The organism is Brevibacillus nitrificans (genome assembly GCF_003710965.1).
GTDB classification, from domain to species: domain Bacteria; phylum Bacillota; class Bacilli; order Brevibacillales; family Brevibacillaceae; genus Brevibacillus; species Brevibacillus centrosporus.
Genome location: NZ_RHHU01000029.1, coordinates 1 through 42,342, shown reverse-complemented (window position 1 = coordinate 42,342; position 42,342 = coordinate 1). Strand labels below are relative to the sequence as shown.

Annotated in this window: 48 protein-coding genes; all 48 read right to left on the bottom strand. The window is 49.1% G+C overall.

Translation table 11 applies throughout. From position 1 onward, the window contains the following. Nucleotides 1–308 precede the first annotated feature (308 nt). A complete protein-coding gene (gene lysS, locus EDM59_RS30650; protein WP_122927052.1) occupies nt 309–1,841 on the bottom strand; it encodes a lysine--tRNA ligase in 1,533 nt (510 codons plus the stop codon). Between the two features lie 102 nt (nt 1,842–1,943). Continuing rightward, nucleotides 1,944–2,420 carry a transcription elongation factor GreA gene (gene greA / locus EDM59_RS30645; protein WP_092277333.1) on the bottom strand — a complete coding sequence of 159 codons (477 nt, stop codon included), beginning with the start codon at nt 2,418–2,420 and terminating at the stop codon, nt 1,944–1,946. A gap of 217 nt (nt 2,421–2,637) precedes the next feature. Further along, the gene (dusB, locus tag EDM59_RS30640) at nt 2,638–3,666 is read right to left on the bottom strand and encodes a tRNA dihydrouridine synthase DusB (protein ID WP_122927051.1); all 1,029 of its coding nucleotides are present in this window, start codon (nt 3,664–3,666) and stop codon (nt 2,638–2,640) included. A gap of 85 nt (nt 3,667–3,751) precedes the next feature. Next, complete coding sequence (locus EDM59_RS30635; protein ID WP_092277339.1) at nt 3,752–3,961, bottom strand: helix-turn-helix domain-containing protein; 210 nt, start codon at nt 3,959–3,961, stop codon at nt 3,752–3,754. Next, the gene (gene folK, locus EDM59_RS30630) at nt 3,913–4,443 is read right to left on the bottom strand and encodes a 2-amino-4-hydroxy-6-hydroxymethyldihydropteridine diphosphokinase (protein ID WP_122927050.1); all 531 of its coding nucleotides are present in this window, start codon (nt 4,441–4,443) and stop codon (nt 3,913–3,915) included. Before folK ends, EDM59_RS30635 begins: the two co-directional genes overlap by 49 nt. After that, the gene (gene folB, locus EDM59_RS30625) at nt 4,440–4,811 is read right to left on the bottom strand and encodes a dihydroneopterin aldolase (protein ID WP_122927049.1); all 372 of its coding nucleotides are present in this window, start codon (nt 4,809–4,811) and stop codon (nt 4,440–4,442) included. The genes folK and folB overlap by 4 nt, the downstream gene beginning before the upstream one ends. Then, on the bottom strand, nt 4,804–6,000 hold the full coding sequence (gene folP, locus EDM59_RS30620; RefSeq protein WP_122927048.1) for a dihydropteroate synthase: 1,197 nt from the start codon (nt 5,998–6,000) through the stop codon (nt 4,804–4,806). The genes folB and folP overlap by 8 nt, the downstream gene beginning before the upstream one ends. A gap of 52 nt (nt 6,001–6,052) precedes the next feature. Then, on the bottom strand, nt 6,053–6,898 hold the full coding sequence (pabC, locus tag EDM59_RS30615; RefSeq protein WP_122927047.1) for an aminodeoxychorismate lyase: 846 nt from the start codon (nt 6,896–6,898) through the stop codon (nt 6,053–6,055). A gap of 44 nt (nt 6,899–6,942) precedes the next feature. Then, nucleotides 6,943–7,665, bottom strand: a complete 723-nt coding sequence (gene tatC, locus EDM59_RS30610; RefSeq protein WP_122927046.1) for a twin-arginine translocase subunit TatC — start codon at nt 7,663–7,665, stop codon at nt 6,943–6,945. Between the two features lie 89 nt (nt 7,666–7,754). Beyond that, nucleotides 7,755–7,997, bottom strand: a complete 243-nt coding sequence (locus EDM59_RS30605) for a twin-arginine translocase TatA/TatE family subunit (protein WP_122927045.1) — start codon at nt 7,995–7,997, stop codon at nt 7,755–7,757. A 20-nt stretch (nt 7,998–8,017) separates the two neighbouring features. Beyond that, on the bottom strand, nt 8,018–9,661 hold the full coding sequence (locus EDM59_RS30600; protein WP_122927044.1) for a PhoX family protein: 1,644 nt from the start codon (nt 9,659–9,661) through the stop codon (nt 8,018–8,020). A 256-nt stretch (nt 9,662–9,917) separates the two neighbouring features. Then, entirely contained in the window at nt 9,918–10,502 is a 585-nt protein-coding gene (pabA, locus tag EDM59_RS30595) for an aminodeoxychorismate/anthranilate synthase component II (RefSeq protein WP_122927043.1), read from the bottom strand. A gap of 17 nt (nt 10,503–10,519) precedes the next feature. Beyond that, nucleotides 10,520–12,010 (bottom strand): anthranilate synthase component I family protein, encoded by a 1,491-nt coding sequence (locus EDM59_RS30590; protein WP_122927054.1) that lies wholly within the window; start codon nt 12,008–12,010, stop codon nt 10,520–10,522. Between the two features lie 131 nt (nt 12,011–12,141). Further along, nucleotides 12,142–13,074, bottom strand: coding sequence for a cysteine synthase A (gene cysK, locus EDM59_RS30585; protein ID WP_122927042.1), 933 nt, complete (start codon nt 13,072–13,074; stop codon nt 12,142–12,144). A gap of 81 nt (nt 13,075–13,155) precedes the next feature. After that, a complete protein-coding gene (locus EDM59_RS30580) occupies nt 13,156–14,058 on the bottom strand; it encodes a peptidyl-prolyl cis-trans isomerase (RefSeq protein ID WP_122927041.1) in 903 nt (300 codons plus the stop codon). Nucleotides 14,059–14,088: 30 nt separating this feature from the next. After that, the gene (gene hslO / locus EDM59_RS30575; protein WP_122927040.1) at nt 14,089–14,961 is read right to left on the bottom strand and encodes an Hsp33 family molecular chaperone HslO; all 873 of its coding nucleotides are present in this window, start codon (nt 14,959–14,961) and stop codon (nt 14,089–14,091) included. A 165-nt stretch (nt 14,962–15,126) separates the two neighbouring features. Then, entirely contained in the window at nt 15,127–16,068 is a 942-nt protein-coding gene (locus EDM59_RS30570) for a sigma-70 family RNA polymerase sigma factor (RefSeq protein ID WP_092277375.1), read from the bottom strand. A 262-nt stretch (nt 16,069–16,330) separates the two neighbouring features. After that, on the bottom strand, nt 16,331–17,290 hold the full coding sequence (locus EDM59_RS30565) for an ABC transporter ATP-binding protein (RefSeq protein WP_122927039.1): 960 nt from the start codon (nt 17,288–17,290) through the stop codon (nt 16,331–16,333). Between the two features lie 27 nt (nt 17,291–17,317). Further along, nucleotides 17,318–18,238: a C40 family peptidase gene (locus tag EDM59_RS30560; protein ID WP_122927038.1), complete on the bottom strand. Its 921-nt coding sequence runs from the start codon at nt 18,236–18,238 to the stop codon at nt 17,318–17,320. Between the two features lies 1 nt (nt 18,239). After that, on the bottom strand, nt 18,240–19,334 hold the full coding sequence (locus EDM59_RS30555; protein ID WP_122927037.1) for a dipeptide epimerase: 1,095 nt from the start codon (nt 19,332–19,334) through the stop codon (nt 18,240–18,242). Nucleotides 19,335–19,488: 154 nt separating this feature from the next. Beyond that, nucleotides 19,489–21,144 carry a peptide ABC transporter substrate-binding protein gene (locus EDM59_RS30550; protein WP_122927036.1) on the bottom strand — a complete coding sequence of 552 codons (1,656 nt, stop codon included), beginning with the start codon at nt 21,142–21,144 and terminating at the stop codon, nt 19,489–19,491. 138 nt (nt 21,145–21,282) lie between these two features. Beyond that, nucleotides 21,283–22,308: an ABC transporter ATP-binding protein gene (locus tag EDM59_RS30545; protein WP_092277390.1), complete on the bottom strand. Its 1,026-nt coding sequence runs from the start codon at nt 22,306–22,308 to the stop codon at nt 21,283–21,285. 5 nt (nt 22,309–22,313) lie between these two features. Further along, nucleotides 22,314–23,231, bottom strand: a complete 918-nt coding sequence (locus EDM59_RS30540; RefSeq protein ID WP_122927035.1) for an ABC transporter permease — start codon at nt 23,229–23,231, stop codon at nt 22,314–22,316. Then, nucleotides 23,228–24,166 (bottom strand): ABC transporter permease, encoded by a 939-nt coding sequence (locus EDM59_RS30535; RefSeq protein WP_122927034.1) that lies wholly within the window; start codon nt 24,164–24,166, stop codon nt 23,228–23,230. The genes EDM59_RS30540 and EDM59_RS30535 overlap by 4 nt, the downstream gene beginning before the upstream one ends. Nucleotides 24,167–24,390: 224 nt before the next feature. Then, nucleotides 24,391–24,729, bottom strand: coding sequence for a DUF3870 domain-containing protein (locus EDM59_RS30530; RefSeq protein ID WP_092277398.1), 339 nt, complete (start codon nt 24,727–24,729; stop codon nt 24,391–24,393). Between the two features lie 135 nt (nt 24,730–24,864). Further along, on the bottom strand, nt 24,865–25,428 hold the full coding sequence (locus EDM59_RS30525) for a hypothetical protein (RefSeq protein WP_122927053.1): 564 nt from the start codon (nt 25,426–25,428) through the stop codon (nt 24,865–24,867). Nucleotides 25,429–25,494: 66 nt separating this feature from the next. Further along, nucleotides 25,495–25,911, bottom strand: coding sequence for a hypothetical protein (locus EDM59_RS30520; protein ID WP_122927033.1), 417 nt, complete (start codon nt 25,909–25,911; stop codon nt 25,495–25,497). 155 nt (nt 25,912–26,066) lie between these two features. After that, nucleotides 26,067–26,474, bottom strand: a complete 408-nt coding sequence (locus tag EDM59_RS30515) for a hypothetical protein (RefSeq protein ID WP_122927032.1) — start codon at nt 26,472–26,474, stop codon at nt 26,067–26,069. Nucleotides 26,475–26,641: 167 nt separating this feature from the next. Further along, nucleotides 26,642–26,842, bottom strand: a complete 201-nt coding sequence (locus tag EDM59_RS30510; RefSeq protein ID WP_122927031.1) for a hypothetical protein — start codon at nt 26,840–26,842, stop codon at nt 26,642–26,644. A gap of 78 nt (nt 26,843–26,920) precedes the next feature. Then, nucleotides 26,921–27,067, bottom strand: a complete 147-nt coding sequence (locus EDM59_RS31280) for a hypothetical protein (protein WP_183193082.1) — start codon at nt 27,065–27,067, stop codon at nt 26,921–26,923. A gap of 13 nt (nt 27,068–27,080) precedes the next feature. Next, nucleotides 27,081–27,920: a hypothetical protein gene (locus EDM59_RS30505; protein WP_122927030.1), complete on the bottom strand. Its 840-nt coding sequence runs from the start codon at nt 27,918–27,920 to the stop codon at nt 27,081–27,083. Continuing rightward, entirely contained in the window at nt 27,920–28,819 is a 900-nt protein-coding gene (locus EDM59_RS30500) for a type II secretion system F family protein (protein WP_122927029.1), read from the bottom strand. The genes EDM59_RS30505 and EDM59_RS30500 overlap by 1 nt, the downstream gene beginning before the upstream one ends. Further along, nucleotides 28,816–30,165, bottom strand: coding sequence for an ATPase, T2SS/T4P/T4SS family (locus EDM59_RS30495; RefSeq protein WP_122927028.1), 1,350 nt, complete (start codon nt 30,163–30,165; stop codon nt 28,816–28,818). Before EDM59_RS30495 ends, EDM59_RS30500 begins: the two co-directional genes overlap by 4 nt. Then, nucleotides 30,165–31,283 (bottom strand): hypothetical protein, encoded by a 1,119-nt coding sequence (locus tag EDM59_RS30490; RefSeq protein ID WP_122927027.1) that lies wholly within the window; start codon nt 31,281–31,283, stop codon nt 30,165–30,167. The genes EDM59_RS30495 and EDM59_RS30490 overlap by 1 nt, the downstream gene beginning before the upstream one ends. Then, on the bottom strand, nt 31,280–32,068 hold the full coding sequence (locus EDM59_RS30485) for a CpaB family protein (RefSeq protein WP_122927026.1): 789 nt from the start codon (nt 32,066–32,068) through the stop codon (nt 31,280–31,282). The genes EDM59_RS30490 and EDM59_RS30485 overlap by 4 nt, the downstream gene beginning before the upstream one ends. Beyond that, nucleotides 32,065–32,472: a hypothetical protein gene (locus tag EDM59_RS31550; RefSeq protein WP_246011307.1), complete on the bottom strand. Its 408-nt coding sequence runs from the start codon at nt 32,470–32,472 to the stop codon at nt 32,065–32,067. The genes EDM59_RS30485 and EDM59_RS31550 overlap by 4 nt, the downstream gene beginning before the upstream one ends. A 475-nt stretch (nt 32,473–32,947) precedes the next feature. Beyond that, complete coding sequence (locus EDM59_RS30475; protein WP_122927024.1) at nt 32,948–33,709, bottom strand: hypothetical protein; 762 nt, start codon at nt 33,707–33,709, stop codon at nt 32,948–32,950. Between the two features lie 153 nt (nt 33,710–33,862). Beyond that, the gene (locus tag EDM59_RS30470) at nt 33,863–34,144 is read right to left on the bottom strand and encodes a hypothetical protein (protein ID WP_122927023.1); all 282 of its coding nucleotides are present in this window, start codon (nt 34,142–34,144) and stop codon (nt 33,863–33,865) included. 166 nt (nt 34,145–34,310) lie between these two features. Then, nucleotides 34,311–34,928, bottom strand: a complete 618-nt coding sequence (locus EDM59_RS30465; protein WP_092277436.1) for a DUF4046 domain-containing protein — start codon at nt 34,926–34,928, stop codon at nt 34,311–34,313. 99 nt (nt 34,929–35,027) lie between these two features. Then, nucleotides 35,028–35,537: a hypothetical protein gene (locus EDM59_RS30460; protein ID WP_122927022.1), complete on the bottom strand. Its 510-nt coding sequence runs from the start codon at nt 35,535–35,537 to the stop codon at nt 35,028–35,030. Then, nucleotides 35,534–35,965 (bottom strand): TadE/TadG family type IV pilus assembly protein, encoded by a 432-nt coding sequence (locus EDM59_RS30455; RefSeq protein ID WP_122927021.1) that lies wholly within the window; start codon nt 35,963–35,965, stop codon nt 35,534–35,536. The genes EDM59_RS30460 and EDM59_RS30455 overlap by 4 nt, the downstream gene beginning before the upstream one ends. Then, nucleotides 35,962–36,459 (bottom strand): A24 family peptidase, encoded by a 498-nt coding sequence (locus EDM59_RS30450; protein ID WP_122927020.1) that lies wholly within the window; start codon nt 36,457–36,459, stop codon nt 35,962–35,964. Before EDM59_RS30450 ends, EDM59_RS30455 begins: the two co-directional genes overlap by 4 nt. Continuing rightward, nucleotides 36,456–36,632: a pilus assembly protein gene (locus EDM59_RS30445; RefSeq protein WP_092277448.1), complete on the bottom strand. Its 177-nt coding sequence runs from the start codon at nt 36,630–36,632 to the stop codon at nt 36,456–36,458. The genes EDM59_RS30450 and EDM59_RS30445 overlap by 4 nt, the downstream gene beginning before the upstream one ends. 71 nt (nt 36,633–36,703) lie before the next feature. Further along, a complete protein-coding gene (locus EDM59_RS30440) occupies nt 36,704–37,534 on the bottom strand; it encodes a type II secretion system F family protein (protein ID WP_246011306.1) in 831 nt (276 codons plus the stop codon). Between the two features lie 79 nt (nt 37,535–37,613). Then, the gene (locus EDM59_RS30435; RefSeq protein WP_122927018.1) at nt 37,614–38,513 is read right to left on the bottom strand and encodes a type II secretion system F family protein; all 900 of its coding nucleotides are present in this window, start codon (nt 38,511–38,513) and stop codon (nt 37,614–37,616) included. A gap of 10 nt (nt 38,514–38,523) precedes the next feature. Further along, entirely contained in the window at nt 38,524–40,008 is a 1,485-nt protein-coding gene (locus EDM59_RS30430; protein WP_122927017.1) for a TadA family conjugal transfer-associated ATPase, read from the bottom strand. 12 nt (nt 40,009–40,020) lie between these two features. Further along, nucleotides 40,021–41,397 (bottom strand): CpaE/TadZ family protein, encoded by a 1,377-nt coding sequence (locus EDM59_RS30425; protein WP_122927016.1) that lies wholly within the window; start codon nt 41,395–41,397, stop codon nt 40,021–40,023. Continuing rightward, complete coding sequence (gene cpaB, locus EDM59_RS30420; protein WP_122927015.1) at nt 41,394–42,128, bottom strand: Flp pilus assembly protein CpaB; 735 nt, start codon at nt 42,126–42,128, stop codon at nt 41,394–41,396. Before cpaB ends, EDM59_RS30425 begins: the two co-directional genes overlap by 4 nt. Between the last annotated feature and the right edge of the window lie 214 nt (nt 42,129–42,342).

The window sequence follows — 42,342 nt, the reverse complement described above, 5'->3', positions numbered from 1 at the left end:
TTCAAAGCTGGCAAATCATTTAATGATAGACTCATCAACGCTTTCGCTGTTCAGTTTTCAAAGAGCATTCTCACAACAACCTCTACACTTTATCAGGTTGTCCATCGCTTGTCAACAAGTTTTTATTAACCTGTTTATTGGCGACTTAGATAATCTATCACATACTTAGTTAGAAAAGCAAGTATTAATTTTCTCATTCAGTTGCGATCGATTATGTAACGAGAAGAACAGTACTTACTATACCACCCTAAAAAGTATAATGCAACTAAAAAATCCACCTGTTTTTTCATCAGGTGGATTTTTGCTTCCTAGTCGCGGGAACGCATATGTGGGAACAGCAGCACGTCGCGAATCGACGGAGAATTGGTGAGCAGCATCACCAGACGGTCAATCCCGATTCCGAGACCACCTGTTGGCGGCATACCGTACTCCAGTGCCTCGATAAAGTCATCATCCATCTCGTGTGCTTCGTCGTTTCCTGCCTCTTTCTCCAGCAGCTGGGCTTCAAAGCGTTCGCGCTGATCAATTGGATCGTTCAGCTCCGTAAACGCATTTGCGTGTTCGCGCGCAACGATGAACAGCTCAAAACGATCCGTGAAGCGTGGATCCTGCTCGTTCTTCTTCGCCAGCGGAGAAATCGCTACTGGGTGACCGTACACAAAAGTCGGCTGGATCAATGTGTGCTCCAGCTTTTGTTCAAAGAACTCATTTACCACGTGACCAAACGTGTGGTGAGGCTCTACTTGTACGCCGTGCTCTTTCGCCAAGGCACGAGCTTCATCGTCCGTCATCTCTTTCCAGAAATCAACACCCAGCTCATCCTTGATCAGATCAACCATGTGCACACGACGCCACTGTGGTGTCAGATCGATCTCGTTGCCTTGGTATTGAATTTTCATGGTACCCAAAACTTCTTGCGCAATGTGCGCAATCAATTCTTCTGTCAGCTTCATGATGTCTTTGTAGTCTGCATACGCTTCGTACAGCTCGATCATCGTGAACTCTGGGTTGTGACGAGTGGAGATGCCTTCGTTGCGATAGACACGTCCGATTTCGTACACTTTCTCCAGACCGCCTACAATCAGGCGTTTCAAGTGCAGCTCAATCGCAATGCGCATATACAATTGCATGTCCAGTGCGTTGTGGTGCGTAATAAACGGACGAGCAGACGCACCCCCAGCGATTGCATGGAGTGTAGGCGTTTCTACTTCGAGGTATCCAAGGTTGTCCAAATAACGGCGCATCGAGGTCAAAATGCGGCTGCGCGCAATAAACGTATCGCGCACCTCTGGATTTACGATCAAATCCACATAACGCTTACGATAGCGTGTCTCGATATCTTTCAAACCATGATACTTCTCTGGCAACGGACGCAGAGATTTTGTCAAATACGTCAGCTCTTTTGCTTTTACGCTGAGCTCGCCGGTCTTTGTTTTGAAAACAACACCTTTTACACCAATCAAGTCTCCGATGTCACTCAGGTCAAACACTTTGTGAAGCTCTTCACCAATGGTATCCTGGCGAACGTAAATTTGAATTTGACCGGAACGATCCAGCAATTGAGCGAAGCTTGCCTTCCCCATCGCACGCTTTGCCATCAGACGCCCTGCGATTGTGACGATGTGCTCTTCCGCTTCCAGCTCTTCTTTGGACTTGTCCGCAAATGCTTTTATGATTTCATCTGCATGATGAGTCATCTCGAATTTTTTGCCAAACGGATCGAATCCCCACTCGCGCAGTTGATCCATTTTGTCATGACGCACTTGAAGCAGCTCGTGCAGTTGCTCTTCTTGTTCTTGTTCTTGTTCTTGTTCCTGTTGCAAGTCTTGCTCGTTGGACATTCTACTCACTCCTCTAAAAAATACCTGCATTTACAGATTTGCTCAGGTCGGATAAATAGTGATACGGCGTACCTATGAAAAGGTACGCCATGTGTTTGCAGCTTACAGGTTAATGTCGAGAATTTCGTATTGGATAACACCGGCTGGTACGTTTACGTCAACGACAGCGCCTTTCGCTTTACCCAATAGCGCTTGACCTACCGGAGACTCGTTGGAAATCTTGTTGTTCATCGGATCGGATTCAGCAGACCCTACAATCGTATAGTCTACCACATCACCGAACTCCAGGTCTTTCAGTTTTACGCGGGAGCCGACACTTACTACACCGGTATCGACGTCCTCGTTTGTGATGATACGCGCATTGCGAAGCATTTTTTCCAGGGTCAGGATGCGGCCCTCAATGAACGCCTGTTCATTTTTTGCTTCTTCGTACTCAGAGTTCTCGCTAATATCACCAAAGCTGATCGCTTCTTTAATCCGAGCAGCTACTTCCTTCCGTTTAACCGTTTTCAAATCTTCAAGCTCTTGCTCCAGTTTTGATAAACCTTCTGGCGTAAGGATGACTTCTTTTTCAGACATGATTCAATTCCCCCGTTTAAAAAAATGATTCCATTCGCACTGGGTAAAGTACAAAGGATTATATGTAGTTGTTCTATACAATATACAGCAGATCTTAACGGCAAGTGAGGATTAATAGGTAAAGCTGCCAGGATGAACTGGCAGCTTGGCTCCCAATATTACGGAGTATTATAGGATATGAAGGAACCCTTGTCAATGTTTGGAATGGCGCTGAAAATTAATAGCTAACTGCTTCGTTCTGCGCTGTTTCCAACGGTTCCGTCACATCATCTGCGTAGTTTTCTACCCAATCGACATACTCGGTCAAAATACGACGAAGCTCATCTTCTGTCTCTACACCATTGATCAGATTCTTGGTGTGCGTAGAGCCCTTCAAGCCCTTCAAATACCAAGCAGCATGCTTTCTCATTTCCAGGACACCGACGCGCGGTCCTTTCAGCGCAATCAAGCGTTCTGCATGCAACAGGCAGATATCCATTTTTTCTCGTACAGAAGGTTCTGCCGCCAGTTCACCTGTAGTCAGGTACTGAATCGTCCGGTATAGCATCCACGGATTACCCAATGCTGCACGGCCAATCATTACGCCGTCGCAGCCTGTCGTATCCAGCATGCGTCGTGCATCCTCCGGAGTCGCGACATCGCCGTTTCCAATTACCGGGATCGAGACCGCTTCCTTCACACGACCGATCCAGCTCCAGTCTGCATGTCCTTTGTACATCTGCACACGCGTACGGCCGTGGACAGCAATCGCTTTTCCACCTGCACGCTCGACTGCCTTGGCATTTTCAATCACATACAGATGTTCCTCGTCCCAGCCCAAACGCATTTTGACAGTCACGGGTTTCTCAACAGCATCGACTACAGCGGAAACAACCTCATAAATCTTGTTTGGATCGAGAAGCAGACGGGCACCCGCATCACAGCTCGTAATTTTCGGCACCGGACAGCCCATATTGATATCGATGATGTCGGCATTGGTATGCTTATCGACATGTTTCGCCGCTTCTACCAGCGTTTCCTTGTCTCCGCCAAAAATCTGCAAGCTCAACGGCTTTTCGCGTTCATCGACATAGAGCATTTCGATGGTTTTTTTGTTGCCGTGCACGATCCCTTTATCGCTGACCATCTCTGCACAGACCAATCCGGTCCCAAATTCCTTTGCAATCAAACGAAAAGCAGGGTTACAAACCCCAGCCATCGGTGCGAGTACGACGTTATTTTTCAGTTCAATATTTCCGATTTTCATTTATGTTTACCTCCTAAATCCCGTAACGCAAGCGATCTATCGTCGCTGGCGGGTGCTTGGAGAGGTGTGACCTATCCAAAAGTCATCATTTATTTATAGCACATAATTCGTCGTAGTCGACCTGTAAAGTGCTGGCGATCTTTCGCAGGACCGGCTCTGTCGGCACGCGAGTCCCACGCTCCAGCGACCCGACGAACGATAGTGACACTCCCAGCTTTTCCGAAAGGGATTGCTGTGTATACCCTTTTAGCTTTCGGAAGGACCGGATTCGATTTCCAAGTGAACTGTTCCCCACTTACGTACCCCCTTGTGATCCTCTGCCAATTGCGATAGAAAATGATCAATCGTCTGGTTGTACACAGGCAAAGCGCCTCCCTCCCAAACGTCACGAAGAGGGACTAACACAAAAGCTCGCTCTGCCATCGATGGATGCGGAATCTTGAGATGCTCTGTCTCGATGGTACGATCGCCAAACAGCAACAGATCAATATCAATCGTGCGTGGTCCCCAGCGTATGAGTCGGACTCGTCCCAGCTCTCTTTCTATAGACAGCGCTGTCTTAAGCAGCTGATCAGCAGAAAGCTCTGTCTCGACGGCCATCACCATATTGAGGAATGCATCCTGGTCGACATAGCCGACCGGATCGGTTTCGTATATATTGGATACCCGCAGAACACGGATACCGGGTTGTTCCTGCAGTTTATGTATTGCTTTTTGCAGCGTTTCCTCTCGCTTGCCCATGTTGGACCCGAGCGCTAGGTAAGCACATACCGTCATGAACCAAAGTCCTCTCTGCGGCGAACCATCTCGATCGCGACGGACTCATAATGTCCATTGATCGGCGGATTCGGCTTCGTCACTTTCACCTTGACCTCCACAAATGGAAACTCGCAAAGAAGCTTCTCTGCGATCCGCGCCGTCAGCCTTTCCACCAGATTGTAGCGCTCGCCCTCAACGATCTGCTGCACACAGGTAAAAATCTCTGCGTAGTTCACAGTGTCTTTAAGATCATCGCTAGCCCCAGCACGAGACAGATCCAGGGACAAATCGAGATCGACGTAAAACCGCTGTCCCAACTCCGCCTCTGCTCCAAACACCCCATGGTAGCCGTAAAACGACATACCCTTGAAGTAGATTTTATCCAACAGTAATGCCTCCCCGAAGCATCGCATCCATCATTTTGGCAACGCGCTTCATTTCTTTTACATCATGGACCCGAACCATATGGCAGCCTTTGGTCACTCCGAGAGCAACCGTCGCTGCTGTCCCCTCTACACGCTCATCCACAGGGAGGTCCAGGACATTGCCAATCATTCTTTTTCGCGATGTCGCAAGCAAGACTGGATACCCCAATGCGACCAAATCATCCAGTCTGCGCATGGTCTCCAGGTTTTGTTCCTGTGATTTCGCGAAGCCGATGCCCGGATCAAGGACAATCTGATCAGGTTTCACACCTGCCGCGAGTGCAATCTCCACCGACTCCCGCAAATCGCGAATGTAATCCGCAAAGAAATCGCCGTAATTCGTATCTTCCCGGTTGTGCATCAATATGATCGGAACCTGATGGCGTGCCGCTACCTCTGCCATTCGCCTGTCACGTCTAGCTCCCCAGATATCGTTCACGATATGAGCTCCAGCCTGAACCGCCCGATCAGCCACTTCTGGCTTGTACGTGTCAATCGACAGCGGAACGGACAATTCCTGCGACAAAATACGAATGACTGGAAGCACCCGATCCAGCTCCTCCGCCTCACCCACGGGTACAGAGCCAGGACGCGTGGACTCACCGCCAATATCGATGATGTCCGCCCCTGCCTCAACCATGGCACGAGCCTGCGCCAAAGCCTGATCCAGATCGACAAACTTCCCTCCGTCCGAGAATGAATCCGGGGTCACATTCAAAATCCCCATGATCAAGGTACGTTGACCAAGCGGAAGCACTCGGCCCCTGCATACCAATTCTCGCTGCTCGCGTAGCCGCTTCGGACCAGCCAAAACCTCCCGTAGCTCTGCAGAAGCCGTACGCAAGCCTTCGCTTCTATTTGCCGCAAGCTCAATCAACGCCTCCAGCTGGGAACGTGTGGACATGAGAAAAGCCGTGAAACGATCGGTTTTCCCAGGCTGATCTGCTAGAAAGGCTTCCCCTCCAACCGTCAGCATGTCCGCCCGCAGCTGGCTCGCTTCTTCCTCACTCAAGTTTTCCAAGTGCATGCGCAAGCTTCCATCAGCTTCCGCCAAACGTGCTCTCTCCACGGGACCTATCCCCCGCTTGGCGAGCTCGGTTTCCAGCTCCTCACGAGACGCTGCATGGATCAAAAATGGATTGTACTTCATGAGCGTGACTCCCTTTTCCGACGTAACATGTTGATTAGTAGCATACCATAATTTACTCGCTGATCGCTACAGACTCGCGATACGCAAGGTGCAGTTGTCGTGTGTGCACCCCATAGGTCGAAATGACTAAATGATCGTCAATTTCCTGCACTGGGACAATCTCCTGAACGGAGTTGGTCACAAACACTTCCTCTGCTTCCCGAAGCACTTCTGGTCGATATTTGCCTTCTTCTACCGACATGCCCATTCGTTTCGCCAGGAAAAGGACATGCTGACGTGTCACTCCATCCAATATTCCCGTTTCCAGTGATGGGGTAAACAAACAACCATCTTTCATCCAGAAAAGGTTGCTGACGATGCCCTCCGCCAGATAGCCGTCGTGTGTTAAAAACAATCCTTCTACATCCATACGCGCCCCTACCTCTTGTTTCGCCAGTGCGTTGTTGAGGTAGTTGTGGGACTTGAAGCGCTGGTGACCTTCTGCTGTCTGGCGAGCCAACGACAGCGTCTGTAAACGCTTCGGCAAGGGAGGATCTGCGAGAGGGGCTACCGGCTTTGCAAAAATAAATAGCGAAGGCCGTGAATACCCGTCTGCTACCAGTCCTACTCCTTCCGGTCCCGCCGTTACGCTAAGCCGAACATAAGCATCTCGCAATCCATTCGCATCAACCGTCCGCATCACGGCCTCCGCCAGCTCCTCCGATGTCCAAGCTGGCGCAATGCGCAATGCCAAAAGCCCGGAACAGAGCCGGGCATAGTGAGTTTCCCATAAAAACAGGCGACGATCGTAAACACGCAGTGTCTCAAACAACCCTATTCCGTATAAAAAGCCGTGGTCCAATACTGAAACAGAAGCTTGCTCAGCCGGTAAGACCGTTCCATTTACATAAACGCGCATGCTCACTCTCTCCCGATAACATGATCGAGAGCATCATACCATACTTACGCAGATAGCGCAGTTTCCCGAGTGCGTTTACGGTGTATCACACGAGAAATCGATATCGATATTTCGTACAGCACAATCAACGGCACGATCACCATGATGTCCGAGAGAAAATCAGGCGGCGTAATCGTAATCGAAATCACCGACAGCACCAGATAAGCGGGCTTTCTCATTTTTGCCAGGCGATGCGGATTCAAAATTCCCAGATGGCTCAGAAAAAGAACGACAACAGGCAGCTCAAACAAAAGACCGAACGGCAGACAGAGATTGAGCATGAACGTGAAATAATCGTTCGCCGTGATCACCAGATCGAAATTGCCGTTAGACAGTCCCAAAACGAAGTGATACATCATGGGAAACAGGATCAAGTAGGCAAAGGATAGACCGAGCAAAAAGAGCAGAAACAGTGCAGGGATGTACATCAACGCGATTTTGCGCTCCCTTTCTTGCAGGGCCGGAACGACAAACTTCCATGCCTGGTAAGCGGCGATCGGAATGGTAAAGGCAATCCCGCCAACAGCAGACAGCTTCACATAGATCGACAAAATATCGCCTGGCCCAAGAATGGCCAACTTTTCTCCTGAACGACTCGCTAACAGCTGATAAATGTGATCGACAAATAAAAAGCAGATCAGCACACTCAGCACAAGCGCCACTGCCACAATCAATAACCGGCGGCGCAAATCAGTCAAATGCTCCAAAAACGGCATTTCTTGACCCATGCAAAGCCCTCCCCTAGCCATGGAATCGGTGTGTGTAAAAGGAAAAAGGCAATGCGCTCTCTCACGCACCACCTTTTCCTCGAGCTGGATTAGTTGACTCGCTTCAACGTATCTTCTGAAAGTGTCGATGTGGAAAGCTCGACTGTCGAACCCTTCACAGTCTTTTCTTTGCTCTCATCGTCATCTTTCGTCAAATCTTTTGTAGCTGATTTGAATTCAGTCAACGTCCGACCAAATGCGCGCCCGATTTCTGGCAGCTTGCTAGGTCCAAAAATCACGAGCGCAATGATTAAAATCAAGATCAGCCCAGGAATTCCGATTGACGATAACATAGGTGGCTACACTCCTTTTCCTAGAAACCGGTGATAGCGATCACGCTCGGCAACGCAACGGAGCTTCCGCCCTTTGGCCAGTGGCTGGTTGGTTGGTCATAGCCTTTCAGGTTTTCACCTGGATGCTGTACGGAGAGGAACAGTGTTTTCTCGTCCGGTGTAAACCAAGGACCTGTCATTTCAGCACCAACCGGAGCAGAAGCAAACTGCGCTGCCATTCCTTTACTATTTCCTGTCGTTGGAATAAAGAATACGCCATTGTTGCCAAAACTTTTGTAAATGCCGCTATTCATAGAGGAAGAAGAAATATCGGTTACGACCCACAGGTTGCCCGCACTGTCAAACGCCATGTTGTCCGGCGCTGCAAAACCGCTTTGTGGACCGCCTGCAGCGAAGATTTCAAACGTGAACTCTCCACCCGCATGATTGTTGTCTTTTTCAAACAGTCGAACGATTTGGCCATAGAAGTTGCCATGCTTGTCGTTGTTGGTCAACGCGATGAAGACGGAACCGTCGATCGGATGCACCTCGAGGTCTTCCGGACGATCCATTGGTGTTGCTGCAACAGCTTTGGAGGCTTCACGGCAGTTGACCAGCACATCTGCCTGGGATGTGAACAAAGGCTTGCCATCGCTGTTTGTCGCTTTTTGCAGCGCTTCATTTGTTGCATAGTCCAGTGCGATCCATTTTCCTTTTCCGAAGTTCGCTACGTACAGCGTGCCTTCTTCCAGCAGCTTGCTATTGGATTTGCCTGCTTTCGGATCGAACTTTCCTTTGGATACGTATTTGTACACGTATTGGTCTTTGGCGTCGTCGCCCATGTAAACAACCAATTGTCCGGTCGGAGCCAGTACCATTGCTGTGTTCTCATGAGAGAAGCGACCCAGTGCGGTATGCTTCTTCGGCGTAGATTTCGGATCGAACGGATCCACCTCAATCACCCAGCCGTAGTGTGTTTCGTCTGGAAGCTTGCAATCGCCGACTACATCGATGAAGTTTTCCTCACAGGACAGTACCGTATGCCAAAGCGTTACCCCGCCGGAGCAGTTCGCAAAGGTCCCTGTTACTTCTTTGGCAATGGATGCAGCTGGACCCGTCAAAGCATGCTTGGTCAGTCCGCTGACGCGACGGCCGTATTTGGAGTCGGAGATGAGCTTCCATTTTCCGTTTTCTTTCTTGATTTCAATGACGGAACCGCCCAGAGCATACAAATATTTTTTGATTTGATCTGGAGTGCGTGTGTTGTTCTCTGGATCTGCGTTCAAATAGTCATAGCCCGTCACGTAATGCTCCAGCTCTCCCAGGTACTCGTGGTTCACCCACAGAAGTCCGTGGTCTGCCTTGCCATCAATCGGCAGGAAACAGGTGAAGTCATTATTGAAGCCAAAGGTATCGCCAGCAGCGTTGATTTTATCTCCATATGAAGCGACAACGTCATATTTGAAGCCTTCTGGCAAAACGACATCGTCTTGCGTCGTCGGGTGGATTGCTTTAAATTTCGGATTGAAATTATGCTTTTGATTCTCGAGGCCAAACAGGTGATCTGCCGTTTTACCCGAGAGAGTGCCACCTGCTGCAAGCGCAGGAATCCCCGTTGCCATCGAAGCCAACGCCGCTGTACCTGCTCCAAGATAAGTCAAAAATTGTCGACGATTTACATCCATGTCAATCGCTCCTTTTCGTCATCTTTTTCACATTGTACAGGCCTAGTGTCGATGTACCGTTAACGCCGTATAAAGAGGATGTTAAGAATTGCCAAGGTTCTGTTAACAAAAAGAGGAATTAGAAAACTTGGCTCCGCCAAGCTATATGGCGGAGTGTTCGTTGCACGTATACTGGCTGAGAATTTTATAAATTCTTACTGCACAAAAAAACCACCCTGCTAGCAGGGCGGTCGTTCTATTTGCTCGATCTATGAATTTACCCAATCGTATGGCGCGCATAGGCGGTCAGAAAGTTTTTCAGAAGCTGCTTTCCATGCTGGGTGATGATCGACTCCGGATGGAACTGTACCCCTTCGATCGGGTACTCCCGATGACGAATCGCCATGATCTCGCCCTCAGCCGTACGTGCCGTCACTTCCAGCTCTTCTGGAATCGAGGACTCCTCCACGATTAGAGAGTGGTAGCGCGCAGCTGTAAACGGCGACGGGATATCCTGAAAAATCGTTTTCCCATCATGAAATACTTCGGAGGTCTTCCCGTGCATCAAACGCTCTGCACGAATGACTTTTCCTCCAAAAACCTGACCAATGGACTGGTGACCGAGGCAGACCCCCATGATCGGAATCTTCCCGGCGAAATGGCGAATGGCATCCATGCTAATGCCCGCTTCATTCGGCGTGCACGGACCAGGTGAGATCATCAGATAGTCCGGGGACAATCGTTCGATCTCCTCCAGTGTAATCTTGTCATTTCGATACACCTGCAGCTCTTCGCCCAGTTCCCCCACGTACTGCACCAAATTGTAGGTAAAAGAATCGTAGTTATCAATCATCAAAATCATCTAACACTCATCTCCTCTCAACTCATCGTTCTCTGCTCGGCAAGCTCTAACGCTTTCCACAACGCTTCTGCCTTTTTCAAGGACTCCGCATACTCTGACTCTGGCACGGAATCGATCACGATCCCCGCTCCCGCCTGCACGTGAGCCATGCCGTCTTTTACCACCATCGTACGGATGGCGATATTGACCTCGACTTCTCCATTGAATCCGAACCAACCGATAGAGCCTGTGTACACACCACGCTTGACTGGCTCCAGCTCCTCGATGATCTCCATCGTACGGACCTTGGGTGCTCCTGTGATCGTGCCTCCCGGAAATGCAGCGGCAACGGCATCAAAGGCATCCTTGTCTGTGGCCAGCTCTCCTTTGACATGGGAGACGATATGCATGACGTGGGAGTACTTCTCCACGACCATGAACTCGCTCACTTCCACACTGCCAAAGCGGCATACGCGCCCCAAATCGTTTCGTTCCAAATCGACCAGCATGACGTGTTCGGCGCGCTCCTTTTCGTTGTCGATCAGCTCGCGAGCCAATGCTTCATCCTGCTCATCGGTTTGTCCCCGTGGACGCGTCCCTGCGATCGGACGGGTACTTACCTCGCCGTCCTTCACTTTTACCAAGAGCTCAGGTGACGCGCTAACCAGCTGAAACTCAGGAAAGCTCAGATAGCCCATGTACGGCGACGGATTCAGCTTGCGCAGGACGCTGTAGACTTCCGGTGCTGTCACGTTCATCGGCTTGCTCTGGCGAACGGACAGATTGACCTGAAACACGTCTCCCTGGGCAATATACTCCTGAACCCGGCGAACGGCATCCTCGAATTGGTCTTTGGCGAAGGAAACAGATGCTGGCGTTTGTTGCCCCAGCGGTCTCTTCCGCAGCGCCTCCCAGTCGATGTCATCCGAAGTCATGACCAAATGATCCAGCGCCTTCGCTCGATTTTCCAGCGAATCTGCTGCCTTTTGATACGTCTCTTCGCTCAATTGCTCCGATTTCACATGGGTCAAAAAAGTCATTTCACGGGTCGTATGATCAAAGACGAGAAGGTCTTGCATTATCATAACATACAGGTCCGGCAACTGTAAGTCGTCTGTCGCGATCTGAGGCAGGCTTGGCTCAAAAAAGTGATTCATGTCGTAGCTCATATAGCCTACAGCACCACCGGAAAAGTCTGGCATGTCTGGAAGCACAGGTGTACGGTACTGCTCCAAAAGTGAGCGCAAGGCATCGAATGGCGCCCCGTTTACACTGTCGACGCGGCCATCTCGATAAGAAATGATCGACTCTCCCCGCTTGCTGCGAAGAGCAGCGACTGGCTGATAACCCAAAAAGGTGAACCGCCCGACTCTTCCACTTTCCAGCAGCACGCTGTCCTGAAGGGACGGATGAAGGCTTGTCAGCACTTGCCACGGGTCGAGATGAGTCGGCCATTTTTTGCGAAGGGCAATAGGCACATATGGGTATGCATTTGCATGCGTCTGGCAGTCAGTAAACGTAGGGAACAGCAATCCTTTCACACTCCGGTCTTTTCGTGATATATATCATCCGTTCATTATAAGATGGTCTGATACAAAAAGAAAAGACCACGTAGGCCAAAACTGACCCTGCGTGGTCTTGGAAGCTGCCGTCGCCTGTCTTAGTCTTCGAAAGAATAAAGCGGAGTCGACAGGTAGCGTTCACCATTCGAAGGAATGATTACGATGACTTTTTTGCCTTTGCCCAGCTCAGCAGCTACTTTGATCCCAGCATAAATCGCTGCTCCGGAAGAGATTCCACCCAGGATTCCTTCCTCGCGAGCAACGCGGCGGGAGGTTTCAAAAGCATCATCGTTTTCGACTTTAATGATCTCATCATAGATTTGCGTATCCAAGATTTCCGGAACAAAGCCCGCTCCGATCCCTTGGATTTTGTGAGGGCCTGGTTTGCCACCAGAGAGAACTGGTGAAGCTGCTGGCTCAACCGCTACAATTTTCACGTCCGGGTAGCTTCCGCGCAGCACTTGCCCTACACCTGTAATGGTTCCACCGGTACCGACACCGGAAATGAACGCATCTACGCCGCCAATTTCTTTCGCTTGCTCCAGCAGTTCAACAGCAGTCGTTTCGCGGTGAATAGCTGGGTTAGCAGCGTTTTTAAATTGCTGCGGGATGAAGTACGAAGGATTTTCCTTTGCGAGCTCTTCTGCTTTGCGAATAGCTCCGCCCATACCTTCGCTGCCTGGTGTCAGAACCAGCTCAGCACCGTAAGCACGCAAAAGGTTGCGACGCTCGATACTCATCGTCTCTGGCATGACCAGAATAGCGCGGTAGCCTTTTGCGGCAGCAACCATCGCCAAACCGATCCCTGTATTTCCGCTCGTTGGTTCGATGATGGTATCGCCCGGTTTCAGAGTGCCATCTGCTTCAGCTGCTTCGATCATCGCCAATGCAATCCGGTCTTTTACGCTGCTGCCCGGGTTGAAAAATTCCAACTTCAAATAAATGTCTGCAATATCTTCGCTGACAACTCGATTGAGTTTTACCAATGGTGTAAATCCAATCAAATCTGTAATGGAATTCGCCACGCGCATAAGTCCTGCCCCCTTATTTATTATAGCCGAGTAAATAACTTGGATTTATTGGTTAAATTATATCAACCACTGCCCAATTGGTCAATGCTGCATTTGCTCAGAAATTTCAACGCCCACCGACTGACGCAGCCGATCCAAAACCTCATCCAATGACTCTACCTGTGCGAAAGCCAGCTCTTTTCGTATCGCCTCTTTGACTTGCTCGAAGGATTGCTGCTCGGCTTTTCTGCGATCCGATATTTGATAGATCACATAGTTTTCTCCGGCCATCACTGGTACACTGATTTTCTTGGTTTCCAAATCCGCTACTACATCCTTGGCCTCATCCGGCAATCGGGTATCGCCAAGAGACAGCCAGCCCATATCGCCGCCGTTGCCCGACGTCAAGGAATCGATGGAGCGTTCTTTGGCAAGCGCTTGAAAATTGGCGCCCTGCTTTAATTCGGCAGCGACCTGTTCGGCTTCCTGCTGCGTTGCAACGACGATCTGCCACAGCCGCATCTGCATCGGTCTGGCGTAACGCTCCGGGTGGTTGTTGTAAAAGGTAAGCAGCTCTTCGTCACTGATGACAATATCCTTGGTAGCCAAAGCCTGCAGGAGGAGCTGGTACGTAATTTCACGCCGAAGTGCCTCTACTGTCGTACCCGCCTGTTTGTTCAGGGCCTGCTCGAATTCGCTGTCGCTCGAGCTCCCATAGCTTTCGCGAATCTGTGCTATCTCTTGATCCAGCTCGGCCTGATCCACTGTTACTCCCTGCTGTTTGGCTGCCTGAAACACCACTTCGCGATTGACCATGTCTTGCAGGACCTGATCCCCGAATTTTTGCTTGAGCGCTGAAATGTAGTCTGCCTCGCTGATGGTAGATCCCCCTACCACCGCTGCCGGCTGCAGCTTGGTAGATGTCTGGTACCACGACCAGGTGACGACCAAGAGCAGCACGACAAGCGCTCCGATGAATGCCCACAACCCTTTTGTGTTGGTCATTCCATCCTCTCCCCAATTCGTTCGCCGCGCTTACATGTCTTTCATGAGGTCCTCCAACGCGGACTTGTCAAAATGGTATCGCTCGTTGCAGAAATGGCAGTGTACTTCTGCCTCTCCTTGTTCCTCGATCATGCTTTCGATTTCCACGCGGCCCAAGCTGATCAGGGCCTGGCTCACTTTATCAGCCGAGCATTTACAGTGGAAATTAATTTCCGTACGGCTGAGGAACTTCGGTTCTTCCAGCACTTTTTCCAAAATCTCTTCTGGTGACAAACCTTCCCCAATCATGCGCGACACTTGCGGGAGCCCACTCAGACGCTCCTCCATCTTCGCGACAACTTCCTCAGGCGTATTTGGCAAGAGCTGAAGGATAAAACCTCCTGCTGCCAGCACAGAACGGTCTTCCGGGTTCACCAATACGCCTACTGCTACTGCGGATGGCGTCTGCTCCGAGGTCACGAAGTAGTACGTAAAGTCCTCTCCGATCTCACCGGAAACAATCGGGGAGCTGCCCTGGTACGGCTCTTTCAACCCCAAATCCTTTGTCACGTAAACAAAACCGTCCGTTCCTACTGCCCGTCTTACGTCGAGCTTGCCTTTTTCATTGAGGTCGAAATGAACGTGCGGATTGGTTACGTAGGCTACACCTTCCCCATCCGCATTGGCTTCCGCGATGATCTGACCGATCGGACCTCCCCCTTTTACTTTGACATACAGGGTCTCGTCTCCTTTTAACATCGCGCCCATCATCAAAGTAACGGTGAGCGTTCGACCCGCTGCTGCTGTCGCCGTATTCCACATGTCGTGACGGCTGCGAATTTCTTCTACAATCGTCGTCGTACGTGCTGCAAAGGCACGAACATGTCCGTTATATCCCGTTGCTCTTATTAAATAATCGCTCATAATGGCGATCCTCCTTTTCACAATGAACAAAATCTAAAAGACCGTATCTATACAGTTTACCACAAGAAAGAGAGACTACGCCCACCCCCTGCGCTCGCCCGACACTTTACCACCAAGCAAGAAAAACCCCCTTCGTACTCGAGGGGGTTTTTCCAATCTATTTTCTTACAAATAATCTTTCAGAACACGGGATGCCTTTTGCGTGCGCAGCCGATCAATCGTTGTCGCTTCGATCTGGCGTATGCGCTCACGGGTCAAACCGAACATTTTGCCAACTTCCTCTAGGGTGTAAACCTGATCATCGTACAGACCGTACCGCATGGAAATGATCTCTTGGGCGCGAGGACTGAGTCTTTCGAGAGCAGCGCGCATCTGGGAGCGCAGATCTACTTTTTCAATCCAGTCATCGAGGGACGATTCTTTATCATCCATGACTTCCGCATAGCTCAATAATTCGTCTTCCTGTCCTGCCAGCCACTTTTCGTTTTGCAGCTCAGCATCGAGAGACTCCATTTTCATCATCAAAGCCAGCTCAATCGCGTCCACCTTTTCCAGTGGCAGGTCCAGCAAGCCCGCGATTTCTTGGCGGTCAGGCGTGCGGTTCAACGCATGTACCAGGTGAAGCACTTGCTTTTGATACTGCCGTATTTGCTCATGCATGTGAACAGGAATACGGATCAATGTCCCCTTGTCGTTAATGGCACGAGTGATGGCCTGCGAGATCCACCAATGCGAGTAATGGTAGAGGCGCACACCACGCCCTACATCAAACTTGTCAATGGCGGTAAACAAACCAATCGTACCCTCCTGGATCAGATCCAGAAATGGCATGCCGCGTTTTAAATGACGCAAAGCTGTATTTACGACGTAGCGCAAGTACGCTCGGACCAGGGTTTCCCTGGCTTCGAGATCGCCATGTTGTTGATAGCGAACCAAGCATTCCAACTCTTCTTCTTTGTCCAACATGGGTGTTGCAGCGACACTTTCCAAAAACAACAGGGCAGACGTGTCTGATCGTAGGGATCGGGGCACGGTAATTCCCAGCTGTGTCTCTACTTCCCGCCAACGACGTGGCGTTGACTGGAACGAGGATGTACTCAGAGCCATATGCAACCCTCACTTCTCTGGAATGGAAAATCGACGAAGTTAGGCCTAGTTGTTACCAGATGTTTATAGTATCGGTATTTCGACAAAAGTCGTCCAATTCCTGCGTGTTTACAGAATATTAACAGCACTTTACACAAATACCTGATGGTAGCGCTTCCACAAAAAGGGGGACATTCCCTTGCGTTCTCTAACAAAAAACCACCCCCGCAATCAGGGATGGTTTTTTGCAAATTGTGTCGAATCATGGGGAAAAATCAGTCGATTATTGGTACAAGTGACAGGCTACATAATGACCTTGATCTACCTCTTGCCAGGTCGGTTTATGTTGCGCGCAAACTTCTTTGGCAACCGGGCACCGCGTCCGGAATACACACCCGCTCGGTGGATTGATCGGACTTGGTACATCGCCCTCGATAATGGTACGTTCGCGACTTTTCTCCAAATCAGGATCAGGGACGGGAATGGCCGATAACAATGCTTGGGTATAGGGATGCTTCGGTGATTCATACAGCTTTTCGCTCTCTGTCATTTCCACCAGATTCCCCAGGTACATCACGCCGATCCGATCGCTAATGTGCTTTACCATCGCAAGATCGTGCGCAATAAACAGATACGTGAGGTTTTGCTCCCGCTGCAGGTTCTTCATCAAATTGACGACCTGTGCCTGTACGGACACATCGAGTGCCGATATCGGTTCATCTGCAATGACAAACCGCGGATTTACAGCAAGCGCACGAGCAATCCCAATCCGTTGACGCTGACCGCCGCTGAACTCATGAGGGAAACGATTGGCGTGCTCTTTTTGCAGACCGACCATCTCTAATAGCTCGATGACCCGCTTTGCACGTTCTTTTCCTTTGTAGAGCCCATTCAGCTGCAGACCTTCTCCAATAATCTCCGAGATGTTCATCCGCGGATTTAAGGAGGCGTAGGGATCCTGGAAAATCATCTGCATATCACGTGTAAGCTTGCTGCGTGCACTGGAGGATGCTTTATGCACGTTTTGGCCGTCAAAGATTACTTCTCCTGACGTCGGATTGTACAGGCCGATAATCGTGCGACCTGTCGTAGACTTACCGCAGCCCGACTCCCCTACAAGACCAAAGGTTTCTCCCTCGTAAATATCAAAGGACACACCATCTGCTGCCTTGAGAGACGCCCCTTTACCCACTTCGAAGGTTTTCGTTAGGTTTTTTACCTGGACCAGCTTCTTTTTTTGCATCTGGCCACTCCTCCCCCTGTTATCCGTTTACCAGTATCTTCTCGACACGCAATGCTCTTTTATCAATCGGTAAGTGTCATCGAGCTTGACGATCTCGATCGCACCCCGTGTGTCAGGAGAATGAATCATTTCCTGATTGCCCATGTAAATCCCGACGTGATGGACTCTGCCTTTCCCTTCCTCGAAAGCAAAGAAGAGCAAATCACCAGGGAGCAGGTCTTCTTTTTCCACCAGTTTGCCCTGTGTAGCTTGGTCAGAGGCATCGCGAGGAATCTGAATCCCCATGGAGCGGTGCATGTTGTAGGCAAAGCCGGAGCAGTCATATCCGTACGAAGACATGCCGCCCCATAAGTATGGCAGGCCCAGGAAACGTTTGCCGTTTTCCACAATCGCTTCTCCTCGGTTGCCCGCTACCTCGATATTTTCGTTAGCCCGAACAATTTTTACGTCCTCGGCACGCAGAAAGCCTTCTCCAGTAGGTGTCGCCACGATGACGCCGCCTTCTGTCTCGGACAGCAGCGGCAATCTGGTCAAATAGGCAAGCTCCACAGCTTCCTGCTTGTCTTTCGTGTACAGTTGAGCCATGGAGGAAGTCACCAGTGCCAGCTTTTGGCCATCCTTCCCATCAAACGCTTCTGACCACGGCGCCAACTGGTTTGTAGGAATCCACCCAGGGTAACCAATCGTGCTTTTTTTGGAAAACTGGTCGGGAATGAGAACCTTGGACCAATCTCCTACTTCTTCTTCTACTTCCACACGTGTACCGTAAAGAGCCTGGGTTTGAATCATGTTATCGTCGTAAAAGCCCAGTTTGTCTTCGATGGTAAGAGAGGTAAGCCAGCCACGAGGATCTACGGGTGCAGCGAGCGCCGCACGATCGATGTCTCGCGGAGATTCTGGCTTGGTCCAAACAGTCGCTACCGAAACAGCTACAAGGGCGGACTTCATCTTACTTCTCCCCTTCCCACAATTTGACCGCTTGAATTCCCAGTCCAGGTGCCTCTGGCATGGTCATGCGTCTTCCTTCGTATTCAACACCACCGACGATTCCGTCATGAAGGAGCATCAGTGGAGCATCAAAGTCATAGCGCGTAATGTTTTTCTTACTAGCAGCAAAGTGCGCGGCTGCCGATACGGACAGACGAGATTCGATCATGCTGCCAACCATGCATGGAATACCGTGTTCTTCTGCCATTTGGTTGATCAACTGTGCTTTGAAAATGCCGCCTGCTTTCATCAGCTTGATATTGATCAGATCTGCTGCATGGCTGCGCAGAACCTGCAATGCTTGTGCAGGAGAGAACACGCTTTCGTCAGCCATAATAGGCGTGTCTACCGAGTCGGTCACTACTTTCAAGCCTTCCAGATCATGAGCTTTTACTGGTTGTTCGATCAATTCGATATCCAGGCCCATATCTTCCATTTTGCGGATTGAACGAACAGCCTCTTTTACATTCCATCCCTGGTTGGCATCAAGACGAATCTTCACTTCTTTGCCTACAGATTTGCGAATTTCCTGGATGCGCAAGATGTCTTCCTCGATGTCGTCTTTTCCTACCTTGATTTTCAGGACATTAAAGCCGTCCTTCAAATAAGCGGCCGCATCTTCGCCCATTTCCTTTGGCGAGTTTACGCTTACGGTGTAGTCCGTCTCCAGCTCATTGCGGTACCCACCGAGGAACTGGTAGAGTGGCATACCGGCACGCTGCGAAATCAAATCGTACAAAGCAATATCGACGGCCGCTTTTGCACTGCTGTTTCCTACCATAGATTGGTGAAGCGTATGGAAGACTTGCTCGTAGGAGAGCAGATTCAGTCCGATCAGCTGCGGCCTCATGGTGTTCAAGATCGCCGATTCGATGCTCTCAATGCTGTCACCGGTAATCACGACTGTCGCGGAAGCCTCTCCCCATCCTACCATGCCATTGTCGCAGGTAATTTTGACGAGAACAGACTCCAGGCTCTCAACCGTGCGCAATGCTGTTTTAAATGGCTTTTTCAACGGAACAGAAATTCTTTTTACTTCGATGGCTTGAATGATCATGTTTTCCTCCATCTTCTCTTGTGCTATGACTTGTTGTTTTCTTATGTTTGTTTGATTAAATCATAAATTATTATAGCACCATTAAAACAATCGACAAAAAAGGGGGAGAGTCATTCCAATCTGCTCTGAAATGACTTCTCCCAGCAATTGCTTATTACTTCACAACAACCTTTCTCAAGTCGGTATAGCTCAGCGATGTGCTCACGATACCGCTCACTTTGTCGCTTTGGAGGAGAGATGTGTTATAGAAGTACAATGGTGCAATCGGCGCTTCATCCATCAGGATTTTTTCTGCGTCATGCAGCATTTGCAGACGTTTTGCATCGTCGGCTTCTTTGTACGCGTCTTGGATCAACTTGTCGTATTGAGGGTTGTTCCAGCCGGTACGGTTGCTTGGGCTCTTCGATTGGAAAATGTCCAGGAAGTTGATGGCATCACCGAAGTCAGGCAACCAGGAAGAACGAGCAAGCTGGAATTGCAGCTGCTTTTGCATATCGGTCAGAACTTTTCCTTCTACTTTTTGCAGCTTCACATCTACACCCAGGTTTTGCTTGAACATTTCTTGCAGAGCTTGAGCGGTTTTCTCGTAGTTGGTTCCGCTGCGGTAAGTCAGGGTTACTTCTGGCAGAGTGGTATACCCTTTTTCTTTCATTCCTTGCTCCAGCAGTTTTTTCGCTTCTGCTGGATCGTACTTGATCAAATCTCCGCCTACTTCGCGGAAAGAGCCTGTGCCGTTTGCATCTGGCAAGCCGAAGGAAACGAACGCATTTCCTGGTTTTTGCTGACGCATCAGGACGAGGTCGACGAGTGTTTGACGGTCGATCGCCATGCTGAACGCTTTGCGAATGTTTTTGTTGTCAAATGGCTCTTTGGTCACATTAAAGCGATAGAACTCGGTTCCCGCTCCATCTTGCACCAATACTTTGCCCTCTTTGAACAATTGGTCTGCCATATCGGAAGGAACCGTTGTCGTTCTGTGCAGCTCCTCATTGGTGAACATTTGGTACTCGGTATTTTCATCATCGATCATTTTCCAAACGGCACCAGCCAAGGTTACGTTTGCCGCATCCCAGTAGTTCTCGTTTTTCTCGATTTTCAATTCGCTGTCATGTGCCCATTCCTTCAGCTTGAACGGTCCGTTACCAACGAAGGTAGACGCTTCCGCAGCCCATTTTGGATCCTTTTGATCTACTGCTTGGTTTACAGGGAAGAAGGCCGGGTTGGATACGAGCAGCAGCGTCCAGGAAGCTGGCTGTGCCAAAGTTACTTCCAATGTTTTGTCATCCAGCGCTTTTACTTTTACGCCATCTGCTGGGCCTTTTCCGCTGTTGAATGCCTCTGCTCCTTCGATCATGTAAGCGAGAGGAGCTGCTGAGGAAGCGATCTTTGGATCGAGCAGTCGTTTCCAAGCATATTCAAAGTCTTGTGCTTTTACCGGATCTCCGTTTGTCCATTTGTTGTCACGCAGCGTAAACGTGTACACTTTTCCGTCCGGAGAGATTTTCCACTCAGAAGCTGCTGCTGGCTGAACTTTTCCATCTGCATCCAGACGGGTCAAGCCTTCCATCAGGTTGTTCAAAATGTTGTAGGATGGTTCGTCAAAACCGATTGGCGGATCCAAGGAAGTAGGCTCCTTGATGTTGTTCAAGAGCAGGAGCTTCGCCGCTTGATCCTGTGGTGTTGGAGCTTGCTCGTTGGAATTCGCTGCAGGTGCTGGTGTTGCTGTGTTCGCAGGCTGGCTGGAACATCCTGCAATCAGCATGGAAGCGGCCAACGATGCAGACAGCACAATGGTCGATAATTTTTTCACTGTTCTTCTTCCCCCTTATACTTTTTTTATATGTCGTAAAAGGATGCGTCGACGGGCGACACCCTCTTTTACACCGAAGAATGATCAGCCTGACGAGCCATCGGAAACGAAATTTGTCAGGCGAAAACAGAGAAACGATCAGGTACCAGTAGGCGCCTGCGTGGATGCCAGCAGCTTTTTCGCCCGAGGATCCTGCAGCCAACAGGAGACAGCGTGAGCGTTGTGCACCTTTGTTTCCTCCGGCTGGTAATTTCGGCAAACCTCCAGTGCGTGATTGCAGCGTTCTGCAAACGCACAGCCGAGTGGCGGCGAGAACAAATCAGGCGGTGTACCCGGTATCGGACTGAGCGGAATGTTGCGATCCGCATCCAGACGAGGCATGGATGCCAGCAAGCCTTTTGTATAAGGGTGTTGAGGATTATAGAAAATGTCACTCACAGGGCCTGATTCCACTACTTTTCCTGCGTACATGACGTTTACGCGGTCGGCGATTTTGGCTACTACTCCCAAGTCGTGCGTGATGATGATGATCGATACGCCTGTTTTCTGCTGAATGCTCTTGAACAAGTCGATGATCTGCGCTTGGATCGTCACGTCCAATGCGGTAGTCGGCTCGTCAGCAATCAGGATAGAGGGATTGCACACGAGAGCGATCGCAATCATGATCCGCTGTCTCATCCCTCCGCTGAATTGGTGCAGGTACTGCTTCAAGCGGCTCTCTGGATTGGCGATGCCCACGAGCTGGAGAATTTCAATCGCTTGTCTTTTCGCTTCGGAGCGCGGGACCTTTTGATGGCGAATGATCCCCTCCATGATCTGCTCCCCGATGGTAATCGTCGGGTTCAGCGAAGTCATCGCATCCTGGAAAATCATCGAGATTTCCGATCCGCGAATGCCCTGCATTTCTTTCTCAGGCAGCTTCGCCAAATCTTTTCCTTTGAAAAGAATGCTTCCTCCTGCGATCTTGCCGATATGCTCAGGCACCAGTCTCATGATGCTTTTGGCAGTTACGCTCTTTCCACAGCCGGACTCCCCTACGATCGCCAGCGTCTCTCCCTTTTTCAAGGAAAAGTTGACATCCCTCACCGCACTGATTTCACCACCGTGCGCTCGAAAGGTTACTTTTAGCCCGCTTACTTCCAGTAAAGTCTCCCTTTGTTCCATGCTGACTACCTCCTCGACTTCGGATCAAACGCATCCCGCAAACCATCACCGAGCACGTTGAAAGCTAGCATCGTCAAGGAAATGAAGAACGCTGGGAAAAAGAGTCTCCACCAATGCCCGGATAACAACGTCGACAATCCATCGTTGGCCATAACCCCCCAGCTCGCTTGAGGAGCCTGGACGCCCAGACCGAGGAAGCTCAGGAATGCCTCCGAGAAAATAGCACTTGGGACAGAGAGCGTCACGTAAACGATGATGATCCCGATTGTATTTGGCAGCAAGTGCTTGCGAATGATGTAGAACGGCTTTGCGCCCATGGTTTTCGCAGCCAGAACGTACTCCGAATTTTTCATTTGCAGCACCTGGCCGCGAATCGTACGTGCCATACCGATCCATCCGGTTGCACTCAAAGCGACGATAATCGTCATCAGCCCCGGTCCCATTACGACCATCAGCAGGATGACAACAAGCAAGTAAGGAAGACCGTACAAGATATCCACGAAACGCATCATAATATTGTCGACGCGCCCACCGAGGTAACCGGCGATTCCACCGTACAGAACCCCGATAAAGAAATCGATCAGGGCAGCCATCAGACCAACAAACAAGGAGATTCTGGCCCCATACCATACACGTGTAAACACATCTCGGCCAAACTCATCTGTACCGAACCAGTTCGCATCAGATGGTGCTTTATTTTTCGAAATGATTGACTGCTTGGCGTAGTCGTGACCCGAAATCATGGGACCCACAATCGCCATCCCAACGAGCAGAATAATAATTACTAGGCCCATCAGAGCCAATTTGTTGCCCCGCAGACGAATCCAAGCTCCCTGCCAATAGGTCAGTTGAGGTCGTACAATTGCTTCCGCATTAGAGCTGTCTTTTCGCATCGGGACAAACAAGTCATCAGAAACAATCATCCTTTGCTCTCCTTTCCATGGAACTTGATCCGCGGATCAATGATTCCGTACAACACGTCTACAACAAACATCATGAAAATGAGAAGGGCACTGTAGAAAACGGTGGTCCCCATAATAACCGAATAATCGCGGTTATTGATCCCGGCAACGAAGTACTTGCCCATTCCTGGAATCGCGAAAATCTTCTCGATAACGAAGCTCCCTGTCAGTACATTGGCGATCAATGCGCCGAGCAGCGTGACGACTGGCAAAACAGCATTGCGCAGTGCATGCTTGATCACGATCGTCGCTGGTGATAGACCTTTCGCGCGGGCCGTTTCAATGTACTCCTGCGTCAGCACTTCCAGCATGTTGGTACGAGTGAGGCGGGCGATGATGGCAATCGGGCCAAACGCCAAAGCCAGTGCCGGCATGATGACGTGCTGCCAGGTCCCCCAGGTTGCAGTCGGAAGCAGCTTCCATTCAACAGCCAAATATTTAATCAGAAGCGAAGCAACAACAAAGCTCGGTATGGATATACCCACCACTGCGATGATCATCGCGATGTAGTCGATGAGACGGTTATGCCTCAAGGCTGCTACTACGCCCAAAGCAATCCCTGTCACAATCGCAAACAGCACCGAGACAATCCCAAGCTGGAACGATACAGGAAAACCGCGAGCAATCATTTTGTTTACGGTATCCGAGCTGTTGGCAATCGAGGGCCCCAGGTCGAATTGGACAAGCTGTTTGAGGTACAGCCCATATTGAACTATCAATGGCTTATCCAAGTTGTAGTAAGCGTTCAGGTTGGCTGCTACCGCCTCATTCAATCCCTTGCCATCTTTCTCAAAAGGAGAGCCGGGTACCGCATGCATGAGGAAAAAGGTCAGTGTAATGATGAGCCACAAGGTAACGATCATGGAGATAAATCTGCGAATAACAAATGATAGCAAGGAATCTCCTCCTTCTTGATCAATCAGTTCTGATGAGGAATGGGACGTTGCACGGAGTTGGCGAAGTTTTTGGCGCTCCTCTGGTAGAATTGAATATTTTTTATTTTCAGATCCGCAGAGGTAAGAATGAAAAAAACCCAGCAAATGCACAAAGCTCTGGCATTTGCTGGGTTTTACTTACGTGTATGCCGCGCATACGAATAAATAAAGCAGCTATGTACTATTTACCGCTCCTCCGGTTTTGTTCTCACGGCAATAGCTTGTTTGTATTTCTTCTGTGCGTCTTTAAACGCTGCAATCAACGTTTTTTGAGAAGATCCAAAATACCGATAACGAATCTCCTCTCCTATGGCATCTGAGTCAAAAATCGAATGTCCAATAAAAATAGACCTAGCAAAGTCTGACGTCAGCTGTACAGTAGAAGAGCAAGCAGCCTCTACAATCTTGTCGTTCGACGTATCTACGACCAGCCCAATAAAAAAGGCACTGAACTGTTGAGTAATCGGATTGTTAGAAGAAGACTGCGCATCGCCAACGATATAAATGGTATCTTTGTCAAACAATTTGAAAACCTCGCCTTTTGTGCTTATCGATCCGGCAAACGGGACGTTCGGAGAGCTACTTCCTCACACTCGCAAGCTGGCTAAGCACTTTCCTACATAGTACCAAAGAAATTCATAATTTGTAAATAACTCAGACTAATGTTTCAATTCTTCCACGGAAACTACGGGAAAGGAGTGACCTGGGAGTAGGGGAAGAAAGGGGCTTTCGTCTACAAAGGCAACTACGACATGGGATGGACCCACCATCGTTTTTGGCGCAAGACGCAATTCCTCTCCCTCTTCCGTCACCACAGTGATATGCAGTCTCCCCCCTTCTGGCCGACTCGCTCCAGGTACGAGTCGGTCCTGCGAGAGAGATTTTCCGTTATAGCGCAAGTAAATATCTAGATCCTGCCGCCATGCCCGAAAATCGATGTAATAGCGGGAGAAGACTAGTGGATCTGTCGTTACACTGTTGTTCGCAGGCACAAACGTCTGCAGCTCACGATGGTATCCACCATTTTGGTTCATTCTTTCCTCAAACCGATCCATTGCCTCATCCTCCAGAAGGTCGATCACTCCCTCTGTCTTCAAGACCGGATCCACAGCAAATGTCGCATGATGGTTGGCCAGCTCCAGCAGCATCTTCACTTCTGTTTTTTTCTGCATCGCCAGGTCAGCATCTACAACAAACAGCCCTACTAGCAGAAAGAAGAGAATGGACGAAATGGACAAGACGTTGATACCCGTACAAAGAACCTCCTTATTTGGTCTTGTTTGATTGGTTTATAAATCGTAATCCATGACGTTTACTGTGCCTTGCCGCGTTACCTGCATGCGCTCTGCCGGCAAGGGAAACAGCTCGGTTAACCGCGGATATGGAGCTTCCAGCCGCAACTCAAATTCGTCTTCATGACTCCAAACCATAGGGTCAGCCGAATATGTCCGAGTAATATTTACGGCAAGGTCACTTCCGGAGAGTGACAGCTTCTTTTCGGACAACTCTCTCGAAATGAATGCCTGAACCGCTTGGTGGATAGTCGCTTCATCCGTTCCGCCATGATTGCTCACATATTTAACGGCCGCTGCACTTACCTCCAGAAGCTCATTCTTCGTCTGAACAACCGTATGAACCTGCATAATCCCCAATGGGACAAGCAGCAGCACCATCACATTTAAAAGAACGGCAAACAATTGTCCCATCAGCTTGTACCAAACCGGCTCACACTTCCAAGCAGTTCACCGAAAAACGCAGTGCAAGCATCCATCAGATTGTCTGGTCCCGTAAGCAGGAGATTGACTGTTAAAGGTAATACCAGTACGAGTAAAACCAATGTGGCAATCAGCTTGTTCAAGGTCTACCACCCCGGGTCAAAATATTCGGAAGGACGGGTGCCTATGAAGGTAAACGCCACCTCTCCTTCTACAAATCGGTTCAGCCATTGTGCGACCTTGGAAGGAGTAACGGTGATGGCAAGTGTGACAGCCTCCTGTCGTTCCTTTCGCGCCCGCTGGTTCTCCGCACGAGGGCCACTGCCTGCGAAGACATCACCTGACACATCCCACCCCAGCTCTGCCATCTCTTGCGAGTAATACTCGGCCAACGCAGGGTCCAGATACCCAATATCCTGCATGTCATCCAGCATATCGGCATAGATGCTGCGAGCAATCGCCCTCTCCATCGCATACATGTGGTAGGCCCCCAGAGCTGACAGAATGGCAAGCATGACTGCCAGGCTGATTATGAACACTTTCAATTTGACCATTGTCTTCGCTTGCTCCGCCTTTCTTTAATGAAAGATAACTGTAGCTGCTCTGTGTATGCGCACTTCTTGCGTCTGACGCAACTGCTCCTCTGGCTGCAAGCTCCATAAGACGGAGCAAAGACTGCCTACCATGATTAAAATGATGAGAAAAACGTGCTGGGCGAGCATTAGTTGGATGTGTAGGACGTTCCGTTTTGCGTCCGGAAATTGATATTTTCATTTTTCGTATCGTAATTGAGGGAACCGATTGAGTTATTGATGCTCTCAGCGGATTCGTTTGCCGCTGGGCTCAGTTCATTGCCGTATGAGCTCACACCAATCCCAAGTACCATTACGCAGGCTAAAAAGATGAAGAACATTTTTGACATAAAGGACACTCTCCTTTGATTTTTAAGTTGAGGAAATGATGCGCTTACCCTTCTATTTACATGGATCACTGGGAGACATCAAGGAATTGCCTGATCAATCCAGCTGACTGCGCGATCTCGCAATCCACCATCTTTAACGACCGACTCATTTATTTCGGAGAGACTCGAAACGATGATACCCAGGGTGAATACAATACACATCATGATGGACAGCAGCTTTGTCATGAGGCTCCCCCACTCAGGTTAAATATTTGTCCAATATTTCTGTAAGCAGCTTGTACCAAGGAAACATCGCAACCAACAGCCCCATGTAAAACGCTGGATAGACAATGATGCTGTAGCCGATTCCCAACGACTTGATTTTTTTCCGATGGCGAAACATTCGGCGGTGATCGACTGCCCATTCCATGCGCTGCATGGTCACGCTGATTTGCCCTTCCGTCAATTTTTCTACGGTCCGCATACTAGATACGAGAATGATGCCGTCGTCCACACCCATTTTTCTTTTGAAGCTTTCCAGCGCTTCGTCCGGATCCTTATTCCACTCGGAGAGCGTTGGGAGGTACTCTTTTAATTTTCTGGTTGGTCGTGCAGCTTTGACCATTGCACTATAAATGGGAACCTGATTTTCCAACAAAGTGACATAGCGATTGATAAATCGTGCGATATCGGTGCTAAGCATATCCTCTCTATGCCCAGCCCACATTTTTAAGCCTATGTACGGCAGCATGAAACTCCCGGCAGAAGCCAAGCACATTGACAACACGGGGAATGATTCAAACCCGCTCACGACCGCCCACAACACAACTAGAAAACAGACAGAGCTTCCACAGACCAGCTGGAAAAAGACCCATTCTGCTTTTCCCCAGCCAAACGGTCTCCCCGCACGATCCAATAGCTGTTGCCACCCCTCATCCTCTTCTGCTTGCAGCGTCTGCTCCCATTTCCTCCACCAAATATTCGAAACAAACAGCTTGGGGCGTTGCATGCTGAATAGATACTTCCCTATCAATAGAAAGGCCGTAAAGACGAACAGCGAGCCCAGCCCCAAATAGGTGTACATCACTACGATCGGCATCAGCGATACCTCCTTCCCCAGATGAAAGCCAGCACGATTGAAAATGCCCATACCGTAACGCCAAGTGCCAATATTGCTTGCCCGTCAGGTGTGTAAAAATAGAGACGATAAGAGTCCTTCAACAAGCTCTGGTTGTATGGAATCAGACAGATGCAGATGGCAATGACAATCAGCAGGCTGATCCAAATCGAATGGATTTCACTGTCTCGTTCTTCCTTCTCGTCCTGCTGTACAAACATCTCGTTGGTAAGTCGATTGAGAGGAGCTTGAATATCTTCTGTCTCTCCTTCCTGGCCGCTTGTGACATACATGGCAAAATCAAACGCCCAAGGGTGATCCAACCTCTCTGCAAATTGTTCCACTGCGGCCACCGGGTCGCCCCCATCTGCCAGACTGTTGTTGACCAGCAGCAAGTCCGGCAGCAGCTCCTTTGGACATTCATCAATAATCTCGCGGAAGGTTAAAACGATATTTTTGCGACTGTTATAGTAACGGGAGAACAACTCTACGAAACGACAGAATGAACTGATCTTTTTGTTGATGCGCACCGTATAGCGAGCGTACAGCAATAAGGTTGGCAGCATAAGCAGGAGTATAAATAAAGAAAGAGATACGATTACATTTCCAATCAGGACCCCCGATACGAAGCCTGATACAGCTCCTATCAGCGAAACCAGCAAATGAGCTTCGGGAGTTCCGCCAGCCATTTGGCACCATCTGTCGTAACGGGTGTATAGTCTTCGCCGTAATGCATCTTTCAGAAACCTTTCTCGCCACACCTCAATGGTTCGGGGGAAAAACACCTTCGGAGCAGACCAGCCTTTGTACAGGTAGAGACCCATGAACAAAAAGCCACTGAAAATGCATAGGAGCATGGGGACCAGTAATGCGTATTTCATAGCTGCCTACCCATGTCAGTTAACCGCAGATCCTTTAATACATTCATGTCTGCTTTCCCGACGTGACACATGTATTCGACCAAGTGTGGTGCTATTTGTTTCCCTGTCCATTCGTACTCTCCCGTCTGCATATTTCGCCAGACAAGCGGGATGGATTCCAATCGGTTAAACGTTTCATCCCACTCTGTGACGTGGACGGCGTCAATGAACCGATGCCCACTATTCCGGTAGGTAAGAGAATTGACAAAATTAACTGCCCTGCTTATCCGCTCCTGAGTAAGCTCGATGCTTCGACCTCCGTACTGGTAAACCAAATCGGTCAAATCTTGCAATGCTTTATGGGGGAATCTTTCATGCATAGCCCCGATCGTTGCATCCGTTCCTCTCACTCCTGCATTTATGAAGTGATAGGCTTCGATAGGCTCCCTGATCTCACCAATAAGGATTGTATTTGCTGTCGACCGGTACATGTCTTTGAAGCAGTGTGACAGCTCGATCCCAATCTCCTCTACGTTTTGCAGCTCAATGACTTCACCAGGCCAGACATCCCCAAATCTCATCTCATGCTCACTCTCGAAAATCGTCACGTATTCCGTATTCGGATCCTTTAGCTTCAACATGCATAGCATCAAGGTTGTCTTTCCAGCAGCCATCGGACCGATCACCAGCACATTCCCTCGTCCGTACACCTGTTGTTCAATCAACATCTGTACTTTCTCATCGAAGGTAGGCTGTGGCTGCGTCCGTAGACTGCCTAGTGAAAATGTCGGTGTGGTAAACCTCCTAACCAGAATCGTGGGCACGCGAGAATAGGGAAAGGTAAACATCGTGAGCCTAGCCTTGATAGAATCCAGGTACCCACTCAGCCGAGGCTTTTTCTCATTAAAGGACAGCCCAGCTGTGTTGGTTAGCTTTTGCTGAAGTGTCTCTACCTCTCTCCAGGAGGGAATGTAGGCAATAGACTTTTTCACTCCGTGTTCGATGTACGCTACTTTTCGGTTCGCAGAAATACGGACTTCCTCTACCCACGGCGATAAATGAAGGACAGCATCGAGAATTCCCCATCCATAAGTGGCGAAAGCAAGTCCCTCATATCCATTGACGTGAGGCAGGATTTCCTCTGTAACGGGTCGCTTCATCACTTCCTCAAAGAAATGCTGCAGTCGCAAAATAATATGGTTGTGGCTATCCCGATTTCCTTGCTCTGCGGAAGATAATATTTTTTGCATTTCCAGCTTTTCTTCTCGGGTGTTGCCAAAATGGTTCAGGTAGTCCCTGGAAGCCTGTTTTAGGTCTTCCACATCTCGTAGGCGGCTGGCTGTCCAGGTTTGCTCAGTCGCTCGCATCAGCTCAACACCGCACTTTTCTCGTAATATTCCGCTTCTGCAATCTGCTTGAGACTAAGCATATACGGCTTCGGCGGAAAGAACTCTTCAACAAGCACACTGCTACTGCGATGGGATTGCATCAGACGGCCTTCTGAAATGCGCGGAACAACTCCATAGACGGAAATGTCCTCCCCGATTCGAAACGGCTGCCCTTTGTCCATATGACTGAGCAGCACTTCGCAAGTGACTCCTCTCTGGCTCCATACTCGAATCCACTCTCTCGCATTCTCGATGCTAAATGGGTCTGCCCGAACAAACAGCAGGTTGCGGTCAGCTGAATACAGCATGTGCTGCAATGCCTCAGATTCCGGGAAGCAGTATCCCCAATCGACATAAACAAAGTCAAATTGTTCACGGAATGCCGCCATCATATTGGCGATTTCAGAGCTTCTCCACTTGTTTGCTGCGTGTGCATAATACAGGTTTGGCACATGCACACTTTGCTTGCATACATTTCTCCAATTCCGTTTTTTAGCGGTGCTCATATCCAAAAAATCAGGTCGAAAGAGTGCCAATTGATGCTTTTGCAGCTTAAAAAAGCGCGTCAGATCTGGTTTGGCTTCGTTCATATCCAGAACAGCAATTCGTTTCTCCGGATTCTGTCTAGCCAACACAAGCGGATAGTTAATGCAGAAGGTGGTGATTCCTGACGATCCGTAGCTCATCAGGGAATAGACGACTCCCTTGCCCTCCCCTGCTCGATTCGGCTGGATCCCCTTCACGAAACCGAGGATGTGGCTGATTTGATCCCGTATCTCTTCCTGCGATAATTTAGCGGATAGGGCATACACACCTGTTAAGCCTATTTCTTCTGTTACCCTTCCAATCAGGGCCTCATCACGATAAAGAGGGACAACAATCAAAGGTGTTCCTTCTGGGAGAGCTTCCTTCGCAAGTGGGAGCCATTCCCAAACGGGTGAAGAAAACATCTCCGAAAACAGGACAGCTGCATCCGGCTGATATAGCTGCACGTAACGAAAAAACTCTACAGGAGTCTCCGCAACGAGCACTTCACTAGTCTCAGGCATATAAGTTTTAGCCAATGACTTCATGGGGTAACAAACGATAATTTTCATGAAGCTTGCTCCTTTGTCACCATGATATGTCCTACTTGAAGCATTCCATATGACATGGCTTCCGAGAGTATGATGTACTGTTGATCCGTTAGATTGAATCCAACAAAGGCCGGCAATGCAGTAGGCTGCACGCGGTAATCCCGATACCGCTTTTCTCCGTTTTGCAGCGGCTTTTCCCTTGAACCGTTAAACACCGCATCCATATGATCGGGCGAGGGAAGTCCACTTGGTTTCAGCGTGTAGATTTCGATCCCGTTGCTGTCCCTCACGCTAGCCAGTTGACTTTCAAACAGCAGCTCTGCTGTATCGTTCGTCTGACGAAACTGGGTTGGTTCAGGCATCCCCTGCAATTCAGTAAGGGGCTTGTACTTGACCCAAATCTTCACATGATCACCCTTGCGCAGCTCAGTTAACGGTTCGATAGCTGTCAAAGGAAATTCGTATCTCGCCTGATCTTTTTCTGGGAGCAGCTGGGATTCCGTCAGTTTGTTCATGAGCAGCTGCTCTCCTTCAAAGATGCTCTGGACACTTCTTTTCCCGAGTACACTCTCAATATCTCGAGCAGAATCTGGCAGGATCTCATCTATTTCTTCTGAAACGAGCACGACATCTTCCCGAGTAATGGGTTCAAACGGAGAGATTTCTTTCCCTTGTGCCACCTTGACGACCGGGGCAAATAATCGCTCGGCAGCCATCGCATCAATGTATTTCGTAGCTGCGTAAAAAGAAGAGCCTGCCAGTAGAAAGGAAATCAGACATATCAGAAACAAGGTTTGCTTTTTCATAGGACCCTTCCTTTGTACGTGTGGATCAAGGGAGAAAACGCATGCTCTTCTTCCGGAAATTGTTCTAGCAGCAAAGATGCCTTCGCATGTGCATCTCCCACTTTTTCGCCATTCATGAGTGGAAGTACATACTCTACCTCTACTGGGCCACTTTCCTGATCCCAAAGGGACAAGGTTCCACTTATTCTTTTCATGACACTGGTCCGAGAAAGCTGCTGGTTCCATTTGTTTGCGATCAGCTTGATTTTTCTTTTTTCGGTCTTCCACCATGAAGGTGCCGGCTCAACCAGAAACAATCGGGTAAGGCGGGCCAGATCAGTATCAAACACGACCCAGATCTCATCGACCAGTTCAAATATTTGTTGGGCGGCTTTTTCTTTCCAATGGGAGGAAACATCAATCATAACAACGGGACTGTCCTTGCACGTCCGTAGCAACCAATGAGCTGCGTCTATTGGGGGAGTCATTTTTTTCTGGAAAGGAGGGTCGATCTGGATGCGTAGTAAATCGTTCTGTATGAGGAGCATGGGTGCGGATGTATATGGGTTTGCCTTTCGGTTTAACCTGCGTTCATAATCGAGTGCAAAATAGAAGTAAGAGATGGTGCTGGGCAACTCACTGAATGTGACCGGAATTCTATTTCCCGCCCAGATATATGCGACATTGGAGGAGAGGAAGCTCGCCCCTGCCTGAGCATATAAACTGGTAACTGCGATACATCGGCGACTCAATACGCTCTGATGATCTTCGCCTGTTTGGGGGGAGGAAAGCTTGTCCTTTAATGTTCTCCACTGTCTCTCTTCCTCTGGAGTATGTGAGAACGCCTGTTGCTCCAGGTCACGAAACCGAGTGACAAAACGATTCATTTGGTGAAACATGTTATCCTACCTGCGTATCGTCGTCGGACTTTGTTTTACTGCTTATATAATTTTTAAACTTCACGACCATTTCTCGAATAGTCAGTGATTTGCGATGATAGTAGTAGATTTTACGCAATCTCTCCCGCTCCTGCGGGGTCATTTCAGGCTTAAACTCGTAAGCCATTTCCATAAGCAAGGCTAGCTCGACGTTATTGGGTCTTCCCCGCCTTGGTGGATTTGCAAATAACTGCTGCTGCTTTTTATCAAAGGCATTCGGGTATTCAACCAGCCACATATCTACCAACGTTTCAATATCTTCATGAGAGCGAATGCCTAGCTTCATCAAATATTTAAAGTAGGTTGGCAACGATCGATCCCGCAGCAAGCCATTTTGCCAGCGAGCGATAAAGCCATTTGGAATCGTTAGCAGCTTCGTTACGTCGCGAATGAGTGCGATCCGGTTTTGTGACTGATATTGCACCACCGCTTCTTTTACAAGGGTAAATAAAATATCGTGGTAGTTCACATCCTCTGCCACAGGCCCATATTGGACTACAAACCATTCCTCTACTGCCTTGTCAAAATCTCTCCGGCAGTTGGTCAATTGAAGGTAATCCAAATGCTCGTAAAAATCCTCTAAATCGTACTCCCTCAAGAACTCATCCTGATAGTCTCCAAAGACGTAAACGATAAAAGATTCCTTTAACTCTTCCAAAGATACCAAGCTGAAAGTTTCCTCGTAGCAGCGGTTGACTAATTCGATTGCACTATTTGCCAACACGACAAAATACCCCCAAATTTTTACATTTTTGTTTTTTTACTAGACATTTTGCTACATCTTTCGTCACTCGTCAAATCTTTTTTATATATATTTTCCTATTTTCTTATAGAGATAATCGCCTCACACGCAACCGTGCAAGGCGATTGCGGGAGACTACTCTACCGTGAAGTAAAGCTCCTCACCCGTTGTCAGGAGAAGGCCGATCCTTCCCCTGCGCTCCATGACGGTAGGAGCATCCTCCATAACAATCAGCCCGTCATTGAGTACTACTCTGCTCCCAAATCGATGAATCGCCTCGATTTGAAAGCTTTCCTTTGGCAGCCTTTCCACTGAAAGATGTCTGCCAGGCTTGTGCTTCTGGTAGCGGACCGTCCGCCCAAGAAGCTGCTCCACTTTTGCAGCGGAACGAGGTTGGTGAGCCTCTACTGTTGCCATGCGCAACGCCTCCTTCTCTCACCTTTAGAGTACGGCCGTTTCATGTGCTTATAAGCCAATGAAACTATTACTACCGTAAAAAAAGACAGAGGGGTCACGCAAACTTTTTTAGCACCTCTAAGTAAAGACGGTCGCTACTACGGGAGTAAGCTCAGTAAAGATCTTCTTAAAACTCTTCCCAAAGTGCTGGAACATTCAAATGTGGGTACATCTCTGTCACCATATCAAATGGCGAGAAGTACAACGTATCTACGAGTATTTTCAGCTTATATTTTTTCAAAAGGCTGTAGGCCCTCTCTGTTTTTCCAAATATTCGAGGCAAATGACTAACATCGGGCAGCTTCATGAGATGGCTGCACATGTAATCAACGCAGATCTTTGCACGCTCCTCGCCTTTGATGCTTTGAAAATAGAGCGGTGGGAAATGACGGCGAATTCCTGACAGCACCTCTTGATACACCCACAGCACTCGCTGTTCTTCAGATGGACGCGGCAAGTAAGGATAGGCGAAGTCGACCATGTAATAGACGTCCTCAGACTTGGCCTCAATCGGAGGTTCGATATACTCTCGCACTAGATGCAGCTTGAGCTCTTTCACATCCTGAATACTCAATTGCTGTCGGGCCTGCTCTGGCGTCCATTGCTTTACATTTTCGATCGCGTATCGAACGATCAGCTGAACCTTTTGTTTCCGGTACTGTATATCTTCAAATTCGTATGGAGAAAAACGCTTTTGTTCTCCACTGAGGATCCTTTTGTACCGTTCTACTACTTTTGATGGCATTGCACATTCACTCCTATCCCCCATTTTTTGGTAGATACTTCAAAATTACCATGTGGGTTTAGGACAAAAATAACAACGCTCATCAATTGTTTTATATCTTTAGTCGTACGTTCCAGATTGCGAGACACGTTCCAGCTTTACCTGATAATCTTCCGTGAAAGACGACAGACGAGTCTCCACCCCAATCCAAATGTAGTAAATACCCTGCTTGTACAAATGCTGCTTTTCGCCTTTCTGATGAACAACGTGCGCGTCATCCAATTTTCCCCGCTCCAGTGAAGCGCGGTTATCATTCCAAAGAATTTCAGCCTCTTCTCTAGCTCCCCTGATAATTTCCGCTTCCGATTGGATGGCCTCTTCCTTTGTAGCAAACAATCGTGTTTGTCTGTTCCCTTCCGCATCGACGTACTCCCACTTTCCCGCAGCACGCGCGCCTTTGGAGATGATGTCAGCTGTTTGCTGGACGTTCATTTTCAGAAAATGCGTCTGCTCCTGAAACAATACCAGAGAAAGCAAGCCTCCCAGGCAAAAGAGAAAGAAGATCATCGTCAGCAAGGTAGCACCACGTTCATCAGCCAGCTTGGAACGGACTCGACTCAGACGCCTCATTTCTTGTCCTCCGCATTTTCAATCATCATGGAATAGCTCTCCGTCAATTCATACTTTTTTCCGGTTGCCAGCAAATAGAACGTCATCGAAGCTATTGCGGAGATGTGGTTTCCTTTTTTCCAGCCTCCCCCTCTGATCTTTAGCTGAATATCGTGATCGGCTACGCCCACTCCCTCTTTGAGCTCTGCTTCCCCCCGCTCTTTAGCATAATAAGCAGCTAGTCCGTAATTAGGCTGAACAGCGGCAATCCGCCCTGCCTCGTAAGCAGCCGCTAAGGCTTTCTGCTTGTTGTACAAAATACTGAATTGATCGAAGCTGAAAACAATCAGCAGCCAGACCAAAGGGAATACCAAAATAAACTCCAGCAATTGACTGCCGCGCTCATCGTGAATCAAGGTGTGCAGCCTCTGACGCAGATTCTTCTTCATGGAGCCAGTCCGGTACTACACACAAAAGGTTGGATACAAAAAGCACCGAGTAGAAATACAGCGTACGGAAAGGAGATGGCGGCTCGTCCAGCTTCCGGTAACCAAAGCTGCCGATGTGCTCGCCAACCGCCTGAGAGCTTTTGCATATTTTCCCGCAAACGCGACCAGGTTCTAGGCAAAAGCAATACCGTCAGCAAACAAAGAAGGAGGGAGTTTACAAACAAAGGATATACTTCCGCCCAGCTGCTCCAAGCCCCGACAGCCATCAGCAGCTTTTGATCCCCCATCCCCATTCCCCTAAAAGCGACGGGTCCTACGGTAAGGATAAACGCCCCTGCTACCCCACTCCATGCTTGCCAGATGGTGCCTGTCTGCCACTGGTAGCACAGACCAAGCACCAAAAGCGGAAGGGTAAGCTCGTTGGGAACCTTGCGCTGTCGCCAGTCACAGCAAGCGGCTACCGCCAGCAGCCCTAACAGAACAGCGTCACTCATTTGCTGATTTTCTCTTGAAGCTCTGCCAGCTTTGCGTCCTCTGCTTCACCGAGAGAAGCCAGGGTAGGAATAATCAAAATGAGAATGACGGCAACGATGATGACCATCTCTACTATCGTGACGCCATCCTCTTCGTGCCAAAAACGCTGTGCATACTTTTTCATGAAGGACATGTGTGCTCACTCCTTTTGGATATCGCTCTTCCTACACTCTGTCAAAAGACAGCAGTCCTTCGCAAAAATATTTACAGTCGATCCTCAATTCCGATCAGAACTGGCCCCATCACCAGGAACAACAGCGGCACCCCCATCAGAATGATCACTAACGGCAGCAGCCTAATATTCAAGCGATTCATGCTCGTCGATGCTTCGTCCTCGAGCTGCCTCAATTGTTCCTCAACCTGTACGGCTAGCATGCTGCCAATGCTTACCCCTTTGCTCATCGCTTCATTGATCTCCAGCGCAATCGTAGTCAGCGCGTCTACTTCCCAACGAAAGGCAAGCTCCTCGAGTCCCTTTCTCCACGTCCCCAGACGTTTTTCTTCCTTCTCCAAGCGTGTCAGTTCATACCCCAGTCTCGCATCAAATCTTTGGGCAGTTTCTTTTACAGCCATTTGAATGGGCATTCCCGCTTCAACCAAGGCAAGTACAATACTAAAAAAGACCGGGACCTGCTCGCGAATTTCTCCTTTGGCGCGTTTGTCTGCCCAGTCCAACAGCCAGGTAGGCAGCAGGTACAAGGTCAAGCAAAGCACCAGCGGCAAGCTGCTCACCATTCCAAATCCGTGTCCCTGAAAAACCCTTACCATCAGGTACAGAAAGGAAAAAACAATCAATACCAGGCAAATAGCACGAACCAGTACAATTTCCGCTAACCTCACTCCTTTACGAAGCCGCAGAAGCATCTCTTCTGTCTTTTTTCTGTCAATTCCCATCCAACCACATAGCTTAGACAACATGCCGTCATGACTCTCCAAGTACCTCAGGAGCCTCCATTTGTCTTGCCCGCGTTGAAAGGCATGATTCAGCTGAGCTTGCTGTTCTTGATCAATCCTGCCAAACAGGGAGAGAATCATCCCTCCTTCCCTCCCCAAACATGCAGGCAAGCCATACAAAAAAAGCGCTAAACTGATAAGCGCACAAATGATTCCCATTTTAGCCTCCTCTGTGCACACTTTTTGACGCGACATAACGTATGGCCTCGCCACCTAGGAGAATGCATGCGAAAGACGCCAGGATCATGAAACGACCTCCTAGCGTAGCTGTCAACGAATCAAAATGGTGAGGATTATTCGCAAAGAGCGCGGTTATGAATACAAACGGCATGACACTGAGCAAATTCACCTGCGAAATTATTTGCGCCATCGCAGCTTTTTGCCTGCGCAGCGATTGTCTCCGACGCAATATTGTCGAGGCAGCCAGATCCAGCGTCTTGGCCATATCTCCCCCCATCTCCCTCTGAATCTGCACAATGGTAGCCAAGTACTTCACATCGGCTGAGCCCGTTCTTTCATAAAAGGAGCTCATGACACGCTCTAAAGGAATTTGCGCACGCAGTAATTCCACAATGCGGCGATATTCCGCTGTCACGCTTGCCTCAAGAAAAGAGCTGTTCGCTACTTGTTCAAACGCGTGCAAATACGAAGGCGAAGTCCGCAATGAACTTGCCATAAGTCGTATGGCCTTGACGTTTCCTGCTTCGAACTGATCCTTTCTGCGTGCTCCCAAAATGGCAACAATCCGCTCGGTAAAAAGGACTCCTGCCAACCAAGCGGGTAAGGCAAGCAGCCATGATTGTAAAATTTGCATCGTGAGTACAAACGACAGCAGACCGAAAAGAAAAGAAGAGGTAATATACAGATTAACCCCCCAGCCAGACCTTGAGTGGAGTAGTCTTTCCTCCAACCGGTTCCAAACTGTTTGCCGATCCCGTTGCATCTGATCGATGATCGCGTGCTTTCCGGCTGGCTCTCGCACGAACCAATTGTGTGGAGCCAGTATGAGGAATAGTCCCATGCCGATTCCTGATGCAATAGGCCAGCTTACATCTCCCATACGCGTCCTCCTAGATTGAAATCGGTTCTGTAAAAAAGACCCGATCAATTTCTTCTCTCGTCATCCCTCGTTCAGTCCAATGCTTAATCAGCTTTTCCGGACGATAACCGGTCCAGCGAAAGTGGCCCGTTACTTTTCCATTACGGACTCCCGTTGACTCAAACACAAAAATATCCTGCAAATAGACTCGGTCTGGTAATACCTGTTTAATATTACACGCGCGTTTAATCCATTCTTCATGAGATTGACCAGTACCGACAACCTCTGTAATCGCCACCACTTTTCTGCTCCCGTCTTCCTCAAATCTCTTCACTTGCACGATCAGGTCCAAAGCTGAGCCGATCATCAGATTTCGTTCTTCTGTACTGTATAGCTCGTCCGCTTTTCCGAATAAAATGGGCAGCGTGGAATCGACCAAGGCACGAGGCGAGTTGGCATGCGCCGTACTCCAGCTCCCAGGGTGATCCGTATTCATCGCCCAAAGCATATCGACAATTTCTCCCCCTCGGGTTTCTCCGACCATGATGACATCAGGGCGCATGCGCAAGGATAAACGAACACAATCCTTTATCGTGAATCCCCCTTTGCCTTCGTAATTGGCTGGCTTGGCTAAAAAGCGGCGGACATAAGGATGCTGCAGCTTCATTTCCAGTACGTCCTCAATCGTGATGATGCTGAGAGAAGCAGGTACAAATTGCGAGATCAAATTGAGCAGGTGGGTTTTTCCGGAGCCAGTACCCCCACTTACCATTCCTGATGCACGCGATAGCCCAACAGCGCGTTTCAGAAACAAAAGCATGGGCTCACAAATCGATCCATAGCGTAAATAATCAGCTTCACTAAGCAGCTCTCTATGTTTGCGGATCGTGAGCATGTGACCGTCCGGTGAGATCGAGCGATGGGTAGCTGTCACCCGTGAGCCATCTGGCAGCTGAGTGTGCAATTCGGCTTTCGTCTCATTAAACTCTCTGCCCATTGTCGCCGCGATCTGCTCCAATAGCCGCAGCATTTCCTCTTCGTCCCGAAAGACGGGGATCTCAGGTACTTCCAATCGCCCCGTGCTTTTTCTTTCCACCACGAGATAGTTGTATTTATGAAACAGGATCTCGGTAATATCTGCATCTTCAAGCAGCTGATCCAAGGGTCCCCATCCCGTCAGAGAATGCAGCAACCGCCTTACTTCAGCTTCGATCTGTTGCGTAGAAATTGGGGTTTGTGCCTCCAGAAGCATCTGAATGTCAGCCGTCAGCTCTCTATGGAAGCTCTGGGAGCCCTTCTCTTCCCACAAACGTTTCCCATACTTCTCCACCAGCTGAGTCCGAATCGCTACCTCTGCTTCAGGCGCGATTCGGCTTTGATTTTCTACAGCGTGATTTGCTTGTATTTTTTCGTTCAATGTATGAGGATACCGTGCGGCTTCTTTCCCGACTGTTCGCAAATCCTGCATCCCACGCCCCTGATTGGGAATTCCAAGCAATTGTTTTTTGTCGAACATCCAATCTCCTCCTTAGCTCCATAACCATCGAAAAAGGGATGACCTCTCTTTTGCCTTTGCCTGTTTAGCCTGCTTTTCCATGCCTGCATCAATCGGAAGCAGTGCCCTCCCCAATGTTTCGATGGCTTCCTTTGCAGCAGAACGCCCCGGGTGGAGCATGACAGGAATCCCGCTGTTAATCGATTTTTTCACTTCGGCATCGTCCGGTATGGAGTAAATCTTTCTACTGGGATGTAGTTGAAAGTAAGCTCTGATTTCATCTAGGGTAAACATCTCTTTCCGTTGCAATCGATTCATGCACATTTGGATGCGTTCTTCCGGGTATTCCGCTTCTCTTAACAATTTCAAGAGGCGTTGAATATTTTCGATGGAGTCTACGACTGGATTTCCTACCATAACGACTTGTTCTGCAAAGAATAAAGCTTGTATCGTGGCGTCCGTCGTATCTGGCGCTGTATCAATGAGGATCACGTCATAGTCACTGTGCTTGAGCGTCTCCAAAATAAGATAGAGATGATAGTCCTTGATTTCAAAGCTATGCCGTATATCTCGAGGAGAAGTCAGTACATCCAGTCCTGACTCGTTGTGACGTACGATGTACTTGGATATGTCTTGGGGGGATAACGGAAGTGCTGATACATAATCCTGCCACTCTTCCAGCCGGACCGTATTCGGGTCACGTCCATGGCGTTTCACCACTTCCTGCAGCTGCACATCCATATCCTGTACCCATGTAAATATATTTGGAGTCCGTGGCAGGTTTAGCGCTGTTGCAAACGTTCCAAGGTCTAAATTAAAATCAACAGCCAGCACGCGGAGCGACTGACCTTCTTGTTTCTGCATGGAGAAAAAAATGGCGAGTTCACGCGAAATAAAAGTTTTTCCCACTCCACCTTTAGGTCCGTACACCGTAATTAAATGTTTCGGGGTTGCACGTAAAGGCAGGGCTGTTGCAGGCTGCAACGGCAGTTCTGTGATTGCCGGCTGCACCGGTTTCTGAGTTTGAACAATAGCTGACTCTCCTCCTGTACCTCCTGGTGTCATCATGGCGAGAGCTTCCAGTTGATCAGGAAGTACGGGTTTTGCAATTACCCAGATGCCTAAGTTTCGGAAAAACGGCTCCCACACGAGCTCTTGAGTGGAACACGCTGCGATAAAGGATACATGTGGATATGCCAATCGAAATTGCTGACTCAGCACTCCCCTCTCTGTGTCTCGAATTCCTCCTAACAGCACCACATCAGGGCGCGCTGTCTGGATCATTTGCCAGGCCTCTTCCACAGATGTCGCATGGCCGCCAACCACCAGTCGCTGACTTGCAGCCAACCGTTGCTGTAACACCTTTACGGATTCAATATCGTCATCTACGATCAGTAAGCACTTCTTCACTCTTTTTCCTCCTCCTGTTGTCCCCAACGCTTCTGTGTTTTCATCAAATCCGCTGCAAAGGCGGCATTGCCAATCCCCGATTTCTGACCGTCCACCCCTGGAGCCAGGCCCAATCGAATTTTTCCATAATGCAGCGCATGTGTTAACAAAACGGCTTCATTCTTTGAAAGAGAGAGGCTTACAGCTACTAGATTGGGCTCTTCCCCTTCCATTTCTCGTTGAACGGCAATGACCGGCATATATTGCAAAAGCAATCCTGAATGCGCGCCGTCATCGTCCTCAAAGGAGGCAAAGACATGAACTCGCTCACCTGCGGTCAAATGAGGCGAAATGCCTGCGACGTTATCGACCGGTATGCTCATTCCAGTCATGGATGCGCTTAGCTTCGTCGCAGTTCCCCCCTTCATCAGAGTAGGCTGCTCTAAATCACTTGCAAGCAATGGCCGTCCGCCTTGCACGTTTCGGGTCAATGCCTTCCCTAAAAAATCCGGGGCCTCGGTCCAGTGAAGCAACCCTGGGATCGACTTGGTTTGGTCCTGAAACAGGCCACCCATGTTTACTACCAAAGGCTCGATATCCGCTGCTTCTAGTAGCTGACCGCTTTCTTTCTCTACTGTTGACCGCAACTGTATATACGTCACCGCTTGTGGCTTCACAACCATATAGGCACCTAATCCTATGCACGATGCCAGTAATAGCAAGGCCAATAGCCGCAACGGATGTATAGACATGGTGCTGAATGCCCTCCTCTCGTTTTCATTAAAGCTAGCTTATACGGAGGATCAGGGACAAAAAAAAACAAACAAAAAACCGTGCAGTCATTTCTGCACGGTTCTTCTTTATGTACGCTCGTACCTTCAAAACTGGATCTGCATGTTTGCTAAGAGTGTGTGGATAAGTCCTCGACCGATTAGTATTCGTCAGCTCCACGTGTTACCACGCTTC

Coding starts and splice junctions, on each gene's coding strand:
- EDM59_RS30445 (WP_092277448.1), bottom strand. CDS start 36,632: ATGTCCTTCATGAAAAAGTATGCACAGCGTTTTTGGCACGAAGAGGAT.
- EDM59_RS30510 (WP_122927031.1), bottom strand. CDS start 26,842: ATGTCAAAAATGTTCTTCATCTTTTTAGCCTGCGTAATGGTACTTGGG.
- EDM59_RS30440 (WP_246011306.1), bottom strand. CDS start 37,534: ATGATTCTCTCCCTGTTTGGCAGGATTGATCAAGAACAGCAAGCTCAG.
- EDM59_RS30565 (WP_122927039.1), bottom strand. CDS start 17,290: ATGCAAAAAAAGAAGCTGGTCCAGGTAAAAAACCTAACGAAAACCTTC.
- dusB (WP_122927051.1), bottom strand. CDS start 3,666: ATGAAAATCGGAAATATTGAACTGAAAAATAACGTCGTACTCGCACCG.
- tatC (WP_122927046.1), bottom strand. CDS start 7,665: ATGGGTCAAGAAATGCCGTTTTTGGAGCATTTGACTGATTTGCGCCGC.
- EDM59_RS30495 (WP_122927028.1), bottom strand. CDS start 30,165: ATGCGAGCGACTGAGCAAACCTGGACAGCCAGCCGCCTACGAGATGTG.
- pabC (WP_122927047.1), bottom strand. CDS start 6,898: ATGCGCGTTTATGTAAATGGAACGGTCTTACCGGCTGAGCAAGCTTCT.
- EDM59_RS30450 (WP_122927020.1), bottom strand. CDS start 36,459: ATGAGTGACGCTGTTCTGTTAGGGCTGCTGGCGGTAGCCGCTTGCTGT.
- EDM59_RS30465 (WP_092277436.1), bottom strand. CDS start 34,928: ATGCCATCAAAAGTAGTAGAACGGTACAAAAGGATCCTCAGTGGAGAA.
- EDM59_RS30520 (WP_122927033.1), bottom strand. CDS start 25,911: ATGGGACAATTGTTTGCCGTTCTTTTAAATGTGATGGTGCTGCTGCTT.
- EDM59_RS30500 (WP_122927029.1), bottom strand. CDS start 28,819: ATGAAATACGCATTACTGGTCCCCATGCTCCTATGCATTTTCAGTGGC.
- EDM59_RS30460 (WP_122927022.1), bottom strand. CDS start 35,537: ATGAGGCGTCTGAGTCGAGTCCGTTCCAAGCTGGCTGATGAACGTGGT.
- EDM59_RS30600 (WP_122927044.1), bottom strand. CDS start 9,661: ATGGATGTAAATCGTCGACAATTTTTGACTTATCTTGGAGCAGGTACA.
- EDM59_RS30430 (WP_122927017.1), bottom strand. CDS start 40,008: ATGTTCGACAAAAAACAATTGCTTGGAATTCCCAATCAGGGGCGTGGG.
- hslO (WP_122927040.1), bottom strand. CDS start 14,961: ATGAGCGATTATTTAATAAGAGCAACGGGATATAACGGACATGTTCGT.
- EDM59_RS30485 (WP_122927026.1), bottom strand. CDS start 32,068: ATGAAAAAGCAAACCTTGTTTCTGATATGTCTGATTTCCTTTCTACTG.
- greA (WP_092277333.1), bottom strand. CDS start 2,420: ATGTCTGAAAAAGAAGTCATCCTTACGCCAGAAGGTTTATCAAAACTG.
- folK (WP_122927050.1), bottom strand. CDS start 4,443: ATGACGGTATGTGCTTACCTAGCGCTCGGGTCCAACATGGGCAAGCGA.
- EDM59_RS30505 (WP_122927030.1), bottom strand. CDS start 27,920: ATGCCGATCGTAGTGATGTACACCTATTTGGGGCTGGGCTCGCTGTTC.
- EDM59_RS30435 (WP_122927018.1), bottom strand. CDS start 38,513: ATGGGAGATGTAAGCTGGCCTATTGCATCAGGAATCGGCATGGGACTA.
- EDM59_RS30560 (WP_122927038.1), bottom strand. CDS start 18,238: ATGAAGTCCGCCCTTGTAGCTGTTTCGGTAGCGACTGTTTGGACCAAG.
- EDM59_RS30605 (WP_122927045.1), bottom strand. CDS start 7,997: ATGTTATCGTCAATCGGAATTCCTGGGCTGATCTTGATTTTAATCATT.
- EDM59_RS30515 (WP_122927032.1), bottom strand. CDS start 26,474: ATGGTCAAATTGAAAGTGTTCATAATCAGCCTGGCAGTCATGCTTGCC.
- EDM59_RS30555 (WP_122927037.1), bottom strand. CDS start 19,334: ATGATCATTCAAGCCATCGAAGTAAAAAGAATTTCTGTTCCGTTGAAA.
- cysK (WP_122927042.1), bottom strand. CDS start 13,074: ATGCGCGTGGCGAATTCCATTACAGATTTGATTGGATTTACACCATTG.
- EDM59_RS30490 (WP_122927027.1), bottom strand. CDS start 31,283: ATGAAAATTATCGTTTGTTACCCCATGAAGTCATTGGCTAAAACTTAT.
- cpaB (WP_122927015.1), bottom strand. CDS start 42,128: ATGTCTATACATCCGTTGCGGCTATTGGCCTTGCTATTACTGGCATCG.
- EDM59_RS30570 (WP_092277375.1), bottom strand. CDS start 16,068: ATGGCTCTGAGTACATCCTCGTTCCAGTCAACGCCACGTCGTTGGCGG.
- EDM59_RS30455 (WP_122927021.1), bottom strand. CDS start 35,965: ATGAAGAAGAATCTGCGTCAGAGGCTGCACACCTTGATTCACGATGAG.
- EDM59_RS30545 (WP_092277390.1), bottom strand. CDS start 22,308: ATGGAACAAAGGGAGACTTTACTGGAAGTAAGCGGGCTAAAAGTAACC.
- folP (WP_122927048.1), bottom strand. CDS start 6,000: ATGAAGTACAATCCATTTTTGATCCATGCAGCGTCTCGTGAGGAGCTG.
- EDM59_RS31280 (WP_183193082.1), bottom strand. CDS start 27,067: ATGACAAAGCTGCTGTCCATCATGATGTGTATTGTATTCACCCTGGGT.
- lysS (WP_122927052.1), bottom strand. CDS start 1,841: ATGTCCAACGAGCAAGACTTGCAACAGGAACAAGAACAAGAACAAGAA.
- EDM59_RS30540 (WP_122927035.1), bottom strand. CDS start 23,231: ATGATTGTTTCTGATGACTTGTTTGTCCCGATGCGAAAAGACAGCTCT.
- EDM59_RS30470 (WP_122927023.1), bottom strand. CDS start 34,144: ATGGCAACAGTAGAGGCTCACCAACCTCGTTCCGCTGCAAAAGTGGAG.
- EDM59_RS31550 (WP_246011307.1), bottom strand. CDS start 32,472: ATGATTGATGTTTCCTCCCATTGGAAAGAAAAAGCCGCCCAACAAATA.
- pabA (WP_122927043.1), bottom strand. CDS start 10,502: ATGATTTTGATGATTGATAACTACGATTCTTTTACCTACAATTTGGTG.
- EDM59_RS30580 (WP_122927041.1), bottom strand. CDS start 14,058: ATGACCAACACAAAAGGGTTGTGGGCATTCATCGGAGCGCTTGTCGTG.